This window comes from Hymenobacter sp. M1-2 (genome assembly GCF_057808495.1).
Genome location: NZ_JBTYZO010000009.1, coordinates 111,847 through 169,517, shown reverse-complemented (window position 1 = coordinate 169,517; position 57,671 = coordinate 111,847). Strand labels below are relative to the sequence as shown.

Genomic DNA, 57,671 nt, shown 5'->3' with positions numbered 1-57,671 from the left:
GAGCAGCTCGGCCGCGCCGCCTTTGCCCCGAATGCGCCCGCCGGTGAAGCGCAGCACGGCCAGAATATTGTCGCGCTCGGCATCTTGCCAGCTTTTGAACTCGGGCTCCGTGTTGCGTTGCGTGGCGTTGCGGGTGCGCACCAGCGGCTTGGCCAGCTCCAGGCTGCTGGTTTCGCTCAGGATGATGCTCTGCTCGATGAGGTGTTCCAGTTCGCGCACGTTGCCGGGCCAGTCGTAGGCTTGCATTTCCTTTAAGGCCGCCGCCGAGATGCTGCGCACCTGCTTGCCGAAGCGCTTGCCGAATTTGTGCAGGAAGTGCTGGGCCAGGAGCGGGATGTCCTCGATCCGCTCGCGCAGGCTCGGCAGACGGATGGGGAACACGTTGAGGCGGAAGTACAAGTCGGCGCGGAAACGACCCTCGCGTACTTCCTGCTCCAAGTCGCGGTTGGTGGCCGCGATGATGCGCACATCGCACTTGATGGTCTGCCGCCCACCCAGCCGTTCAATTTCCTTTTCCTGCAAGGCTCGCAACAACTTGGGTTGCAGTTCCAGCGGCAGCTCCCCAATTTCATCCAGGAACAAAGTGCCGCCGTCGGCCAACTCAAACTTGCCGATGCGCCGTTCCAAGGCGCCCGTAAACGCTCCTTTTTCGTGCCCGAATAGCTCACTCTCAATCAGTTGTGCCGGTAGCGCCGCGCAATTAATCTTCACCAGCACCTTACTGCGCCTAGGCGAGGCGTTGTGGATGGCGCGGGCAAAGAGCTCCTTGCCCGTGCCCGTTTCGCCTTCCAGCAGCACCGTGGCATCGGTGGGCGCTACCAGGCCCACCCGCTTGAAGGCCTGTTGCAGCTCGGGCCCGGTCCCGATGATTTCCTCGAAGTTGTGGGTGACTTTGATTTCTTGTTCCAAATATTCCTTTTCCACTTCCAGGCGCTCTTTCAGGGCCCGCACTTCCTCGTAGGCTAAGAGCTTCTCTAGCGTATTGGCAAAGGGCGGCACCATGCGCGTGAGCAGTTGCAGGTGCGCCTCGGTGAAGCCCAGCGGCTGCTTGCTGAACAAGCACACCACGAAGCGCCCACCCTGAGCCAGTGGAATGGGCACCAACACCGACGAAGCCAGCTTAAACGTGCTGGCCAGCGCGGCCTTGAGCCCGTCGCGGCGGCAGCGCTGCTCGAAGGCTTTGCCCGTGAGTAGCAGTGGCGCCTCGTCCACGGGTGCGGCGGTGCGCAAGGCCATAAGTTTCTTGGCGTCCAGACGGCTGATGCGCATCAACGCTTCGGCGTCGATTGTCTGGTACTCATCGAAACCGATGCGTAAGAAACCGTAGGCTTTCCCCGCATTCTGTAGTCCTTCGAGGCCGATGATGGCGTAGTCGAAGGGCACGTGCGTTTGCAGCACCCGAGCCACGCTGTGCAGGCGGGCCTCCCACGTTTCTTCGCGGTTGAGCGCGTCAGACACCGCCACCTGCAGCGACTTTTCCCGCTCACGCTCCACTAGGTCCTCGTTGGCCAGAATATTAGCCACCGCCACGGCCACTTGGTTGGCAATATTCTTCAGCAGTGGCAGCTGCGCCGGGCCTACTGCTCGCTCTTGGGTGTGGTGAAGAATGAAGAGCCCAATAACGCGGCCCGCGTTTTTGAGGGCGAAGGCCAAGGAATAGCTGATACCCATGCCGTGCTGCAAGCGCAGACCCGGTCCGTCCGGGAATTGCTTTAGCAGTTCCGCCGGGCAGTAAGGAAGCGGCTCGTCGGCGGTTATTACCTGCTGGATAAAGCCGTTGATGGGGCGGAAGCGCAGGCACTCCTGGTAGTCGGGCTGGGCCTCGATGGGCTCATCGGCGATGACGAGATAGTGGCGGTATTGCTCCTGGGCTGCGTCCAGCACCAGCACCGAAGCGCAATCGTAACCCAGTAGGGGCCGCAGCTGCTGGTTCAGAATGCCAAATAGCTCGTCCCGCTCACGCACGGTAGCCACAGCTTCGCTCACAGCCAGCAGGGTCGCTTTTTCCTGTTCCCGTTGCAAGATTTCTTCGTGGGCGAGAATGTTGGCTACGGCCACCGCTATTTGATCGGCGATATGCTGAAACAGCGGCCACTGCTGCGGCTGCAACAGCCCTTTGCGGCAGTTGTGGAATTCGAGGGTTCCCAAGACTTTTCCCCCGGAAAGCAGTGGCACGTACAAGCTCTCTAGGTACCCGAATTCGGCAACCAGTTGGGCGCCTAAATAATTTGGGTAATGCTCGGCTAAGAACTCCTGAATGGGGTACAGCCGGGGTTGGGAGAGCCGTAAGTGGCGCTCGTAGGGAGTACCCTGGACGGCCAGTTTTTCGCCCATCAGTTGCCGATAGGCGGCGCTGCTTTGCTTGAGGGTATCCCGGTTGTTCAGGGATTGAAGGTGCTCGACGTACTCGTACTCGGCATCCGCCAGCACGATGACGGCGTCGTCGAAGTCGAAGAGGGATTTGAGGGTCGAGAAGATGACGGCGAACAGATCGTGCTTGTCGCGGATCGTAACCAGTTGTTCACTAATGGAGAGCAGCGTAGCCTTCTCCCGTTCGCGTTCCAGAATTTCCTCGTTGGCGAGGATGTTGGCTACCGCCACCGCCACCTGCTGAGTGAAGTTTTCGAACAGCCTGCGGTAGCGTTCGTCGAAGACAACGGACTCTCGGTGAACCAGCTCTAGCACGCCGAGCAACTTGCCACCGCTGAAAAGCTTGCTCAGGAAAATGTCCCGGAACCCCGCGCGGTGGGCCAGCTGGAGGCCTTCGTAATCGGGGTACGCGGCGTACCATTCGGCCACGTTGCACACGCGCATGATCGGCACCTCGGCAAATATCTGTTCGAAGGGGGAGCCTCGCAGCGGGATAGGCCGAGAGAAAAAGGATTCGAATTCCTTTTGGTCGTCCTCGTAGTAGAGCACGCGGTACCGCTCCCGGTCCGCTTCCAGCAGCACCACAGACGCGAAATTGAAGCCAAAAATGGGCTTGACCTTTTCGTAAATGGTGTGCAGCAGCGTCTGGCTATCCTGAATCTGGGCCACGGCCCGCGTCAGTTCCAGCAGCTGCGTCTTCTCCCGCTCCCGTTCGATAATTTCCTCGTTGGCCAGGATGTTGGCCACGGCCACGGCCACTTGGTCGGCCACGGCCTTGTAAAGATTGAACTTGGCCTCCTGGATCTGCTCGCGGTGCCCGAAGTGGAACAGCACTAACCCGATATCGGCTCCGCCGTGGCGCAACAGGACCTGGTAGGTATGCAGCAGATTTTCGCGCTCCATAAACACCAGGCCCTCGAAGTCCGGCCAGTCGGCCAGCAATTCCTCCGTCGACCAATACCCCGTTCCGCGGTCGTAGATGGCGGCCAAGGGCGCCGTGACGGGAATCCAGCTGTTGTCGATGTACTGAAACCACGGCTGTTGCTGCCGCTGCTCATCGGCCATGGTCAGCATAGTTTTGCTGGTTTGCCGGTCGGGCGAATAGCAGATCACCACTGCATCATCAAAGCCCAGGAGCGGGCGCAATTTGTCCATCATCACGCGCCACAAGTCCTGTCGGTCGCGGATGGTAGCCATATCCTCGCTCAGGCTCAGTAGCAAGGCTTTTTCCTGCTCCCGTTCGATGATTTCTTCGTTGGCCAAGATGTTGGCCACCACCACGGCTAGCTGCTCGGCAATGGCCTGGAACAGCGGCACGTCTTTTTCGGTGTAGCGCCCGGCGGCTTTGGCATTGAAGCACATCATGCCAAACGCCTGGCCGCCCTTCACTAGTGGCCCGGCAATGAGCTGGCGGTAGCCCGTTTTGAGCATTAGCGGAATCTGCGGGTGGGGGTGCGTCTCGGCCAGTTCGACCAGATCGTATAGGCCCGGTCCGGCTTGCTGCATGATGTATTCTACCACCGAACCGGAGTGGGGAAACGGCCCGCGCCCCACTTCGGCTTCCAGCTGGCGCTCATCTTCGGAGTTGAGTATGTACTCGTCGGTAAGCTCATAGTGGACTTGGCCTTGCTGGTCGACCACGAAGAGCCCGGCGCTTTCGTAGGGGAAAATCGGCCGGATGTCTTCGTAGATGACGCGGAACAACTGCCGCCGGTCCTGAATAGTGACCAGCGCGCTGCTGATGCCTAACAGCAGGGTTTTTTCCCGCTCCCGTTCAGCAATTTCCTCGTTGGCCAAGATGTTGGCCACGGCCACCGAGAGCTGTTCCACTACGTTTTGAAACAGGGGGAATTGCGCGGAATGGAAGAAGTCGCTTTGCAAAGCGTTGATCATGAAACAGCCGAATGCCTCGCCACCCGTGCGCAGCAGCCCCGCCATACCTTGTTGGTAGCCGCCCGCCACCAGCTGCGCTAGCAGCTCGCCGTCGGAAAACGTTCGCGCCAGGGATGGGTAATCGAAGATCAGCGGGCCGCCGGTGGCTTCCAGTTGTATTACAAAGTGTTCCAACGCCGAGTCGGGGTAGGATATGCCATTCGTTCGGTAAAACCCATCCCGGTGCAACTGGTGGTTCACCGCCGAATCGTCGATCTGCGGATGCAACACCGCCAAATCATAGAAGTATTGGCGGTCTTTGTCGAGAATCAGAACGCCGCAATCGTAAAAGCCGAACAACGGCTTGATTTTCTGCACCACCACGCGCAGTAGGTCTTCCTTGCCGCGCACGGAGGCAATGTCTTCGCTGATGCTCAGCAACAAGGTCTTCTCCCGCTCGCGCGCCAGGATTTCTTCGTTGGCGAGGATGTTGGCCACGGCCACGGCCAGCTGGTCGGCCACGGACTGGAACAGGCGGTGCTGGGCCGGCAGGAAATGGTCGGCTTCCAGGCTGTTGAAGAACAAGATGCCGAGTAGCCGCTCGCCGCTGCGCAACAAGGTGGACAGGCTCTCCTGGTAGCCCACGGCCTGGATGATGGGGAACTGCGAGTAGTCCGGGAAACGCGCAAACAGCTCCTCATTGTAGTGAAACACCAGGGGCGCCCCGGTCCGTTGGAGTTCCGCCACAACCCATTCCATAGCCGAGCCGGGGTAGCGGAGCTGCCCGGCGCCGGCCTGTTGCAGCAGCTCGTTGACTTCGGAGGGGCTGATGCCAGCCTCGCCCACTGTGAGGTCGTGGATATACTCGTGGGCGTCATCTAGCACGAAGAAGCCCGTGTCGAAGAAGCCAAATAGCGGCTTCAGCTTCTCGAACACCACCCGCAGCAGCGCGTTGCGGTCGGTGATGGTGGCCACGGCTTCGCTGACGTCCAGCAGGATGGTCTTTTCCTGTTCGCGGGCCAGAATCTCCTCGTTAGCCAGGATGTTGGCCACCGCCACGGCGACTTGGTCGGCAATGGCTTTGTAGAGGTTGAACTTGGCTTCTTCTATCTGCTCGCGGCGGGTGTAGTGAAAGGCAAGCAACCCCACCAGCTGCCCCGACCAACGCAGCCGGTGCACCACGCTGCACCACAGGCCGGTGTCCTTCATCATCCGTACGGCCGGGTCGTCGTTGGGGAAAGTGGGGTCGGCTTCCAGCAGCTCCAGGTCCTGCACAAACAGGTCGGTGGGCTGGGCCAGGTACCACGGCACGGGGCTGTCGGCCACGCGGTTGTGACCGACCACACGCGAGTACAGCTCGTGTGCTTGGCGCTCGGCCGGCGACATGGTCAGCACGAAGCTGTACTCGGTCAGGTCCTCGTTAAGGATGAGCAGCACCGCGTCGTCGAAGCTTACCAGCGGCTTGATCTTGTTCATCATCACGCGCCAGAGGTCCTGCCGGTCGCGGATAGTGGCCATGTCCTCGCTCAAACTCAGCAACAAGGATTTCTCCTGCTCCCGGGCCCGGATGTCTTCGTTGGCCAGGATATTGGCCACGGCCACCGCTACCTGATCGGCAATGGCTTGGAACAGGTGCAAATCGGTGGTGGCGAAGTAACCCTCACGCTTGCTGTTGAGGTTGAAAAAGCCCAGCAGCTGACCACCTGCTTTCAGGGTCGTAATCAGGGCCTCATGCTGACCATGCTCGATTTCGACGGGCAAGTACACGGCGTCGGGCCAAGCGTCGGCCAGCTCCTGCGTGAGGGGAACGATCAGCGGCTGGCCGGCCGCTTCCACCTGCCGGCACGTGTGCTCCAGCAGCGTGCCGGGGTAGGGTATCCGCGCCTGATCTTGCTCGTACAGCTGGGCGTTGACCCGTGAATCCGACAGGCGCGGCATCTCCACCACCCAGTCCACGACGTGCTGGTGGTCGGAATCCAAAACGGCCATACCCAGGTCGTCGAACCGAAACACCGGCCGCACCAACTCGAAAACGGTGCGCAGCAGATCCTCCTTGTTGTAGACAGTGGCAATGGCCTGGGCCACGCGCAGCAGCAGCTCCTTTTCTTGCTCGCGCTTGAGCACGTCTTCCATCGCCAGGATGTTGGCCACAGCCACGGCCACCTGCTCGCACACAGATTGGAATAGGCCCAGCTGCGTCGGCTGAAAGCTGTGTGCTCTTTCAGAATGCAGATGCAACGAGCCGAGCACTTTGCCCCCGTGCCTGAGCACGCCTAGCAGGCAGTCCTGAATGCCAACTTCTTGCATCAGCTTCACGCCTGGCGCCTCGGGAAACAACTCAGCCACCTCCTCGGTGCTGGCGATGAAGGGCTTCTCGTGATTGATGATCCAGGCTTCTATCGAACCGCGCAGGGCCAGTTCCCGGGTGGTTAGCGGCGGGTAGTCGGTCGCTTCTAGGCGGTTGGCCGGGGTATTGGCAAAGAGCAAGTAGTATCGGTCGCGCACCACGTCGCTAATGAATACCACGGCATCATCGGCCCCGAACAGCGGCTTGAGCTTGTCCGTGACGATGCGCAGCAGATCGTCGCGCCCGCGGATGCTGGCCATGTCTTCGCTCAGGCTCAGCAGCAAGGTTTTTTCCTGTTCGCGGGCCAGAATTTCCTCGCTGGCCCGGATGTTGGCCACGGCCACCGCCACCTGCTCACACACATTCTGGTAGAGCGGCAGCAGGCGGGCGGTGAAGGTGCCCGCCTTGGTGGAGTGGGAGTTGAAGCAGCCGATGACGCGCCCACCCACTTTCAGGGGCCCAACCAAACATTCCTGCGTGCCCGAGGCCATGATCCACTCCGTCAAGGACGGATTGTCGGCGCTATAGGCCAGCATTTCTTCCCGAGTGCGCAGGTGCGGTGGCAAATCCCGAAACACGTCGGCTGCCACCGGGTTGCCGGCTACGGGGATGCCGGGCCCGTCTTGGCTGCGGCGGCCCTGCTCGTAGAGTTGCGCCAGGTTATCGTACCAGAGCCGGTAGTGCTGCCCGTCGGGGTCGAGCACAAACAGGGCGTTTTCGTTGAAGCCAAATATGGGCCGGATTTGCCTGGCAATGACATCCAGCAGCTCCTGGCGGTTGTTGATCTGCGAAATGGCCTTGCTGACGTCCAGGAGTTGGCTCTTTTCCCGTTCGCGGGCTACAATCTCCTCGGTTGCCAGCACGTTGGCCACGGCTACGGCAAGCTGGTTGGCCAAGGCGCGTAGTAGGCGCCAATCCACGTACTGAAAACTATCGGGTTGGCGGCTTAGTAGAGCCAGCGTGCCGATTGTGAGGCCACCATAATGCAGTGGCACGAATAAGCCTTCTTGAATACCAGCTTGCACCCAAATACGGGTGCCCCAATAGTCCGGGTAGTGTTCTACGAAATACGCCTGATTGATCACGGCGGGCGTATCCAGCTTCAACGCGACTTCAAAAGGGGTACCTGGAAAAGGGATGTAATCGAAATCCTGGGCCTGAAATTCGGGGGTGTTGGCAGCGGCCGGGGTGGGTTCCTGATAGAGCTGGCGAACCGAAACGCCATCGGGATTGACAACAATTATCTGAGGAGTTTCGTCAAACGGCACTAACGGGCGCAGGCGTTCAAGCAATAAGCGAAACAGCGCATCACGCTCGCGCACAGTGGCAATGGCCTCGCTGAAGCTCAACAGCGTGGCATGTTGCCGATGCTGCTGCACCAGGACGCTAAAAACCTGTTGCTGAACCTGGCGCAGAGCATGTTCTAATTCTTCAGCCGCTGCGATAGTAACCAACGAGGCCGGTAACTCGGCGCTCGGTTGCCCACCAATCCAGACCGTTGGGATGGCGTGCTCCTGCCAGGCCACGGTGGCTAGCCGCACCACGTGCTTTCGCCCGGAGCTATTAATCACCAACACCTCACAGGAATGCCGTAGAAGCCAGGTCTGCGCCTGTTTGGTTGTGCTGGCCTCGCCTACTATCGCATAACCAAGGTCTTGCAAACAAGTGCGTAGGGCACTGGCGCTGGTTGGAGTCGTGACCAATAAGATTCGCCCGGCGTACGGCACAGCTAGCTCGAAGGAAGGATGCTCGACTATAGGTTCCATGTAGGTGCGGCAGTAGGTGGATCAGTGAGCAGGAGCAAGAAGAGTTTCACCTGATTGAAGGCTCAATAGCTGGTGGTAAGCCTAATCAACAGCGTTTGCAAGTCAGCAGCACATAGGAACTATTGCACGAAATATGGGATAACTAGAAGCTGGCTCTGAAATATCGTATAATTTTAAAGATAGCTGAGCTTAGGCAAGGCGGCGGAATGCGTTGTGGAGCCATCGAGAAGCAGCATTTTGAAAGAGGATTCGACGTTTGCTGGCAGCAGCGCCATATTCTGGCTTCGTAATCAGTAGCTATTAGCAGGCCAAAAGGAATATGTGTTACAGCCAGCATTAAGGATATTCGGTTCGTTGCCAGCAGAGTAATGCAGGGTAATTACTCAGCCTGCTATATGTTCCAGTTCTCACACTCGCCTTCAACCATTGCTCGAAATGTTTCTTCATTGCCTGATTTTCACTCACCACTGTAGCCTTTCGTGTATCATGCCTTACAGACCATGTGCTGTTGTGCGCGGATGTCAGTGGTGCATGCCGGATGACTGCCAAATAAATTTTCCTCCGAAATGCCAGACCCTTGGCGTCCTAAATCCGATTCATTCAGCAACTGCTACCTACCAACACACAGCACAAACATCAACAACTAGCAGGATAAAGATCGAGTATTATCTTATTTCCCAATTAGGTATCACATCGTAGAACAAACAACTGAGGTCTAACAGGGCAGCGTATTAGTGGTCGTTGAGCTTGTGTACCGTTCTACATCATTATTAAGGTGACACACATATTGCTAGGTGTCGCCCCAATGAGGATCTAAAACAGGATCAAGGCAACAGAACATTTTTTTAAATTACTCAAAAGCCTCCGCACATTTCCATTCAACCGTTTAGGTATAGTCGAAAGCGGAGGCGTAGAGTGGCCGCGCTGGGGAGCCAAGCACCTGAGTTTCGGTGAAGCCGTAGAGCTTGACCATGACCTGCGTGTACACGGGCTTTTTCAGGGCTTGCAGCAGGCCCAATTTGCCGCAAGTATGCAGCCAACGGCCCAGTGGGTCGCTTACGTCGAGCATGAGCAAGGCCGAGGTAAAGCCGAAATGAGCCAGTACGCTTTCCAGTAGCGCCAGCAAATGCTGCTCGTGCCCCGGCACGACGTACACGGCCTCCAGCGCCGCGAACTGGTATTGCTTCGGGTTGATGAGGCGGCGTAGCACCGGCACGTAGGGCAGCGCGTGCAGGAGCAGCCAGCCACTCAGGCCCGGCATATGCTCGATGCGCCACCGCGTAGGGTAGGCCTGCACGCCAGCCACAATAGTGCCTTGCTCCCGTAGCACGAAATAGTACGGCGTCTCGGCCAGGTGCTGGAACTGCACCAGCGAATGGCCCTGATAGGCCTGCTTCAGATCGGCGAGCAGCGCGGGCAACTCCTCCGGCGGTAGCCGGCTCACCCGCGAATCGGGGCGCGGGTATAGGCGGCCGAAGGCAAACGCTTCGAGCCGGGCCAACGGCTGAAAGCCCTCGGCCCGGGAAATCTGCAAGGAACGCGCGTTGCCCGCTTCCACGTAGGAGTAGAACACCAGCGGGCGGGGGAGGATGCACTCCAGGTAGTAGACGGCCTGCTGCTTGAGCAGCCGCCCGTACCCCCGGCCGCGCTGCTCGGGCGCCACGGCCAGATAGCGGCCGTATACCCCGGTGGCGTGGCCAGCCGCTGTGGTTACAGGCCGCTCGGAGAGGCAATACGTCCCGACCAACTGCTCGCCCTGCCACAGCTCGAAGAAGTACGCTCCGGCGATGCGCTGCACTTTCTCGCGCTGGCCGGTGTGGCTGTACTGCGGACCGTGCGTGCCGTAAATGGTGTGTTCCAGCAAGGCTACCGTGGCCGGGCTAGCGTGGCGACTGACAGTGAGGTGCAGCGGCGGGGCGGTATAAAGAATCAACGACTCCATGAGCAAGCAGATAGACTAGGTGTATAGTCCCGGCGTGAGGTGGGTCGGGTCACGGGTAAAGATAGTGGGGTTCTTTTGCCACTTGGCTGGCGGAAGTCGATGGCGACAAAGAGGTACTGGCGCCCTTCCTCGGTCTGCACCTCGGCAAAATCGACGTGCAGGTAGCCAATCGGATAGTCCTTGAGCTTCTGTCCGTCTTCGTTTAGGGGTAAACGGCTGATGCCGTGGCGTTGGAAACAGCGGTGCAGGGCCGAGCGGGACAAGTGCGGAATCGTAGCTTGCAGCGCGTAGAGGCAATCATCGAGCGCCAGGAGCGTGTGCCGACGAAAGGCCACGGCGATGGCCTGCTGCTCGGCCGTGAGTACCGTTGAGGCGGGTTCCGGGCCCATCCGGGCGTCCTGGACGCCGGGGCGCTTGCGCCACTTGGCCACCGTTTTCGGGTTGATGCCCTGGCGTGTAGCTACGCTTTGTAGGCTTTCCTGGCTGTGTTGGATAGCGCGCCGTACTGCCGCCGCTCAAGCGGGCGCTGCCATGAAGTACTTGTCCCATAGGGTTATGCGAAATTCCTGCCCGGGAAATACACCATCTCTCTCTGGGACTATATACGTAGTGCTGCACAAAAGCCCGCAACGGCAACGCGGGCAACTGAAAGCGAATTACCATGCAATAAAGGCGAAGAATCGAAAGATAGCCCTTCGGTTGCAACGGCCTCGCCGAGAGTATATGAATAGCTTGTAGCAAAGGCATTTTCAACTATCTGACAAGCAAGCTGCTTTCTTCACACTCACTTAACTACGGCCATGAGTACCAACAACTGGCCTATTCGATAACCGAGCCCGTCAAAACTCGAATCACAGCAAGATGTCGTCCACGGGTTGCAGGCGGGGCGGCAGCTCGGTCTCACCAGCATTTCGCGCAGGTCAATTTCCAGACTGCGGCAGAGCGCCGTCATGGGCACATCGTTGATGTAGTTTTCAAACGGGTCCTCGCTGTTGTCGCCCACGGCTTCAACGGTGGTGAAAATCCAGGAAATCAGCACCGAGAACGGAACAGTGAGCCACACAGCGGCGCCGGGGCCGAGCTTGCTGAATTCGCCCACCAATCCGAACGGCAGCAAGCCCACGAAAATCCAGGTGAATAGGGTGCTGAAGTGCGCGTACTGCCGCGGAAACGGCGTGTTTTTAATTCGCTCACAGGCCCCTTGGAGGATGTAGCATTCCTTCACGGTATGCAGTAAATCCAGACTGCGAAAATCATCGAGCTGCCCGGCTGCCACCAATTCGTTTAGCGCCAACGCCTGGCGGTGCAGCAACTGGGCCGCGGGGTTGGCAGTTGCTTGAATTATCTGCCACTCGTCAGGAGCCAGGAATTGCGTCACCTGCGGCTCAGCGGCTGTTGCGCTTCCTGGCATCTGGTTGGCGCCCGGCCGAAAACCAGCTTGGTTGCGGCCGTAGATACTAGTTCGGCGCAACTGCTCCCGCAGGGCATTGGCCCAGGCTAGTTGCCGGTAAATCAATTCCTGCTGGTGAATACGCAACTCCGAAGTGGCCAGCGGGGCGGGAGCGTGGCGGTTGGGTAGAAAGGTTTGTACTTGGCTGGTCCATATTCGACTTTGGTTCACGATGCCGCCCCAGGTTTTGCGAGCCTCCCAAAACCGGTCGTAGGACTGGCTGTTCTTGAATCCCACATAGAAAGCCACCGCAATGCCAATAGTACTCAGCGGTAGAAACGGCAACCGGATATCAACGCCGGCGGATGACAAAGCCAGGTAGCAACCCACAATCAAGCTGGCCCAGGCCGTGAAGCCCAGCAGATTCTTCCAGGCAAAGCGCAGCATCAACGCCGGCCGAATGGCACGTCTGACGTACATAAGGATAAGTCAAAAAAGAGGTAGAAAAACGAAAACAAAAGGACTTAGCAGCCCGCTGCAACAACGAGGCGCGCCGCCCTTGTCCGTCGCAGTTCGTTTGTCTGGATTGTGGCAAAACCGCGCGTGGGCACGAAGAGGCTACGGACGCCTTGGAGTTCGGCAAGGGCCTGCTACTGGTTTTTCACGCGCGTAACGGAAGTCGGGCGATAATGCCGCATTTCCTGGATGTTGCTGTAAAAGCCTTTGATGTGCGCGAAGAAAGCCGCGAATTGTGGGCCCTTCCGAAAGCCTTGCAAGTGCGCTTCCGTCGATTCCCACTCGATGCGCAAGACGAACTGCCCGGCTCCTTCTTCGCATTCGCTCAGCTCGTAGCTCAGGCATTCGGGGGAGGCTTCTAGTTGGGCGGCGGCTTGGCGGTAAGCTTCTACCAGTGCCTCGCGCTGGTCGGCCGTAACGTGGTAGCGAATGTATTCTACGACCATAGGAAGAAAAGATGAAGGGTGAAAATCAGGTTTTCGGTTGATAGGGGCCGCCGGGTACACCCCAATCCCAACGAGGCATAGGCTCTTCAGGGGCGGATTCGGTGGGGTGCGAATTAATGACTGCTAAGCGGCTGCCCCATTCCAGGTAGCCCACCAGAGCCGAGCGAAATTCCGGGTCGGTGGGCAAGCCGGCTTCGTCGGCGCTGTCGAGCAGCAGGTTGACCCACTGCCGTCGTTGCTTCTCGGTCAGGGCCTTGCCGATGTGGTGAGTAACCATGCCAGCGTGGCTGCCGCCGTGGCCAGCGGTGTAGAGGGCCGGGCCGCCGAGCACTTCGGCAAGGAAATGCGCCACATGAACGGCGTGCTCGTCGCCGGCGGCCCGGAATACCGGCGCGAGCAGCGGGTCCTGCGCTACGTTGGCGTAGAACACGGCGGTTAGTTTCTCCAACGCGGGTTGCCCGCCAGCCCAGGCGTAGAGGGTCGGAATGTTGGGCGCGTCTTCAACTGCTGAAGCCATACATCAAATGTATTATCTTGGGTTACACGACGGAAGTACTGACTATTTTGTCAGCAACCCGCTGCGAAGACGGTTTTGCTGCTAGTCAGCACCTTAATTTTAATGGAATGCTGAAAAATGGACAGAATATCCTGCTCGATGTGCAGGGCCGCCGCTATTATTGCCCAGTTGAGTTGGCGATGGACATCCTGGGCGGTAAGTGGAAAGGTGTAATTCTATGGTATCTGCAAGGCAACACGCTACGCTTCTCCGAACTCAAAAAACGTATTGTTACCATCTCCGAAAAGGTACTAATCCGGGAGTTGCGCGAGATGGAAGAGGCCGGGCTCGTGACCCGAAAGGTACATGCCGAAGTGCCACCCAAGGTGGAGTACTGCCTCTCCGAGTTTGGCGAGTCGGTGGCGCCGCTGCTGCACGCCGTCAGTGAGTTTGGCATGAGCTACGCCACGAAATTTGGGCACGTGGTGGAATAAGGCCAGTTGCTCGTCGCTGCCACCCGTTTTGCCGCCGCATGGCCAGAATAGAGCCCTTTAGCCATTACTCCAGCACGTGCACCTGGCCTTTATCGTACAGCTGAAACCAGTCGCGGCGCAGTATGGCGTAGAGCAGTTCGTCCTCAAACTCGCCCTGCTCGTTCACGCCCGACTCTCGCATGATGCCTTCGAACTGAAAGCCCGCCGTCTTTTCAATGGACCGTTTCGACGATACATTCGACACCCGGCAGCCCGTAGCCACGCGGTTGAGGCCCAGCAGTTCGAAGGCCAGGTAAAACAGGTGGGGCTTGCTGCGGGGCGTCACGCCCCGGCCGCGCATGTGCTGAAAAACGTCGGCCCCCGTAGAGCCACTGCGCTCCTCCCAACTGTCGATGGATAGCAGAGTCATGCCGGCCAGTTCGGTGCCTAGCAGCGAGTAGAAGCCAAAATTGACGCGTCGGCCCTGCTCGTAGCGTGGCAGGTAGTTGCGAAACAGCTCGTCCAGCATCTCCCGCGAATCGGGGTATCCTTGAAACAAGCTGACTACGTCGAGCAAGTTGTCTTTGCTGATGAGGTGCAGGGTGATAGAATCGGAGTACAGAGCTTGCAACATGGCTGAGAATCATCAACAGTAAGCACGAAAGGCTGCTTGGCCCCTAAGTAAGGGCCCGCTAAAGAAGCAGCGTGCAGCGGCTTGGGAAAGGAATAAATTATGCTCCCCGGCAGAAGTATTATGTAAGCTGCGTACTTCTTCGCCTGAACCGAGAAGAGGGTCTTGCTCAAGTGCGCGGAGTAATGCAATACTCTCGAATTCCGACCCTTCCAATAAAAGTAAGCCCGGTTCTCATAAAAAAACAGTTGGCGCCTAGCGTGCGGGCTGTTTTTGGTAGTTTGATTTTGTTAGTTCGTCTCGTGCTTTGGCCATTGCCTCGCCTTCGTCGTTATGCATTCTGTTCCCGCCACCGCTGCCTCTGCCCAGTCGCGTTCCTGGCGCCACGCCTGGTGGCGCGCGGGGGCTCTGGTCGGAACCCTGGATATTTGCTCGGCCTGCACGCATTACGCCTTAGCCACGGGGCAAAGTCCGCTGAATGTATTGCCCTTCGTGGCCAGCGGCGTGTTCGGGCCAGCCGCTTTTTCCGGTCATCCCCTCATGATGGTGCTCGGCCTGCTGTTTCATTTTCTGATTGCCTTCGCAGTGGTAGGCATTTTCTTCGGGTTGTATCCGCGCTTGGAACTGCTGCGGAAGAATGTAGTGGCGGTAGGTTGCGCGTACGGAGTGGCGGTTTGGCTGATGATGAGTCTGGTGATAGTGCCCTTATCCCGGGCGCCTCAGCAGCCCTTGCGGCTTAGCTCAGTTATAATTGGGCTGCTTATTCACGTAATGTGCATTGGTTTGCCCACTGCCTGGCTGTCTCGTCGTTACTATCGTCAGTTGGCTGCCGGGGGCTAGAGAAGCCGTAACCATCTCGCACTTTTTCTTTTCTCTAGCTATGACGTTTTTGCGGACCGCCCTGCACGCCTCCGGTATCAGCTTGCGAACCTGGCAGTTTTGGTTGGTGGCCGCCTTGTTTTGGGGGACTTTTTGGCTGCTAACCTACGTGCAGTCGCGCACGGTGTGGCTGGCTACGGGCTGGGGCTGGAGTACCACCGATGTGCTGGATTTAACCTTGCGCTGGGTGCTGTGGTGGGCCTGTACGCCGCTGATCCTGTACGCGGCCTACCGGGGCCCGTTTATTTCGGTGGGCGGCGCGCGAATCATGTTGCGCAACTTGGCTGGCCACTTGCTGCTCCAAACCGGGCTCACCTTTGCGCTAACCGCTGCGGGAAAATTCATCTTGTTTGATTTGCTGAAGCTCACTACCGGCCACAAGTGGGGACCCGACCCGCTGTGGTTCACGGTTTCGTCGCGGTTTAGTGTGTCGCTGGCCGTGTACATGCTGCTGGTGGTGAGTTACAACGTGTATGCTTACGCCCACCGCAACCAAACCCTACGCCACCAAAACATCAGCTACGAGCTGGCCAACGAGCAACTCAAGTCGCAGCTTTCCAATGCCCAGTTGCAGGCCCTGAAAATGCAGCTCAATCCGCATTTCCTCTTCAACACCCACCACGCCATTGTGGGCCTGATTTTGCAGCACCAAAACGAGCGGGCTATTGAGATGGTAACGGCGCTGAGCGACCTGCTGCGGTCCATTCTGGCGAACGGCGACGCCCAACTGATTCCGCTGCGCGAGGAGTTGCAGTTCATCGGTCAATACCTGCATATTCAGCATATCCGCTTTCAGGACCGGCTGCGCATCGAGCTGGATATTGCTCCGGAGGCAATGGAAGTTGAGTTTCCGCAGTTTCTGTTGCAGCCGCTGGTCGAAAACGCCATGATTCACGGCATCGAGCACCTGCCCGGCAACGCCGTTATCTGCCTCAGTGCCCGTCGCGAGGCCAACGAGCTGATAGTGACAGTACGCGACAACGGCCGCGGGGCGCAGCGCCCGCTGGGTTACGTTCGGCCAGCTTCGGCCAGCGGCGTAGGCTTGCGCAACACCCGCGTCCGGCTCGAAAAACTGTACCAGGAGCGCGCCCGCCTGGAATTTGAGCAGCCGGCTACCGGTGGCACTGAGGTGCGGGTGCGTTTGCCGTGGGTGCGAGCCAGCAAGGAACAATCTCAACCCGCAGTATTGACAATGGCATGAGCTACCGGGCGCTAATAGTGGATGATGAGCAGATTTCGCGGCAAGTTATTGCCACGTTCCTGCGGACTGATGGGGCCGTGGAAGCGGTAGGAGAGGCCGTAAACGGTACCGACGCCGTGTTGAAAACCCTGGAACTACGGCCCGATCTGGTGTTTCTGGACGTGCAGATGCCCGAGATGGACGGCTTCGAGGTGCTGCGCGAAATCTGGGCCCACCACCAACCCTTTGTGGTGTTCACCACCGCCTACGACACCTACGCCATCCGGGCCTTTGAGGTCAGCGCCGCCGACTACCTGCTCAAGCCCTTTAATGAGCTGCGGTTCCGGCAGGCCGTGGCGCGGGTGAAATTGCAACTAGAGCAACGCGCTGCCGCCCCGGCCGCGCACCCAGTGCTTGAGGCCGGCGCGGTTCAGCCCTGCCAGTACCGGCGCCGTATTCTGGTACGCGACCATCGCAAGATGTTCTTCGTGCCCACCGAGACCATCCACTATTTCGATTCTGACAACAATTACATCACCCTGCACACGCCCGGTGGCAAATACATCATCTATGACAGCCTGACGCAGTTGGAGCAGCAGCTCGACCCCGCTGAGTTCACACGCATCAACCGCTCCTGCCTCGTGAACCTGCACCATATTGCCTCGCTGGAAACGTATTTCAACGGGGAATACATCGTGAGCCTGCGCAACGGCGAGACGCTGAAATGGACGCGCACGTACCGCGACAATCTGAGTGCGTTTTACGGCCTGGAACGGTAGCAGCCTTACTCCGCCACGCTAGCTGGGCAGTTGGATTCTTCATGGAGTCCGCGCCGGCTTTTGGCTACTTTCCGTTGTATGCGGGGCGGCGGCTGAGTGGCGCGGGAAGCTGTTCTTCCGAAACTCGGAAGGACTAACGCCCTTGTGCTTTTTAAACAGCCGGTTTAGGTGGCTTCCGTCCGTGAATTGTAACTCGTGTACTATTAAGCTTACGACGATAGAAGCGCGCACCAGGCGCTTAAATGTTAGGTAGCAAGCTTACTCCTCGCGTGCGGCACGTGATGGCCGAGCGGTGGCAAAGCATCAGCGAGCAAGTCATCAACTCACCTGCTGCGAGGCTCGGATTACAGGCGCAAACTGCCTACTTACACAATAGCCGTAGGTTGCGCCCCGCCCCCGGGCTTCATTTGGAAAAAATGCTTGCCAGCGCTTTTCAACGTGTAGTAGCGGCCACTCCTTTCTCTGTTGCAAGCCGTAGCATCTGCGCAAACTGGTGGTGCCGGCAGCGGAAACCAACCGCCGCCTCGGATGAATATCTTAGTGCTTACTCTCCAGAAATGGGTGCTCCTGTTACTCCCGGCACTAGTGCTCCTGAGCCAAATGGTGCTAGGGGGCATTCCGGCCGCGGCTCAGCAAGCGGCTCCCTTTCGTTTGGTGCATTCCTGGCAGCGGTCTGTGCGGGTGCCCTACCAGGCCCAGCGTAACCTTATCATTGTAAGCGCCCGGCTCAACGAACAGGGACCTTACAACTTCGTACTCGACACCGGCGTGAACGTGTCGCTGCTACTCGATAGGAGCTTAGAAGAGACCTTGGGCCTTACTCGTGGGCAGGCCTACCGGTTGCTGGGCATGGGCAGCGATGCTCACGTGATGGCCTACCAGGTTGATCGGGTACGCGTGACGTTGCCTGGGGTGGAAGGGCCCGCCATATCGTTTTTGCTGCTGGATGCCAATAACCTGAATTTCTCGGGCTACGTGGGCATGCCCATCCACGGCATTCTGGGGGCCGACGTGTTCCGCAGCTTTGTAGTCCGCCTCGACCCGGCAGCCTCGCAGCTGCAACTGCACGATCCCGCCCGGTACAAGCCTCCCACGGGCCAGCGCTGGACCTCGCTACCGTTGGTGGTGCAAGCGGGCAAGCCTTACCTGACCACGCGCGTCACTACGCAAGATTCGACTACGGCCGCGCTGCGTCTGCTGCTTGACACTGGGGCCGGCCACTCGTTGTCCTTGGATGTGAACTCACACGCGGCCTTGCGTTACCCGGTGCCGGGAGTGCGTTCTCCCTTGGGTCGGGGACTGGGTGGCGTTATCACGGGCTATCTGGGCCGTACAGCGGAAGTCAAGCTGGGCAGCTACCGCCTCAATGCCCTCATTACATCCTTTCCCGACACGTCCCTCGCGGCTCATCAAACTTTCGATAGCTTTCGCAACGGCAGCCTCGGGTACGAGGCGCTGAATCGTTTCGTATCCGTTATCGACTATCCGCACAACCGGCTCTTGTTGCGTCCCGGCCCGCATTACCGTCGTCCCTTCGAGCAGGACCTTTCGGGTATGGAGCTGGCGGCCACGGGAGAAAACTACCGCCGCTACCAGATTACGCTGGTACAAGACCACTCACCCGCCGCCGAAGCTGGTCTGCGAGTAGACGACGAGTTGTTGTTCGTTAATCTCGTGCCAGTGGCTGACCTCTCGTTATCGCAGCTCAGTGAAATGTTACGAGAAGGAGTGGGGCGCCGTCTCATCCTGGTCGTGCGCCGAGCAGACGGTGAATTGAGCACGGCCGTGCTGGCCTTAAAACGTCAGTTGTAAAGTCTGCCACTTAAAGCTTGTGCTCTGCGCAAAAGCACAATTCTCTAAAGAAATAGGAGCGGGGCAGGTAGCACTACGGCGGCAAAACGCATGAAATCTCTCACCTAAGTAAACATTGCTATGCAGCACATACAGGAAAGAATGACCGGTGTAAGTTGTGTTTGTTATGGGGCGGCTCTGTTGGGTCTTGGCGTTCAGCAGTTCCTGACCGGCGCTTACCCCGAAGGCCTCATGCCCGTACCGGCTGGCCTCAACTGGACGGTTTATGGAGTAGGAGCCTTATTCACTACTATCGCGGCCTGCCTTCTGATAGGTAAAGGAGTGCGGGCAGCGGCTAGCGCGGCGGCCTTGGCGTTCGGAGTTGCTTTCGTGGTATTACACCTGCCCAGGCTAGGCTTTACGATAACCCAATCCGTAGCCTGGACCCCGGCCTTCGAGGTAGTGGCGTTAGGGGCAGGTGCTTTGATGCTGAGTCTGCGGCCAACTCGGGAGCCGCATTCCTTCCCGCAAATGCGGACTAACTACTGGGTCATCTTTAGAACCGGCCAAGTGCTGTTAGCAGTGGCGCTTCTCGTGTTTGGCACGCTGCATTTTCTCTTTGCGCAATTCGTTGCCACGCTTGTGCCTGCTTGGATTCCGGGGCCCTTGTTTTGGGCTTACTTCGTGGGACTTGCCTTTGTAACCGCTGGCCTGAGTCTGCTACTGAATCGTCAGGTGTGGCTATCTGCTCGTTTGCTGGCGCTCATGTTTGGCCTGTGGGTGTTGCTGGTGCACGCACCACGCGTAGCAACCAACCCCGGCACGCCAGCTGAATGGACCAGTCTGCTAGTGGCTCTGGCTATGTGCGGTACAGCAGCCGGAGTAGCCAGCTGGTCGCGGATTGTGCGCGCCGACATGAACCGGCCAGCCGAAGCAGGTACTTCGCTCGTCAGCGTGACCGAGTGAGCACCACTTTTCTTCTGCTAGCGCTATTAAGTCAAAAATTCCTTGCTAGATCGATGCTTACTCAGTCGTCACTAGAACCGTGCGTAGATGTGTTCAGAACCAGCATTTGCTCTGAAGCGCAAGCGACTGTGGTGCTAAATCGATTGCGTCAACACTTTCCTACTTATTATATCACCCTCGACTTGGATGATTGCGACCGTGTACTCCGGCTTGAGGCCCTTGTAGCTACTGAGGAGCCAGTGTGTACTGGTGTGATTCAACAGCTAGTTGAGGACCTTGATGTTGAGGTTGAAGCACTACCTGATTGATGTTTTACTACTGAGCTTGTTTCGGTTAAAAGGCGTGTTTTGACAAGACAAAGCAATAAGGTATAAGGGTAAGAAGGTATAAAAATATTGTTAGGAGGGAGGTAGCACAAAAAGCCAATCCGGGGTCGTCATCAGAGGTATAATTTGGTAAAAAATTTATTCATTTTTCTGCTTTTTTATACCATTTAAACTGCTGTACACTCTCCAGCACCAGCCAAACGGCTTACATCTACGTCAACAACTATACGGCACCGATGTAGAAGGCAGTTCACCGCGCTCGACTACGCGAAAGCCAGCGCCACCTTTACCACCGGCGGCGGCAACACCAGCGCCGAGATAGGGCTCTGGAAAACCACGGGTACCAGCGACGCCTGGGTGGATGCCTTTGTGGTAATGGAAGGCGCCAGCGCCGGCCGCTCGGCCTTAGCCACTCGCCAGTCTGCCGCCGCCGCGCGGATTAGTCTGTCTCCAAATCCTGCCCACGGCGCGGTCGGTATCCGCTCCGACGTGGCCTGGACCGAGTTGCGCATTACAGACCTCAACGGCCGCGAAATAGCACGTGACACAAGCCTGGCACCGTAAGTGCGCCTGCACCTGCCCAAGGTGCCAGCCGGCCTCTACCTCGTTCATCTGCAAACCAGCCAAGGCTCGCTCACCCAGAAGCTGGTTGTGGAGTAACCTGATTTGCTCGGTAGTACCAACGTGATTGATTTCTCCCTGGCTCCTAGTTGATGGGGCCAGGGAGTTTGCGCATCAACTCGAAACGCCAACTCAGCGCGGACTATATCTACCCAAAGATCTACTCACAACTCCTTCGCTATAATAATATTCCGCTACTCACTCCACCTGGTCTGGGGCCTGCTGCTTGTCCTGCTGACCTTATTTTCAAGCCCAAGCTCAGGAAGAATTTGTGGGGCCGTTTCCGTCGTGGAAAAACGCGAAAACTGACTTTGGCGCAGTAGGCGACGGGGTAACCGACGACACCAACGCCATCCAGGCGGCCCTGACAGCTCTGCGCGACGTGCAGAACAACACCTTGTCTTGGTTAAAAATTTGGTACAAAGGTTAATCGGGCCGGCCGATTGAGGCTCTCACGGGAAGGCAAAAGGGGCCTCGACATTGAAGCGGAGCGAGTCTTTCAGCGCTTCGTTGGAGAAGTCAAACTCGCCGTGCAGGGTGATGTGTTGTCAACTTCCGGGCTAGCTGGCGGCGATGGCGTGGGCCACGGCTTCCCCTGTGGCCGCCGATGGCTCTTTTAAGTAGTGGTTTTTTATATATTTATGCGCCGGCTCAGCAAAGCGGGCCGGCGCGTGGGCTCTTATCCTGGCACCTTCGCTCCCTACCCTTTGCCGCGGCACCAACCGATGCAAACCGTGCATACCAGGTCCGTATTGCCAAAACCCAACCCAGTTTCTGGTTGCGGCAAAGTAGGAATGTTGGGCGCCTTAACCACACCAAAAGGCATGAAATACACACGCTGGATACGTCTGGTTGCCCTTTCCCTCACGGCCTGCACCGGGCAAAGCGAAGAACAAAACGCGGCGGGCAATTCGCCGAACGCGAAATATGCTGCCACAATAAAGGCCCAGGCCAGGGCCATGACGGAAAGCTTGTACTTAAAACATGATTTTGACGGCTATGTCGGCTACACGAACCCTAAGATGATTGCGCTTTTGGGCGGAAAGCAACAGCTCATACAGGCTTTAAAAAAAGAAGCCGAGGGCCTTTCGACCGAAGACGCCGCGAAATATTTTACCTGGTCCTTCAGTGAGCCATCCAAAATTGTTCGCTTTCATGACGAGCTTCAATGCACCTTGCTTGACAGCGCGAAAGCCGCATTTGCAGATGGTAAGGGCGGTGTCCAGGTGTCCCTGCTCTTCGCGACTTCTACTGACAACGGCAAAAACTGGACGTTTATTCAACGGCCGGATACCAGCATCGCGGCCCTAAGAAGAGCAGTGCCTGGGGTGGTAAGCGATGAAGTAACGGGGCCCAGGGCGGCGAACTGAGCGGTACGGGAACAAGCGAGAAAGCGGTTGGCTCTGGGAGACACCTACTACAAGTAGATTATTCCAGAATAAAATTCTCGTCCCCATTGGGCTGGTCTTTGTGGTGGTTCAGGTACGCTTCCACTAGCTCGTCCGTGCTGTTACCCACGCTCCAGGCACCATCGCCAATGCCCCAAAAATGACCACCCCAGTACCGACGCTTCAACTCGGGGAACTCTTGTAGCAGCCACTTCGCACGGCGCCCTTTCTGCCGCCGCCGCAACGCGCTCAGCGCCAGCGAAGGCGGATACGAGACATGCAAAGGAAGATGGTCCTTGCTTACTACCCCTTGCACAAGGCGTACATCCACGGCATTACACGTGTGACGCAACAAGTCCCGGCAGCGCAGTTGTACATCGCCCGTCAGCACCTGATAGCCGTAGTTGGTGCTCCACACCAAGTGCACTTCTAGCTTGTGAACCGAATGGCTGCCTGTGCGCGGCTTCATCTTACAAAGCTACCGAGCGCCTAGAAATGAGTAGCACCTAAAGGCTTGCCCTAAAGGGCATAGCGTTAACTAGCGTGCTTGAAAAGTAAACGCAGCTCTCTAGAAGCGTTGCGTGACTTGACAGCCTGCATTCGCTTGAGTTAACTCACTACATAGCGTATGGGCACTATCAGCGAATAAGCTGCTTTTCTGATTGGTTATTCGAGCAGACGGCCCGAGCGCACACAGCGCGAGCCGTACGTTGGTGCGCTTACAAATGCTAGGGCTGGCCAGTGCAAGTCAGCAACTGCCACGGATATCAATTAAATTTCAACCACTATCCTAATTATAGTTTAATAAAAAGAGGACTAAGCTACTATAAAATATAATCTGATATTTCTTTCGTTTGCATCATGAGACTTACTTATCCCTGCGCAGGAACAACAGCCACGTGCGATTTTGGTATCGGTTCCAAATCCGCAGATATACCACTTCCAAGCAGTCAGCAAGTTTTCATCAACTCAGCTTTATCCAACCCGTCGTTGTCGCCCGCGGTGAGCAATACCGGCATAGACACCTTAGCAACATTAGAATCACCGCGGTCAAATGGCACGCCTGCGAAATCAATTATCTGTTTTGCAAACTTTCTCCCCCTGGTTTTGACTTATGTCACCTTCCGGTGGTCGTCCATGCGCACCGAAAGGCGGCAGCTGCCAAGGCTACCCGATTAACATTTAAACCAAACTTTTAACTAAGGCCCGTAGGGTCTGCATGCCCCTGCGGCTTCACTCGTAGTCTTTGTACCTGTTTCGGCGCTTACTTAAGGCCTCGACAAACACGTAACACACGAGCGCAATCAACCCGGACAGCACCGACCAAACCGTGTACGTGTGTTTTGGAGCGTCCTCCCCCTCTTCAGACGGAGTCGTGATAGCTATATAGAGCAGCGCAAAGACGGGTAACAGTATGATAAACAGGGCTAATAAAATTTTCATGCACCTAAAATACATAAAAATCCCGTTACCCCAATATTTATTAAGCCTCCCGCACCAAGAAGGGAAGGCCGTGGGGTAGGGGCTGATACTGTGAGGAGAAGTGGATGCCAGCATGATGTGGGGCATCTATAGAGCGTGGTTGATATCCGTGGCTCGCACGAAAACGTACCAGGGACTTACCAACTTCTTTGCGCTATGTCAAACATTCTGAATCGTCGCAACTACTTGATATGGGAGCACGTGGGCTTACTAAAGCTCAAAGACGCCTACGACCTTATCGACCCAGTGGCCAACCAGCACCTGGGCTACGTGGTAGAAACCACCTCAACCTGGATTCTGTGGCTGCGCCTGTTACTGGGTAAAGCCCGCACGCCCATCCGCATTGAGGTGCGCGACTTGATCGGCAACACGCCGCTGTTGCGCATCGAGCGGGGTTGGACGTTCTGGCGCTCCACCGTACGCATCTTTGATACCCAGGATCAGCTCCTAGGCACTTTGGAAAGCAAGCTATTCACCATTGGTGGAGGCTTCCACGTGTACAATGCCCACGGCGCCCGAGTGGCCGAAGTGCGCGGCAAATGGCACGGCTGGAACTTCAAGTTTTTGAGCGCCACAGGCCAGGAAATCGGGCGGGTTGGCAAGAAGTGGGCGGGGTTCGCCAAGGAGCTGTTTACCTCCGCCAATAACTACCTCATTACCATTCAGGACCTAGGTGCGGAGCAGCCGCTCTACGGCGCCTTGCTGCTGGCCGCCGGGCTGGCCATCGACTTCGTATACAACGAACCCCGTAGCCAAGCCACCGGCGCCACCGACTGGGACACCGGCGCGGCCGGTGCGGGAGCAGGCGTAGGAGTTGGTGTCGGGACTTATTGAGGCTCTCGTTGATGCTCTCGGCTTCGTGCGTGCACAAGGAAACCTCAGACTTTGAACAGGAGTCGCTCACTAAAAGCACTGCTTAGAAACACAGAAGCTCCAACCATTGGGTTGGAGCTTCTTTTTTGACCACACAAAACAGCCAAGATGTGGAACGAGTAGCACGGAAATCCGCTCCGCGCACCAGCCGTAGGCGAGTATCCGGTATCACGCCACTTGCCTCAACGCGTAGAAATTCGCTTCGCTCGTCGCGGAATTCATTCTCACATTTCAACGTCGCGGCGCTAGGTGGAATAGCTAAACCACGTGACGAGTAAGAACAATAAACTGAGCTGGCAGCTCTCGTGCGTACTTATGCTGTCGTGCCGTATTGGATGATGGGGGATGATCCACGGACACATTAGCCGCCATCGGCACTATTCTCCACTCACAAAATAGTGTCCTTGCTCTAAATCGGGAAGGAGAGCCGGCTGCGTAGGATGCCAGCCCAATTGTTGCTGCGTGAGCGTGCTGGAGGCTGGACTATCGAGGCTGAGGAAATAGGCGAGCCAGCCGAAATGGTTGGGAGCTTCTTCAGCAGATTTGGAAACCACTGGCAGGCTCAAATGACGGCCAATCACCTCGGCGATGTCGCGGACTGCCACGCCCTGCTCGGCAATACCGTGATAGCGAGTTCCCGCCGCGCCCTGCTCCAGCGCCAACCGGAAGAGCCGGGCCGCGTCGAGTCGGTGCACCGCCGGCCAACGGTTAAGTCCATCACCAATGTAGGCCGACACACCTTGTTGCCGGGCAATACCGATGAGGGCCGGCACGAAGCCGTGGTCGCCGGTACCGTGTACCGACGGTGGTAGGCGCAGCACCGACGAACGCACTCCCTGCGCCGCCAGTGCCAACACTGTCTCTTCCGATGGGACGCGGGGCGCTCCGGCAGAGGTAGGATCAGCCGCATCGGCTTCCGTGGCGAGGCGGCCCGGCGGGAGTAGCGCGGTTCCGGAGGTAATGACGAAAGGACGGTCCGAGCCGACGAGTGCCGCTCCAATGGCTTCCACTGCTCGCCGGTCCGTCTCGCCGGCACCGGCATAGTCGGAGAAGTCGTGCACGAAGGCCGTGTGAATGACGCCATCCGAAGCCGCCGCGCCGCGCTGTAAGCTCTCCAGGTCGTCGAGGGAGCCTCGGTGCACTTCGGCCCCTGCCGCCAGGAGCGCCTGGGCTGCCGCTTCGGAGCGGGCGAGGCCAAGCACTTGATGGCCGGCACCGAGTAATTCCTGTACAATGGCGGAGCCGATGAAGCCCGTTGCGCCGGTTAAGAAAACACGCATGTCTTGGTCCTTTATGGAGTGTTAGGTACGCCACAAAGGTGCTGCAAGTAAGGCGCGGCCGAGTTGCGCAGGTCAAACCATCTGCTGCATAATTCAAACAACGGCTCTAGACCCGAAAGGCGCCAGGGGATAGGCCCGTCTGGCGCTTGAAGAAATTACAGAAGTGAGCCACGTCGGTGAACCCTAGGCAATCGGTGATTTCGGAGATGTTCCAGTTGGTTTGCTTGAGCAATATCTTGGCTTCCTGCGCTACCCGGCTGCCAATCAGCGCGGTGGTTGTGTGGCCGGTGGTTTCCTTAAGGACCCGATTGAGGTGATTGACGTGCACGGCCAGCTGGTCGGCGTAGTCTTTGGCCGTACGCAGCCGTAACTGCTGCTTCGGAGTATCGAAGGGGAATTGCCGTTCCAGCAGTTCAACAAACAAGGCCGTTACTCTGGCCGAGGCATTGTGGGAAGGAGCCAATACTTGGGCCGGTTGGAGCTTCTGCCCAAAGTGAATCAACTCCATTAGGTAGGCGCGCAGCAGATCGTACTTGTATGTATAGCTCGATGTGATTTCCTGCGTCATCTTCTGAAAAATCGCCTCTATTATCCCGTATTCGGCGTCCGTTACTTCTAGTACTGGCGAGCCGGCCGGCTGAAAAACCGGCAGGTCTTCCAGCACTATTCCACTCTTAGCGGGCAGCAAAAATTCGTCGCTGAAAATGCAGAAGTAGCCTTGCTGGTTCAGATCGTGGGGCTGCCAGCGGTAAGGCACCCGCGGCGTGACAAACCACAAGGCGTTACGTTCAACATCCGTTGCTCGGTCAGCGTTCTCAACCCGACTGCGGCCACGAATCAAACTGATTTTATAGAAGGCCCGCCGGTCAAAAGCCATCGGTGGCCGGTCGCGGTAGCCCGCCATCAGGTCGGCCACATTGAAAACGTTGAAATGCCCGACTTCCCGCTGGACGTTCGATGGCCGTAGTATACCAGACCGGGCCTCAGCCGCGGGCGTGAATTTGGAATAAAACTCTTCGAGCGAGTTCGGCTTCATGATGGTGGGTTGTAAAAATCAAAGGTAACATATCTAGTATAGTCTGTTTGCTGACTCAGCCACATCGGCAACCGCACACGGGTTCGGGTTCTGCCAAAAACAGCAACGCCCGCCTGAAATACCGGACGAGCGTTGCCATCTGAGCGCCGCAGCTACTCGCACTCTAGTGCGTACTGCCTTTTGCTGACATCGAATTGGGCTTACACGCCTTCCACGGTCCGGAGCTCCACAATGTCGGTTTGCATGAAGGGGTGCAGAGGGAGCGAGTGCAGCAGCTCGTGGAGCTCGGTTTCGCTGGCCACATTGAACACCAGCCAGCCCCGCTGACGGTCGGCCGAGAGGAAGAGGCTCTCGATTACGCCCGCGCGCCGCAACTCGCCCACGCGGGCTTGTTCGGCGGGTACCAACTGACCAAGGGCGGCCCGGTCTACTTCGGGCGGATAATGAAAGCTGATCATGTACTGCATGTTCTTCAGAAAAGGTTAGGGTGTATGATTAAAAGGAAAAACGGTTTCAACTGTCCGGGTTGAGGCTATTTCAAAGCTTTTTTCAGATAAGCCGCCGTTTCGTCGATGGCTTGGCGGCCAGCGGCGAGGGCGCCGGCCATCTGGAAGAAGCCGTGAATCATGCCCGGGTAGCGAGTGTGCTGCACGGCTACGCCGGCAGTGCGCAGGCGCTGAGCGTAGGCTTCGCCTTCGTCGCGTTGCGGGTCGTACTCGCCAGTGAGTACCAGGGCCGGGGGCAGTTTGGCCAGGCTCTCGGCGTAGAAAGGTGAGGCGTAGGGTTGCTTCACGTCGGCGCCGTTGGGCAGGTACATGCCGATGGCGGCCAGCTTTCCTTCGCGGGTGATGATGGGACTATTGCTGGTGGCAAAAGCCTGCCAGGAAGGGGTGCTTTCCGTTAGATCGGTATCGGGGTAAATAAGCACTTGCGCCCGCAGCGATGGGCCGCTTTGGTCACGGGCTTTCAGGACTACCACGGCCGCCAGGTCGCCGCCGGCGCTGTCGCCGCCCACGGCTACGCGGCTGGCATCGGCTCCTATTTCGGCGGCGTGCTCGGCCACCCATTTTGTGGCGGCGTAGGCATCATCGGGCGCGGCCGGAAAGGGAGCTTCGGGAGCCAGCCGGTACGCCACCGACACCACCAAGCAGCCGGCGCGGTTGGCCACGGCCCGCAGTGGCGCGTCGTGGGTGTCGAGGTCGCCGGCAATGAAGCCGCCACCGTGGAAGTACACTAGCACGGGCAGTTTAGCAGTTTTGGCCGCGCCTGCGGGCGTGTAGATACGCACCGGGATGGGCCCGGACGGCCCGGGCACGGTGCGGTTTACCACCCGCTCCACTTTCTCGGGTGGGCCCGCCAGCGGAATTACGGCGCGGTAACCGGCCCGCCCGGCGGCCAGTTGCTCGGCGGGGCTGAGCGGCTTCGCCGGCTTGGGCGCGGCCGCTGCCTGCTTGTTAATTTGCTCCAGCAGCGCCCGGGCTTGTGGGTGCAAACCGGTTGTGGAAGTTGCGGCGGTTTGCGGCTGGACGGCTTGTGCCGGCGTTTGGGCCCAGCTTGGGGTGCCGGCGCCAGCTACTGTCACGGCACTAAGGCCGCAGCAAAGAAGGGTGAGACTACGCATGTATCAGCTTTTGCAGTGAGTTCAGGTTTGATTAAACAGCCGCGAATCATAAGTTACCGACTCACGAATGGCCGGGTCAGCATTTGTATCACGCCCCGCCTAGCTTTACCTCTCGGCTTCGCGCACCGCAGTGGCTTCCTCCCCGAAAAAGGCCAGTAGCTGCCGGACGACTTCGGCTGGCTGTTCTTCGGCTACAAAGTGCCCGCAATTCTTCAGCACACCACCGCGCACATCGGAGCCAGCGGCTTGGAAGGCTTGCAGTGTGGCGTCGCCGAAGCTGCCATCGCCGCCGAGGGCCAGCACGGGCATGGGCAGCTTGCGCTGCATCAGCTGCTGGTTGTCGGCCGCGTCGGTGGCAGTGGCGCGGTAGTACTCGAAGGCGGCGTGCATGCTGCCGGGCCGCGAGTACGTGCGCACGTACTCGTCCAGGTCGGCAGGAGTCAGGGCCTGCTTGTTGACCAGAAACGTGTCGAAGAGATAGGACAGGTACACCCGCTCCCGGCCGGCTACCAGTTCCTCGGGCAACTCAGGCACCTGGTGAAAGCCTTGGAACCAGGCACGGGCGCCAAACTGCCGCTCCACCAACTCCTTGACTACGGGCAACGGCAGCAAGCCGGCTGGCAAACACTCCATGGCCACCACCCGGCGCACGGCCTCGGGGTAGGTGGCCGCCAGAGCATACGCTACCGAGCCGCCAAAGTCATGACCGACGAGCAGGAACCGGTCGTGGCCTAGCTGGCGCACTAGGCCATACACGTCGGCAGCTAGGGTTTTCTTGTCGTAGCCGCTGGGCGTGACTTGCGAGTCGCCTAGGCCGCGCAGGTCGGGGGCCAGCACGGTGTAGTGTTCCGCCAGCGCCGGCAGCACGTGGCGCCACTCGTGCGAAGTCATCGGAAAGCCGTGCAGCAGTACCACCAAATCGCCTTTCCCATGTAGCAAATAGCTTAGCTGCACGTCCTCAACAGTAGCCGTCCGGCGCGTTATTTCCATTGTCTTCTTGCTAGTTGAAGTGATTTTGGAGCCGTTTCGTCTAGGACAAATGCCCACCGACAACGAAATCAAGAATAGTACGCTTCCGGCAAGCCTAAGGCACCATGCTCACGATATCATACACCGTAGGCCCGGCCTCCAGGATCAAGTGCCGGTACCGCGCGAGGTGAGCTAGAAACTCTGGGTTGGCGTGCAGGGCATCCAGGCCTTCAGTGCTTTCCCACTGCACGTAGTTCACCATGTGGTGCCGGTCGCGGCTCTGGTGCAGGGTGGCCGACACGAAGCCGGGCTGTTTGGGAACGACTTCCTGCAGCGAAATCGTCATCAGCCGCACCAACTCGTCCTGATTTTCGGGCGCTACTTTGATGTGGTTGATTTGGGTGACAAATGAAGCGTTGGCGTCAATCGTGGGCATGGTAAAGGAGGAAAGAAACGAGTGAACCAAGGAAGAGACTTAGGCTGAATGTTGCGCCCAAATGAGAACCGAGCAGCAGCCATATCGCCGAACCTGTTTTTACGGGCCTGCTACCACCGGCAGCTTATGCGTTTATACTAGCTTCCCACTCGCAACCAGCGCCTTTACTGCTTCAACAGTGTGTTCAACGGCAGCTTGAAGTTGGGGAATCCTCTGCTCGCCTAGTAGCCGTTCTTGATCAGAGTTTTCGGCCACCCCAACAAAACGCAAGGTGAAGCTGAACGTGAGCTTCAGGGTTGGACCTTCGCCTTCAATTACGTTATCGACCGCGCCGGAATCTTCGGCATCAATTTGTTGGAACGACACCAAAGTAGGCGGTTCGAATGTGACGTCTTCGCGGATCAGACGACCCTGAAACACAACATCTCGCAGTAGACGGTTTGGGCTTCTTTCCAAGATGGTGCTCGACTCCATACCGGCCACGAACGAGGTCGGATCTTCGGCTTTAAGCACCAAACCTTGCCACAGCTGTTGGCGAGTCAGCTGGGGTTGGCTTTGCGGCGGGTTGACGGCAACGGTATGCGAAAAGTGGTACATGGCAAAGCTGGTTGAGTGACAGAACCAAACAAAGCAACTGCTACAAAGGCTTTTTAAGTACAACCTCGGAATTAGCTATTCATTGAGGATCGACTTCCCTAAATCTGGCGGCTAATGGCACTATTTCGGTTCTAGCTTCGGCGCTAGGCTAGTGCCGCCGGCGCATCGGGCGTGTCGGAGGCTTGGTTTTGCTCTTGCAGCTTGGCCAAGCCTTTTTTGCCGTACGCCAGGCGCGTGATGGCGACGTAGAGCACCGGCACCGCAAAAATGGCCAGCGTGGTAGCGGCCAGCATGCCCGCCGCCACCGTCCAGCCGATGGTTTGGCGCGAAGCAGCGCCAGCGCCGGAGGCGAAGGCCAGCGGCAACACGCCCAAAATAAAGGCCAGCGAGGTCATGATGATGGGGCGCAGGCGCAGGCGCACGGCTTCCAGCGTCGCATCGAGCAGGGGCCGGCCCTTATCGACGCGCTCCTTGGCGTATTCCACGATGAGGATGGCGTTTTTGGCCGCTAAGCCGATGAGCGTAATCATGCCGATTTGAGCGTAGACGTTGTTGGTCAGCTCAGGCAGCAGCGTGAGGGCGCCGATGGCCCCGAAGATGCCCAGCGGCACCGACAGCAGAATAGCAAACGGCACCGACCAGCTTTCATACAAGGCGCCAAGCACCATGTACACCATCACCAGCGCCAGAGCAAAAATCACCAGCGTGCTGTTGCCGGCAGCCAGTTCCTCACGGCTCAGACCGGAGAAGTCGAAGCCGTACTCGGCGGGCAAAGTTTCCTCGGCCACTTCTTGCAAGGCCGCAATGGCCTGGCCAGAGCTGTAGCCGGGCTTGGCGTCGCCGTTGAATTCGGCCGATCGGAAAAGGTTGTAGTGCGTGATGAGCGGGGCATTTTCCACCACTTTCGAGCTAATGAGGGCGTTCAAGGGCACATTCTGGCCCTGCTGGTTACGCACGTAGTAATTGCCCACGTTGGCGATGTCGGCGCGGAAGGCAGTGTCGGCTTGGGCTACCACGCGGAAGTTGCGGCCGTACTTGGTGAAATCGTTGATGTAGGACGAGCCCAGCAGCGTGGATACCGTGCCGAATACGCCCGTGAGTGGCACGCCCAGGCGCTTGGCCTGCTCACGGTCGACGGTGACTTTGTAACCGGGCGTTTGGGCGGTGAAGAAGGTGTAGGCCGCGGCTATTTCGGGGCGCTGATTGGCGGCGGCGGCAAACTTCTGTACCACCGCCTCAAAGCCCTTGATGTCGCCGGAGCTTTGGCGCTGCTCCATCTGGAAATTGAAGCCGCCCGTGTTGCCCAGGCCCGGAATGGCTGGCGGCGCCACCACGATGACCCGCGCCTCGGGAATACTCGCAAAGGCCTGCTGCATGCTGCCGATGACGGCGTCGAGCTTCAGCGAATCGGCTTCGCGCTCTTCCCAGGGCTTGAGCTGCACGAAGAACGTACCGCTGCTGGAGTTGAAAGAGAAGTTGATGGCGTTCAGCCCCCCGATGGCCGTGTAGTTCTGAATAGCCGGAAAACCGTGGTTCATGATTTCGCCCATGCGCTTCATCACGGCGCGGGTTCGCACGCTCGACGAACCCGGTGGCAGCTCCACCGACACGAAGGCCAGGCCCTGGTCTTCGCCCGGAATAAAGCCCGTGGGTTTGCCACGGAACAGGAAAAACGTGGCCGCGTACACGCCCACCAGCACCAGCAGCACCACCGGCGTCACCCCGATTATGCGGCGCACCCCGTTGGTGTAAGCCCCGGCGGTGCGGTCAAACCAATTGTTGAAGGCCGCGAAGATCCGGCCGATTCCCTTGGGCGCCACGGCCTGACCATCCTCGCTTTTGGCCGTCGGCTTGAGCAGCAACGTGCACAAGGCCGGCGTGAGCGACAAAGCCACGAAGGCCGAAATCACCACCGAAATGGCGATGGTAATGGCAAATTGCTGGTAGAGCCGCCCGGTGATGCCGGGAATGAAACCCACCGGCACGAACACCGCCGCCAGCACTAGCGCCACGGCAATAACCGGGGCCGTGATTTCCTTCATGGCTTTTTGCGTGGCCTGGCGCACCGTCACGGTTTCGCCGGCGTCCAGGGCCTGCTGCACGGCTTCTACCACCACGATGGCGTCGTCGACCACAATTCCAATCGCCAGCACAAAGCCGAACAGCGTAAGCGTGTTGACGGTGAAGCCTAGGGGAATGAAGAAAATAAACGTGCCCACAATGGCCACCGGAATGGCCAGCACCGGAATGAGCGTGGCCCGCCAGCTTTGCAGAAACACGAACACCACCACCGTCACCAGCAGCAGGGCAATAACGAGCGTCTCGACCACCTCGGCAATGCTGACGCGCACCACCGTTACGGTTTCGTAGGGCACCACAAAGTCCACGTCGGGCGGGAAGCTTTTCTTCAACTCTTCCAGCGTTTTGGTCACGCCGTCAGCCGTGGAGAGGGCGTTGGAGCCCGGCGTTTGGTTGACGAGCAGCAGGGTAGCCGGCTGGCCGTTGATGGTGGAGGAACGGGCGTAGTCGAACTGGCCGAGCTCCAGGCGGGCCACATCTTTGAGGTGCACCAGCGAGCCGTCGGTGGGGTTGGTGCGCACCACGATGTCGCCGAACTCTTCGGTCTCGCTCAGCCGGCCATTAATCAGCACGCTGTACTCAAATGCCTGGGAACGGTATTGGGGCGTGCTGCCCACCGAGCCGGCCGCCACCTGCACGTTTTGCTCGCGCAGGGCGTCGGTTACGTCCTGGGCCGTGAGGCCGAGCTGGGCCAGGCGGTCGGGTTGCAGCCACACGCGCATGCTGAAATCCTGGCCGATGCTGGTTACGTCGCCCACGCCGGGCACGCGCAGCAGGGCGTCGCGCAGGTTGATATTGGCGTAGTTATCGAGGAAGCGCAGGTCGTGGGTTTTCTTCGGCGAGAAAATGCCGACTACCATTAGAATAGTGGGGTTGCGCTTCTTGACTGTCAGGCCCAGGCGCTGCACTTCCTGCGGCAACGAGGGCAGGGCCACGCTCACCCGGTTTTGCACATCCAGGGTGGCAATATTGAGGTCGGTGCCGACTTCGAAGGTGACGTTGGTGGTCAGGCGGCCGTCGTTGGTGGCGTTGGACTGCAAGTAGGCCATGCCCGGCGTGCCATTGATTTGGGTTTCGATGGGCGTCACCACCGTTTGCTCCACCGTCAGGGCATCGGCCCCAGTGAAGGAGCCCGACACCTGCACCACGGGCGGCGAGATGTCGGGGTATTGGCTAATGGGCAGGTTGAGCAAGGCCAGCGTACCAATCAGCACGAGGGCCAGCGACACCATGATGGCCGTGACTGGGCGCTTAATGAAAACGTCAGAAATCATAGCGGGCGGGGGCTGAGTAGTGAATGAGACCTTAGAAAGGAGATAGGAGAAGTGAGACTAGGTCTTGCTTCCACTAGCTTATCCATCCTTCCAAGTGCGATTATTATTGATCAGGCGCTTGAAACCTTGCGCCAGTGCCCTTTCGATGAGACAACACCTGAAGAACCAAGCCCTACAGCTTGGCGGCTGGAATTGGCGGTGCGGCTGAAGCGGCCGTAGCCACCGTGGGCCGCACCTGGGCGCCGTCGCGCAGGTTTTGGCTGCCCTCCAGCACAATGCTTTCGCCAACCTTCAGGCCGGTGCGCACCACTACCCGCTCCTGCACGCGCGAGCCCAGGCGCACGCCGCGGCGGGCCACCTTGTTGCTGTCGCCGACGACGAAGACATAGAATTCGCCCATCTGCTCGGTCACGGCCTTGTAGGGAATGGTGAGTTGGGGACCAGTATCAGCATTGCGCACGCGCAGCGTGCCAGTGAGACCGGGCCGTAGCGAACCATCGGGGTTGGGAAATTGGATGCGGGCCCGCACGGTGCCGGTTTGAGGGTCGGCGGCGCGGTCCAGGGCCACCAAGCGGCCTACCGCCGGGTACGGTTGTCCGCCCGGCAAACTCAGGGTGAAGACCGAATCGGCGGCTGGGGGCGGCTGGCGTTGTAGCTGCACGAGGCGCGGCAGCAGGGCGGCACGTACGGCCACGTCCACGGCCAACGGGCTGTCGGCGCTCAGCACGTTGAGCAGCGTGGTGCCCTGCGTTACCAACGAGCCCCGCTTCACTTGCGCAATGCCGATGGTGCCCGCAAACGGGGCCCGCACCACCGCGCGCCGCTCGTCGGTACGAGCCGTAGTCAGGGCCGATTGGGCCGCCGTGACTTGCGCCTTCGCAGTAGCTAAATCCGTGCGGGCGTAATCGACGCGCTGGCGGGCCACGGCGTTCCGGGCCACCAGGCGCTCGTAGCGTTCGGCGTCCTGAGCTGCCTTGTCGTAGGCCGCTTGGGCTATCAGCACTTGGGATTCGGCTTGCTGGCGGGCGGCTTTGTAGCGGGTGGGGTCGATGGCGTAGAGGGGCTGGCCCCGGCGCACGCGCTGGCCGTCGGCCACCAGAAACTCAGTGACATAGCCGCTCACCTCGGCGCGCAGCTCCACTTCTTGCAAGGCCACCACCGTACCTTCGTACAGGTCGTGGGCCACCACGGGCTGGGTTTCGGCCCGCGCTACAGTCACGGCCGGCGCTGGGGGCTGACCAGCGGCACCGGGAGCATCTTTCTTGGCCGCTGAACCGCCGCAGCTAGCCAAAGCTAACGGCAGCAACAGAGCCCACGGTGACCGAAATTCAAGGAAAGGAAAAGTCAGAAACACGGCAGCGGCGAATTAAAGAGTGGGGGAAATACTACCCAAGGCCCGTTGCACGTCGAGCTTGGCGGCTAGCACCGTGTAGAGGGCGTTGTAATAGTTGAGCTGGGCCTGGCGCAAGTCATTTTCGGCTACGATGACCTCCAGATAAGCCTTGATGCCCTCGTCGTACTGCAGCTTGGTGATGGCGTAGGTTTCGCGCGCATCTACCACGTTGGCCTGCTGCAAGGTCCAGTCGTTGAGCGCGGCCTGATAGGTGCCGATAGCCTGCTGATACTCGGTGCTGATCTGGCCCCGCAGGTTTTGCAAGTCCAGCGTGATGCGGTCCTGCGTCAGCTCCGCAATTTTGCGGTTTTGGAAGCGCCGCATGCCGGTAAAAATCGGCAAGGACAGGTCCAGGCCGAGCTGCGAAGTCGGAAACGATTGGCGGTATAAGTCGCGGAAGTTCTGATTCTGGTACACGCCCACGTAGTTGGCGAAGCCGGTGAGTGTGGGCAGAAAACCCATGCGGTAGTAGTTGATGCTTAGGCGCTGCAGTTGCTGGCTGGTGCGCAGCTGCTGCACCTCAATGCGCCGCTCGTAAGCTAGTTGCTCGGTGGTGTCGAGGCGGGTTTCATCAACCAATTGGAGGCTGTCTGACGTCAGCCTAAGAGGACTTTCCGGCGGCACGCCCATGAGTTGTTTCAGCGCCGCGTACTTGCCGCGTAAGGACTCCGTGGCCGTCCGGCGCGATGAGTAGGCATTGCGCACCGACACCGAAGCGCGCCGAAAATCGGTGGCATCTACCAAGCCTTCTTCGAACTGTGCTTTGCTATCAGCCAGCTGCTTCTCCTGCCGGCGAATAGCCTCGTCCAGCACCTCAATTTGTTCGCCCGTGAGTAGGATGTCGTAGAAGGCCTTGCTCACGTTCACCACCGCGTCGATGCGGTAGCCGGTCGTGTTTTGGGTGTTTTGAAGCTTGGTGAAGCGGGCCGCGCGGGAGGCCAGCAGCAGGTCGTTGCTGAACAGCGTTTGGTTGGCCTGCACGCCAAGATTGGAGGTATTTTTTAGCCCGATGCGAATAACCTGGGCTGGCTGACTGGGGTCGGTGAAGTTGGGCAGCACGGCCACCGGCAGCTTGAGGTTGCGGCGGTAATTGCCAGTGCCCTCCAGTTGGGGCAACCAGCCCGACAGTTCCGCCTGAATGGCGCGACGGCCGATTTCCTCATCGAGCAAGGCCTGGCGCACGGCTGGCTGCTGGCGCAGGGCGTAGTTCACGCACTGGCTCAGGGTGAGGGGCTCGGTAGGAGGCGGTGGCAGAGCCACTAGGGCCGACTGCGCCTGAGTTGTAGCGGCCGTGGCCACGCTCAGCCCAAGAACCAGTGCGGTCAGCCGCCCTACGGTAAACAGAGTACGAGGCAGCATTAGGAGCAGTGATAAGATAGTGGGGAATGAATTCACCAATGCAGCAGCTACTAGCAGAGACTGCGCGCCGGGCCGAATACCACGCAAAAGCCGCGGCCGCAAAAGCTATCTATCACCGCAAACTGCATTTCGGAATCAGTGAGTAGTCAGCCCAGGCAACCCGACGCCTTGGAGCACGCGGCTTCACTAGCCTGCCCAATTCTGCCAACCTCGTTCCAACTTATTCCGATGCCCTCTCCCCACCCTTGATTGGGGCTCCTTCACCCCGGAATAGCCCATTCTAGCCTACATAGCGAAACTACGTAGCCGATGACAACCCGCTCCGGCCTCTGATATACCGTAGCGCTTGGCCAACAAATCCGATTTCTTGGAGCCAATTGTGTACGCGTTGAGCTTCACGATTCCCAGCCGTAGTGCTCCACCGCAACGCTGTCTGGCACCTTCTGCTGCCAAAAGGTGCCAGACAGCGTCCCTAGCTTGATTCCACGCCACAACCCTGCTGATCATTCCCTTTGCATCCCAGCTAGCAACACAACAGTTCGGCCTGCGCAGCTACATAGCCAGGGTTAGCTATACCATATTCCGGATGCCGTCTGAAATGCCGGATAGTAATGTTAATTGGCTATGGCCAATGAATCTTTAGTTGCTATTTAAATTATTGGCTTTTTGCGCGTTACATGTTTTCCAATACATCCGCCAGTATGGTATAAACCTTGATGCTGTACGGCTAACCCGGCTCGCTGCATACTGGCGGCCGTGGTTTTTATCCACTTCAACTCGGGCAGTTATGATCAAAGATTTCTCGCACATCACGCTCAACTGCCGCGACTTGGTGCGGAGCGTGACCTTTTTCGAAACGCTCGGGCTCGAAGTCACTCGCAACGTCGGGGAGCTGAACAACGATGGCGTCGCCCGGGCATTCCAGCTGCCAGCCGGGCACCTGAAAGTGGTGCATTTGGCGCCGCCGGGCCGCACCGGCAACATGAAGATTGACCTTTGTGAGTGGCTGGAACCCCAACCAACGGGCACTCCCTATCCCACGCTTAACACGTTGGGCTGGGCCCGCCTCTGCCTCGTGGTAGATGATATCGACCAAACGGCGCAGACGCTGAAAGACAAAGGCCTGCTCTTCCTCAACGACATTCAGGCTTTTGGGCAGGGTGTGCGCTCGGTCTGCTTACACGACCCCGACGGGACCGTCGTCCAGCTTATTGAAGGTTTGTAACCCTTTTTCACTCTATTCCCTCTTTTCATGGAAAACGCTCTTTCCTCTGTCAGCGCTACTACCACGGTGCCTTATCCCGTCGCCTTCAACCATGTGGGCCTGAACGTGCCCGACCTAGATCAAGCCCTGGCGTGGTACCAGCGCATCTTTGGGTTTACGGTCTTGCTCGGCCCCTACGAAGTGGAAGGCAACGTGGGCTTACCGGGTCAGATTTACGTCGACATTGCCGGGCCTACCATGCGTCGCACGCGCGTGGCGCAGGTAGCTATGGGCAACGGTGTGGGGCTGGAGCTATTCCAGTTTCTAGACCCGGAAACCACGGCGCCCGCGCCTATTGCCGACATGTTTTACAAGCCCGGGCCGTGGCACCTGTCCTTCACCCACCCCGACGTGGAAGGCCTGCTGGCCGTGATTCTGGCCAACGGCGGCCGCCCCATCAGCCAGGTTTGGCGGCCCATCGAGGGCAAGGACGAATTCAAGCTCGTCTACTGCTACGACCCCTTCGGCAACGTGCTGGAGCTGTTTTCGCACAGCTACGAGCAGATGCTGGCCAACCGCGGCTAGGCTCCGCACCTCCTTTTTTTCGTCATCCACCCAAACGCTTCTCCGCTCATGGCTTCTCCGGATATCACTTAAGCGCGCAGCCGCCGCGTCACGCTGGCTGATTACCAGCACCGCTACCACCACGCCAACCTTACGCGCTCCGAGCCACTTCCGTCTCGTACGATTCGCCCGATTGGCAAATGAGAAGGGTATAGCCAGCTTCAGCGGCCACTTCCTACATACCCATAATGACCTTGGGAAAAAATGACGACATCATTTTCCGGGACCATTACGCCCAATGTGTTGGTCTCGCTTTTGAGCAGACTCACTGACAGCATGTTGCGCTGATAATCGAGGCGCTTGAGTAGTATAATAGAACGTCTGCAGTACTTATTACGCTTGGCCCCCTGGCTGGCCTAGATCGGTAACTGCTACACGGCTATCACCCAACTCCAGGCATAGCTCATCGATCAGGTGCCGCCGCAATATCTTGCTGTTTAAGCATCGTCTGCGCCCGGCTGCACGAAACGGGATAAGTTTGCCTCGGCTCAGCGATGGCTTGGTGGTAAAACGACCGAATCGTTGCTGTATCCCCGGCCAGCAGTGGCGTGTGGGCATATATTTCGGCCAGAAAATGCCGCGTCTTGGCATTCATAACAGCATCAGCCATCAAGTCCTTCAGCAGGGTACCAGCTTTGGTTAACCGTTTATCCTGCAACCGAGGCACTTGGAAGCCCGCCGGCAAACTAAACCAATAAGCCCACATCTGCCCCTGTTGGTGTTGATTCTAGGTGTTCTTCACCAGTTGCAGAGATACTTCAACCGCTGCCACGGCCAAGGCTGTGTCGCGCATCGTTACCCGATGACTTTCCAACAGATACGGCTGCATAGCCTGCTCAAACCCGACCTGGTCTATCCGGTCCATTAGCTGCTCCTGGCGCTGTAGCGAGTTGGCTTTCGCATAGGTTTCGTACGCAAAGGAGGGAGGGAACAGCTGCGCTATTTTTTGGAGACAGTAGCCTTTTAGTAACTCCTGCTTCAGGTTTATAGTGTACCTACGCCCAAAATCGTGAAAATTATAGACGTAAATGAGCCCTTGCTTTAAGTCGCTGATAATTGAGTACTGCGTGGAAAGGCTTCCCTCCTGATGAACCCGACTCAGGAGGTTCTCAAAGAAGGGCACCGATAAGGTGGAGGTGTTGGAGAGCAACTCGTCGCGGCAAAGACCTCGCCTTTCATGGCAGCGGAAACGACGGTGCAGGCTCGTAGTGAAGCGTTGGGGCCAAGCCAGCAGAGCATAAGGAAGGCGAGGAGCGTTTTCAAAAGGCAATCTGTCGCCTTGTCAGCCGCCACCACCTAGCCACCAAAATGCACCCGCAGCACGTGCCGCGTTACCGGGCCGGCCTCTACCGTGTAGTGCACCGCAAAGCCGTAGTAGCGGCAAATCTGCTCCACGATGGACAGTCCCAGGCCCGGCGAGTCAGACGCGGCGTGGCGCTTGCGGAAACGCTCGAAATATTGTGTTGGCCTGCCATCCAACACCGCCGGGCCGCTGTTGGCCACTTCCAGCTGCTGCGCATCTAGCAGCACCCGCAACTCCCCACCAGGCAGGTTATGCTTCACGGCGTTTTGCAGCAGGTTGCCCACCAGCGAGTCAGCCAAAGCGGCGTGCATGGCCAGCGTCGGAGCCTCGGCCAATACTACCTGCACGCGCAACTGCTTGGCTTCAATGAAGTCCTGAAGCTGGCTTATCTTTTCCTCCACCACAGCCGTCAGTGCCACCGGCTCCGTGACCACAAACTGGCGGTTCTCGATACGGCTCAGCAGCCCCAGCGCCTGGTGCAGGCGCGAGAGCCGTAGCGTGGCTCCGTACAGGTCCTGCACCAGCGGCGCGGTATCGGGGTCGGCGGCGGCGGGCAGCTGCATGAGCTGCTCCAAGCGGGCGCGCAAGATGGCCAGCGGGGTCTGGGTTTCGTGGGCCGCGTTTTCAGTGAACTCCTTAAGTGTCTGGTAGTCGGCCGCTACCCGCCGGGTGAGGTGGGTAAGCGCCTGGTTCAGTTCCGTGAACTCATCAATATGCGTAGTGGGGAGGGCCAAGGCCTGCGGCTGGTGCACCTGGTAGCCGCGCAACGCCGCTAGCGTGTGCTCAAACGGGGTCCAAATGCGGCGGGCCAGCCAGCGGTTCACCAGCACGCTGCCCGCCAGCAGTCCGCCCAGGCCCACCAGCAGCACTGTCAGCACCACCGTCAGCACATCCTCTGTTTCCACCAGCGACTTACGCAGCGTCACCCAGCGCGGCTGCCTGCCCACGGTTAGCTGGAACGTCAGTTCTCGATGGGGCACTAACTCCTGTTCTATGGGGTCGAGCAGCAGTGTGTCGCTCAACCCCAGCCGCCGGGGGCGGGTCAAGATAGTTAGCTGCTCATCGAAGGGCATAGTAGGTAAGCGCTGGGTGCGTTGCGCCCAGGTCGTCAGGGCGAGCCGGCGGTTGCTGAGCTGCTCGTCTACCTCGAGGCGCAGTTCCCTCCACAGACCCAAAAACAGCCCGCCGCTGGCCAGTAGAAATAATCCCAGCGTGAGGCCTACATACGTGCGGGTGGTATGGGTGAGCAGTTTCATGCGGCCAGCAGCTTGTAGCCTAGCCCATAGATGGTCTGGATGTAGTCGCCGGCACCGTGCTCGTGCAGCTTGCGGCGTAGGTTCTTCAAGTGGGTGTAGATAAAGTCCAGCGAATCGGCCGCGTCGGCGGCTTCCCCCCACAGGTGTTCGGCAATGGCCTCCTTGGTTAGCACCCGACCAGGGTTGGCCAGCAGATATAACAGCAGGTCGTATTCCTTGCGCGTGAGCGTGAGCAACTGCCCGTGCACCCACACCGCGGCCTCGTCGGGCCGTACTACCAGCTCCCGAAACACCAGCTGCGACTGCCCCTGAAAGTGGCGTCGCCGCAGTAGGGCCTTTACGCGGGCGTTCAGTTCGGAGAGGTGAAACGGCTTGGCTAGGTAGTCGTCGGCCCCCAGCTCCAGCCCGCGCACCTTGTCGTCTACGGCATCGCGGGCCGAAATAATCAGCACCCCAGCCGCCGAGGCGTCAGCCTTCAGGGTGCGCACCAATTCCAGGCCGTGGCCGTCGGGCAGTGTCAGGTCCACCAGCACGCAATCATACTCGTAAAGCTTGATTTTCTCGTACGCCTGGGCGTAGTCGGCCGCTATTTCGCATAGGTAGCCGTCCTGGCGCAGGTATTCGGCCAGGGCCTGGCGTAGCGGCGCTTCGTCTTCGACAATGAGGAGTTTCATGGGCTAGGCAAGTATACTGGTTTATGGGGCGGCGGTCGTAGAAGGAGTCGAAGTTATCGAGGCCCGCCACCAAATAGCCATTGGCCAGCCGCCACTCGCACAGGTGGGAGCCAATGAAGCCGGCGCAGCCGGTAGCAAGCACAGCCCGTGCGGCCGGAGCCAGCGCGCTGAGCAGGTCCGCCCCCGCTGTCTGGTGTCCGGCGCTGTTTACAGCTGCGGCCGCCACGTGACGCTCAGGCCGGCGGTGCCGCCGGGCCACACCACCGGTACGGCGTGCCAGCCCGTGAGGTGGGGCTGCCGGCCCCAGCGATTGCGGTGGGTGAGATAGCCTAGGTGGGCCGACAAAATGCCGAAGCCCGCGCCGGCCACTACGTCGCTCTGCCAGTGCTTGTTGTTGATCATGCGCAAGGCTGCCACGCTGGTGGCAATGGTGTAAGCCCCCACGCCGTACCATTGACTTTTGTCCCGAAATTCGGTGTGCACGATGCTGGCCGCCAGAAACGCTTGGGCCGTGTGCCCCGATGGAAACGAGAGGTTGTCGGAGCCGTCGGGCCGGGTCTCGCGCGTGAGCGTTTTCACAGCAAACACCGAGGATAGCATGATCAATTCGCTCTTGAGTACCACCAGGCCCACGTTCAGCCGGTCGTGCTTGCTTTCTACGCCCGACAACGCCACCAGCCCCAACTCGGCGTAGGGTGCGAAAATGAGCACGTTGTCGAGCGAGGTACGGTAGGTGGGAAACAGCCGGTGAATGTCGCGGTTGGCCTGCTGGTTGGTGTAGACGCCCCCGCCATTGAAGGTGTAGGCGCCGTAGCCGATGAGCACAGCTGGCACCGCTACTGCCTTCACCAGCTTGCTTTGGTACCATGGCTGCGTGGTGGGCGCCGGCACGCCCGCCGGATTTTCAAACTTGTGGGTAGTGTCCGCTGGCATCATTGGAGTGGGGCTGGTTTGGGCCTGCGCCGGCAACCAAGTGCAGCTCCACAAGGCCACCACTGACCCCAGGCGAAGGAGCAAAGCTCGGCTGTGCATGAAAGGTAGAAGTTGGGTTTTCGTAATCAAACCGTAACAATAGCCCCTGATTCTGAAGCAAATCTGATCAGGCGCGGCCATGATGCACGGTTAAGAATTTTCAGTTAACTGCCAAGCTCACTACGCACCCTTCCATCGACGCCCAAAGGGACTGATAGAAGCGGCATCTACCGCTTCCGCGAATTGGAGCAAGCCTTATCCTATTGACCGGGCGCTTGCCACCGCCAGTTCACCGATAGGTTCACTACGCGCCCTTCCACTGGTGCCCACAGGGGCCGGAATACAGGGTTGTCCAGCGGCGCCAGCACCACGGCTTCGCGGCGGGTCTGGCGGTAGTCGAGTACGTTTTCGGCGTTGAGCACTACCGCCCAAGGGCCGGTGCGGTAGCGCACCAGCGCCGCCACCAGCGGGTAGCCCGGCGTGGTTTCACCGTCGTCTAGGTACTGGCGGCCGGTGTACGAAGCTTCCACACCCGCGCCCCAGTGCTGGGAAAATTCCTGCACGAGCACGGCCGCCAGCTTGTGGCGGGCGGCCAGTGGTAGGCGCGGGTGCAGCGGGTCGTAGCGGCGGCGAGCGTCGGTAAGCACGTAGCCCACATACAGCTCGGTTTCGGCGGCTTCCAGGCGCACATACGTTTCCAACCCTTGGCTCACCACAGGCCGGGCCTGCGCCCGCCAGCTGAGCAGGCCGGTAGCCGCATCGGTTTCCAATACCGACGGCTGGTTGAGCCGGGTGTAAAAAAAGCCCTGGTTGAGCGTCAGATGCACAGCCGGCCCGAAGGCGTGGGTCCAGTTCACGTCCCCGTTCAGCCCCACCGACCGCTCGGCCGGCTGGCCGGCCACTGGCAGTACTTGCGGGTAGTCCCGCTCGTCCAACTCGTTGACGTAGGGCACGGGCGCGCGGTAGCCGGCGCCGCCGTTTAGGCGCACAGTCAGCGCCCGGGTGGCCTTGTACAGTATAGCCAGGCGTGGCAGCAGAAAATTGCCGTAGCGATTGTGGTGGTCGAGGCGCAGCCCAGCCTGCACGGTGAGCGGCGGCAGCAACTGCCAGTCGTCCTGGGCAAATGCCCCCACCGTGGCGTAGGTGTACGCGCTGCGCAGGGGCGTCTCGCTGCCGGTATCGGGCCGCAGCTGCTCGCCGGTCAGGTTCAGGCCGCCAACCAGCGTGTGGCGCCGGCCCAGCCGCCGCAGATAGCTGGCTTCGCTGAAGTAGGACAGCTGCCGGGCGTCAAACGTTACCGTGTTGGCGCGCACACGCCGGTTAAAGCTGCTGGCCGTGCCTTTCACCGTCAGGCTGCCCCCACGCAAACTGTCCTGGGTGTAGAGGGCGTCCAGGGTATGGCGTTGGAGCAGGTTGGTTACGAAGTACTCGTGGCCGGGGCCGGCGTCGGGGCCTTGGCGCAGGTGCAGCAGGTCGCCGCCGCGGCGGCTTTCGGCCGTGCCAGTGTAGCCCACGGCTAGCTGGCTGCGGCGGCTAGGGTACCAGAACAGGCGCGGGTGCACGGTTAGATTCAGCAGGCGCGGCACGTCCACGAACCCGTCGCCGTCCACGTCAACGGCCTGCTGGCGCGTGAAGCCGCCGTACAGCGTGTAGCCCAGACGCTGGCTGCGGGCCGCCGCAAAGCCGTTGACGTTGCTTTCGCGCAGAGTGCTCTGGTTCACCGTCAGGCTGTATTGCGGCGTGCCCAGCGTCGGCGTTTTACTCACCAGGTTCACTAGCCCCGCAATGGCGCCGCCACCATACAAAGTGCTCGATGAGCCTTTAATCAACTCAATCTGCCGCAAATCCAGGGGCGGAATCTGCAGAATGCCAAACCCGCCCGCCGCCCCGCCCAGCAGGGGTAGTCCGTCACGCAAAATCTGCGAATAGCGGCCTTGCAGACCCTGAATGCGCAGGTCGGCGTTGCCAGTAGTGGGCGAGGTGGGCTGAATTTGGGTGCCGGCAATGTCGCCGAGCAGCGAGGCGATGTTGCCGGGCTTGATGCCGTTCTCTTCCCGCATCTCCTCCTCACCCAACACTTCCACCCGCGTAGGCAAATCTTCTAGGCGCGAGTTAGTGCGCGTGGCCGTCACCAGCACTTCGGCTATCTGCTCGGCAGCTGGGGCCAGTTGCACGGCAAGCGGTACCCCCGCCGCTGGCAGCCGGACACGCTGCGGCCGGTAGCCTAGGGCCGTCACTGTCAGCACCGTGCCCACGGGCGGGGGCGGACTTAACACGGCCGCGCCAGTGACGTCGGTCTGAGCCCCGGTGCTGGTGCCAGGCACCCCCACGCTGGCGCCCACTAGCGGCTCCTGGGTAAGACTGTCGCGCACCACCACGCGCGTGGCGGGAGTCTGGGCCTGTCCTAACGTGCTCCCACTCCAAGCAACCAACAGAACCGTTAAACAGCAGCGCAAACGCGTAGTAAGAAAAAGCAGGGAGAAAGTGCGGTAGGGCATCAGTGAACGGATAGTTTCCGCAAGCTTACCGGTCAATTCTGAAGCAATTCAGGAGCTGGGCATAGGACTTCCCTGAAACGACAGGAGCAGAGGTGGAGCTGTCCTTGGGCAGGAGGTCATCTACCCCAACCGGACCAGCTCGCAGTCGAAAGCCAGCTTGTTCAGGCCGCCATCAGTGGTTTCGGACATGAAGCGCACGTGCGCTGAAGCAGGCCCGCGTGCTATAAGCTGAGGCGAAGCAGGCATGGAAGATGGCCTACTTATACCCGTTGCTTTTCATCCGCATTACTGCCCAGAATGCCTTACAGAATCATGAATGGGTGGCTCAGCGGTGGTCACTGAACGGTATTGTTTAGATCTTAAGTCGGCAAATGAAATATAGATAGTGGTATAAACTGTTGATTGATAATTTATCCTCTGGGCGGCGGTAAGAAAGGCTATATCCGTGCGGGTGCCCTTTCGAATTCGACCTCTTCAGCTTCCGCGTTGGATGCGTCGAGTAACACGTGGGTCCAGCCTTCGTGCTCGTCAAAATCGGGCGCTTGGCGACGACGGCGCATGGCTTCGAGCACCTTCTGGCTGAAGCTCCAGCAAGTGCCCTGGCGCAGGTCCAGCACCCGCGAGAGTTCCTGCGACGAGTAGTTGCCCTTGTGCGTGTAGATCAGGAATACCGCGTAAAAGGCCTTGATAATCGGAAACTTGCACTTCTGGAGCAGGGTGGAAGCCGTGGCCGATTCCACGTAGCGGCACTTCGTGCAGCGGCGCGAGTACGGCTCGCGTCCGTCGCAGCACTTCTCGTGGCCGCACTTGCGGCAGCGGTAGCCGTCGGCCCACTTCAGGTTGGCGAGGTATTGCAGGCAGGCGTCCTTGTCGGGATAGATCTGACTGAACTCGCCGAAGTCGACTTCTTTGGAAAGCACGCGGGCCGTTTTGACTTCCTGCAAGTCCCGCTGCAGCTCGGCGTTCAGCTTTTCGATGGCGGCGGATTGCAAGGCGAGCAAGCCGTTGGCTTGAAGCAGCTCCCGGTTTTGGGCCGCGATGGTGTCGCTCTGCTGACGCAGTTCCTCGGTGCGCTGGGCTACCAGTTCTTCCAGTTCGGAGTTGAGCTGATCCTTGAGTTCTTGGTTTTGGCGCAACTGCTCCACCAGCATGTCCTGGGCTTCATGTTTCTTGCGCAACTGCTTCACCAGCTTGGTTTGTGCTCGAAGGGTGGCGTCTTTGATGCCCTTGATCTTCTCGCCCAGGGCGTAGGAAAGCACCGCTACCTCAATCACAAACGCCACGTTCATGCTGTACACCGTGGCCGTATTGGTGAAGGTGTGAATGCCCAGCTTGCGCAGGATCAGGAAGCACACGCTCAACGCCACCAGCACGTGGGCCACCAGGAAGAAGCGCGCCGGTCGGAAGCCGCGCTGCCACACCCGCAGCGCAGCGTAGTAGATCATGCCATAAGGCAGCAGGTAAAACCAAAAGCCCCAGCCGGAATGCAGCCACAGCGTATCGAGCAGCAAAATGCCCACGCTGATCAGCACCACGCGCCGCACCCACTGGTCGTACTGTGGCAAGCGCTGCGGGGCATCCAGAAACTGGCGGGCGTAGTAGCTGAAGGTGAGCAGCAGCAGAATGGGCGAACCGGCAATGATGAGTTGGTTCAGGGCCGGAAAATCAGACCATATATATTGGAAGCCTAGGCCGTCTTCGGACAAGAACACTAGGCTGCAACTGAGTACGTAAAGCACATAGCGCAGGTAGGTTTGCTCGCCGATGAAGAGGTACAGGCACAGATTGTAGACCACCATGATCAGCAGCACACCGTAGAACGCACCCAGCAGGCCATATTCGGTCTGGAAATGCACGGCCAGCGGCTGCTCGGTGCGCAGGCGGCTCAGGAAGCTGGTTTTGGAATTGGAACTGAGCCGGAGGTAATAGATGTGCGCGCGGTCGGGCTCCAGGGGCAGCCGAAACAGAAAGTTCTTATAGGGAAACTTGCGCGAGGTCAGCCGCTGGTCGGCGCCGGTGTGAATGGCGCCGCGCTCGGAACTGGTGGCGGGGTAGAAAACGATGTCGTTGGTGTGCGAATCGAACAGCTCCAGGTACCAGTGCTGCGCCAAGGGGCCGCGCACCCGCACCACGAACCGTAGCCAGTAAGCGGCACCGGGCCGCTCCATGCTGCTGGGTCGTCGGTCGCCGCGCACGAAGCGGGCGGCGTGCTCGGGCTGCTGCACGTCGGCCAGGGTGAGCTGACCCGACGAGTCCTCCAGCACGCTGTATAGGTGCGGCTCGACAAACAGCTCCTCCAAGGCCGGGCTGACTTGCAGCGTATCGGTGGGGCGAGCGTAAGTTGGTGGGGTAGGTAGAAAAAGCAGCAACAGGCCGCAAAGCGTCAGGAAAGAACACCAAGCAGCCCGACGCGGTGGGTGGGGAGGGTTTACGAGCTTCATGGAGGCTTTAATGTACGAAAAGCGGCTTAACTAACCACCCGCGCCGCTGCTGGCCCCGGCCGGCACGAAGCGCAGCCAAGCCAGCTGGCTCACGGGGCTTTCCACGAACAGACGCAACGTATGCTGCCCAGCGGGCAGGGGAGGAGTGGTAAGCGAAACGGTAGTCCAGCCATTGCCGGGCGCTACGCTGACCGTGCCCAAATCCAACTGCCCCAGGCGCAGCGCCAAGCGGCCGGCAGCAGCGCTAGGCCGCAGGCGTAGCTCGGCCTTATAAGAACCAGCGGTGGTGACGTTCAGCGTATAAGTGAGCCACTCACCGACGGCCAATTCACTCACGGCAAACCTGGTGGTAGTTTCGGCGCTTGGGCTGATGTCCACGCCGTCGTTGCGGTAGGCACTGCCTTGGTTGGTCGGGGTCAGGTCGCGGTAATCGGTGCGGGTAGAGTAGCTATCGTGGTAGGCTACGCCGTCGCGGCCCAGGTCATAATCGGTGGCCATGATGGTACCCGGCACGGCCAGCGGCGCGAAAGGCGCGCGCATGTCAGCTGGGCGGGTGAGGGCGGTGAGTACGTCGCGGTTGACTTGGCAATTGGCGAACTGTACGTTGCGCAGCAGCGTCGCCCGACCTTCGGGGGTGAGAATGCTGCCGTAGGGCGCCACCCGCAGCAGGCCCGCGGCGGAGTCTACGCGCTTGATGTTCCAGTGGCACCAGCCGATGCCCAGGCCATTGAGGCCCTGCACGGCGGTGGCAAACCAGTCGTTGGAGTTTTCGCCCGTTTCGCCCACCCACACCGGCACCTGCCACCGCTCCCGGAAAGCCGCCAGGTTGCGCAATAGGTTAATCTGGTTGGGATTTGGATCGGCGGCTTCCGGCGTATTAGAGCACCAGTAGCGGTGAGCGTTGTAAACCAGGTTCGTTTTGTCGCGAACTGCTAGCTTATCCGGCGTGAGGTTGGTGTACTCGTTGCCGTAGCCATTGCCTTCCAGCATCAGCAAGTGCTTGTCGCCCTGGGCGCGCACGACGTCGATCAAGCGGCTGTACAGCACATTCAATTCTTGATTGTTAGCTGATAAACCATTGGCTGGATTGAGGTTATGTGGCTCATTGATGAAGTCGTACATAGCAATGGCCGGCTCGGTGCGGTAGCGAGCTGCCAGCCGTTCCCACAAGCGCACGGTGAGGTCTTGGTAGATCAGACGGCCCTTAGCGTCGCGGCGCTTCCATAAGTCCAGCGGGCGGAAGTTGTCGTTGATGTTGCGGTCGGTGCCCTGGCCGCCAGGGGCGGCGTGCAGATCCAGCACGACGTACATGTTGTTGGCCGCGCACCACTGCACCACTTGGTCGATGAAGCGGAAGCCGTCGAGCTTTTTGGGGTCGTTGAATAGCGTGTTCTGGTCGTACCAGGTGCTGAGCTGCTGCACGTAGGCGTCGAGCTGCTGCGGGTTGTTTGGCGCGCGGGTAACCGCCGTGCGGGCGCGGCGCTGCTCGGCGGTCAGAAACAAATCATAGTGGAATGGCAGGCGGACACAGTTGAAGCCTTGTCGGGCTAGAAAATCGATATCGGCCTTGGTAATGAACTGGCGGCGGTATTGGCGGTAAAATTCCTCCACCTCCGCCTCGGGCATGGTGCGCAGCAAGCCTTGCTGAATGCGCCACTGGCTGTTGAGCGTGTCGGTGCCAAGAATGTAGCTTTCCTGAAGCAGCCAGCCGCCCACGTTGTAGCCCCGCAGCACCACCTCGCGCCCAGCCGCGTCGCGGATGCGCGGGCCATCGGCTCGTAACATGCTCAGGCGCTGGGCTACTGCCAAGTGGGGCCACGCACCCGCAAAAGTCAGCAGCAGGCATAGGCTACTGAGGCAAACACGCAGCTGACAACGCCGTAAAATCGGCCGCTCTCGGTAATTCATAAAGCAAGGAAGTTGAAGGCCAGCCGAGCAGCTAGCAAAAAAACAGACCGAAAAACTGGTGGCCTTTACTTGCGTAGGAGTCGCAAAGGCTTGGATTACTGTTTGGTAAACGGCAGCATTACAGCTGCGTGCCCCGCTGCCTTGGATCAAGAGAAGTACATTCGGGCAAGCGCGGATAATTCAAATTCAGTACCCGACTTACTTGTGGCGCGACTACGGCGTGGAATTCGGTGATGAGGCGGGCGCTACGGCCACGGTTTTGGAATAGGTGGCTTTGGGGCAGTCGTTGACCTTCACCGTCACGGCTACGGGGCCGCTGGTGGCCGCGGCTCCCCAGTTCACCCGCACGGCATTGGTGCCCTGGCCGCTCACGATGGTAGCGCCCGTCGGCACTGACCACGAGTAGCGCGCCCCGCTGACGGCATCGAGCTGGTACGTCTGGTTTTGGTCGCCGCGGTGCACTTGGTCGGCGCCTAGCACGGCGTGGTTATAGGTGCCTTGGTACACCCGCACGTAATCGATTTGGGTAACTACGGGGTAGTCGGTAGCCGCGGGACTCTGGCCCAGGCCGGTAAAATCCGTTTTTGGCCCGCCTACCGCCGTGTTCAGAATCACGTAGAAGTTGCCGTTGTTGAACGGCCAGGCATTGCCCGTAGTCGTTTGGGGCGAAGCCGAGTGGAATAGGTTACCGTCGACAAACCACTGGATCTGATTCGGGCTCCATTCCACGGCGTACACGTGAAAATCCTGGGATAAGTCGACCGGCGCGGTGTAGTCTTTGCTGGTGTAGTGCCAGCCCTTGGCGTCGTAGTGAATGGTGCCGCCGACGGTTTTGGGGTTCTTGTGCTTGGCTTCCAGGATGTCGATTTCGCCGGTGCCGGGCCACTTATTGGGGTCAGGTAGCATCCAGAAGGCCGGCCACACGCCCTGCGCGGAGGGCAGCTTGATGCGCGCCTCCACGCGGCCGTACCGGAAGGTTTGTAAGCCCGCCGTGGCCGGGTTTTTCGACAGCAGCTTGGCTGACGTGTAGTTGTAGGTGCGCCCGTTTTGCGTTGAGTTTTCGGCGCGCGTGGTGATGGTCAGGTAGCCACTTGCTACGGCAGCGTTAGCGGTCCGGTATACTTGCTGTTCGTTGTTGCCGAAGTTGCAAAGGCCCGTTTCGCAGCCGTCGCCGTCGTACACTTGCCACTGGCTTAGGTTGCCGGGCGTGTCAAACTCATCGGACCAGACGAGTTTGTTGCACTGGGCCTGGGCGGTGACGGGCAGCAGCCAGCTTGCGCAAGCCATTGCCAGGATTCCGGCCCAGCTGGCAAGCCATCGGCCCAGGATTGTAGACGATGAATCCATGTGCGGTGAATTTGGGTGGGAAGGCGAAGCCAGTGGCCGCAGCGGGCTACGGCAGGAGCGGATGCGGTAAGCAAAGAGTGCTGGTCTCGGCACAGAGCCGTCACGGGTGCACATGGCGCCGCCCGGCGAAAAGTATTAGCCGGCGAAAACTCAGGCTCGACCAATACCAGCAGTAGCGGAGTCACCAAAGATATCGTTGTGTTTTATTGGAAACAAGTCAAAAAACCTCATTTGGTGCGCTATAAAGCCATTTTTGCGCTTAGCTACCGACTCATCCACACGCTTACAACACACGTTGATACTCCGTATTTTTCGCTGAAAAGCGCAATCAGCCGCTTGCTTTTCGGGAACCGCGACGGATAAAAAACAAGCTCGATAGGTAGGACAAATCGAAATATTCCGGCTTGGTTCCTGCTACCTTTCCGCCTTCTACCACCGCCTTTGCTCTACCTAATGCCCTCGTTCTGGTCTTGGTGTGCCGTGTTGCTGTTGTTAGGCTTAGGCATGGTGTACAGCGTGCGAAGCGGCAAACTCACGCTGCCAGCCGCGGGCACGGGCGGGCTGTTGGGGCTGCTGCTTTTTCTGGGCGCTGGCTGGGTTGGCGTGACGCTGTTGAGCCTGTTTTTCCTGCTGGGTTCGGCGGCTTCGGCGTGGCAGCGGGAAACGAAACAGCGCCTGGGCCTGGCCGAAGCCAACCAGGGTCGGCGCCAGGCTTCCCAAGTTTTGGCCAATGCCGGCGTAGCGGCCGCGGCGGGCCTGGGCAGTTGGACCGATCCGGCGCACGCAACTTTCTTTCACCTGCTGCTGGCCGGTAGTCTGGCAGCGGCCACGGCGGATACGCTCTCGTCGGAGTTGGGCAACATCTACGGCCGCCGGTATTATAACATCCTGACGCTGCGGCCCGACACGCGCGGGCGCGACGGCGTGGTAAGCGTGGAAGGCACGGCGCTGGGCTTCGCGGGCAGCGTCCTGGTTGCGGCTGTGTACAGCGTGGGCTTCGGTGAGTATCATGGCTTTTGGTGGGTGGCGCTGGCGGGTGCGGCCGGTAACCTGGCTGATTCCGTGCTGGGCGCCACGCTGGAACGCCGCGGCACCTTATCGAACGACGCGGTAAATACGCTGGGCACACTTACTGGCGCAGCCGCAGCGGCCTTGGGCTACGCTTGGGGCTGAGGGTATATAAGCTGCCAAAGGTCCTGGCGTGCTGCAAACCAAACTGTGGAAAGCAGCCGCAGCGGCTAAAGCTGGTCCCAGAAGATGATGCGGCCATCCTGCTGATGCACAAACTTGACGCCGCCGTCCTGCGACACAACTACGGCGAGGCTATCTGGGTCGGCGAGGCACTGCCGGTAGGCGGCCCGGTGGCGCGTGCCGCCGCTGTCGGCCGGTTCGGCCCGCACGGCGGTGGCCTCCAGGTCCAGCGCCCGGTACACGTGGTCGGTGGGAATGTGTGGCGCGTGAATCTCCACGCCGAAACCCACAATTTCCAGCCGTTTGGTAAGCACCAAAGCGCCGTCCACGGCCATAAGATCAGCCAGCAAATCAGCGAAGCGCTCAAGCTCGGTGGTCAGGGCCAGCACTTGCGCGTCGTGAGAGGCTTGAAACCGCGCCCAGTTGACTTCGCCCAGCCCGGCCAGCCGCCCGATGAGCGCAAAAAGCAGCGTTGCGAAGCGGCTTTGCGCACCCAACGGTTGCATGTGGTACTTCGGTCGCAGCACGCCAGCCGGTCCCACGCGCTCGGCCACGCCCTCGTCGGGAATGAAAACCAGTAGCCCGCCGTGCCCGGCGGCTCGCACCCGCGCAATGACACGGTGCTGCACGTGCTGGCCGATCTGCACAATCAAATCGTTCTGAACGGGCAAAGCCGCCAGCTTGGTGCGCATTTCTTCCTGGGCAAACTGCTCGGCCGCCGCAAACCGACCGCGGCTCCAGGCCGCCGGAAATTGCACGAACCCGTGACCATCCACACGGCCTTGTTGCAGCATCAGCACCAAGCTGGAGCCGCAAAAGAACGCCAGGCGGCCCGGCCCGAGCAAATGGACCAGCAGGGCCGGAGGCGCCCCATCGGGCGAGGGGTGCAGGCTAGGTTGCCGCGGGTCTTCCTGGTGGGTAGCGCAGAGCATGCCCCACATCTGCAGGCGACCGTCGGCAGCTTGCTCCACGGCCAGCGTGTTGTAAGCTCCCTGCACCGTAGGGCTGAGTCGGCGCAGTTCCTGCTCGGTGTAGGGGCGGGCCGTCGAGAAGGCCAGTAGGTGGCTGCTCAGACCCGTCAGGATGGGCTGCAGCGCGGCCGCCGATGCCAGCACCAGGCGCCCGGTGACCGGGCGCCCTTCTTCGCTGAGCAGACTGGCTTGGTAAGCAACAGAAATAAATTGCGTCAGCGCGGCTTGCGCGGGCAGGGCCGGGGCTGTGGCAGGCCACCGTTGGTGCAGCGCGACGGCCAGCTCGTTTGGATAATACGCGGTGGTCATAAGCACAAGGAGTCGTTCATGTTGCTGGCGAGAAGCTCGGGTACTGTCTAAGCTCAGCAGAGGGCGCCGAAGGTTACTGAACCTAATGCCCGGCGGCAAGATACCCACCAGGCGTTATTGAGCCATGCGTGGGGCCGCACCATGGGGGCTAGGCAGATAACGAAGTAGAACTGCCGTGCCGGGGTGTACGGGTGCTGTGGGTGGCGATGCAGCCGAGTAGCTGGGTTCGGTCGGGCGCGTGGCCGCCACCGCAGCAATGCCGCACATGTTCATGGATTTGCTCTGAAGCGAAGCTAAAAAGGGGGATGTATGACCATTTAGATAGAATCATTCATAAATTATATGATATTTTTTTGGTTGTTTTTTACGTGCTGCATCCTCACCTGTAAGAGAGCAAATGTGACCTTGTAACAAGCATAAAGGGTGGAGTTAGCGTGTGCAGTAAGCGTATAACGCACTTGTGCAGTAAAGTAAAAAACCTTCTTTACAGGTAGTAAAGAAGGTTTTTACTGTTGCTTTTCCGAAAAAAGCTAAGATATATTTGGGTAACAACCCGGCCTCAAATCCTGAGGTTCCGACGCTACTGCTTAATCAAGTAGCACCCTGGTGACAGTACAGCTCTCAATCAGTACTGTCCAAATACTTCTGCCCTACTCGCTACCCTTTCACCTCGGCTCGCGGCCGAGGCGGTGCTTGGGTTTCGTGCCTTCCACCTGTGGTCTACCCTCGTTAGCCGTACGGCGCGAGGCAGCCGCTGGCTCTTTTCCCCTAATTCCCACACATTACATGCATCCAAACATCTACACTCGGACATTGGGCCGAACACTTTGGGTTGCGGTTTGCGGCGTGCCGGTGATTCCGGCTCTTGCTGCGGTGCCACTAGCCACTGCAGTGCCCACCGAACGCCTAACCTTGGCCGATGTGCCAGTTTCCGGGCGAGTTACCCAGAGTAACGGCGAGCCGCTACCGGGAGTAACCGTAATAGTAAAAGGCTCCACTCTAGGCACCAGCTCCAACACGGACGGGGCTTTTGCGCTGAGCGTGCCCGAGGGCAGTACGTTGGTGTTCAGCAGCGTGGGCTTCTTGAGCAAAGAAGTAGCGGTAAGCGGGGCTAACCCCAACCTGAACGTAACGCTGCAAACCGACGCCAAAGCACTGGGCGAAGTGGTAGTAGTGGGCTACGGTACCCAGGAGCGCGGCAGCGTGACGGGCGCCGTGTCGTCGGTTTCGGGGCGGGACATTACCACGCAGCCGGTGGCCGATGCTACGCAGGCTTTGCAGGGCCGGGCGGCGGGCGTGACGGTAACGTCGAACGGCGGGGCACCGGGCGGCGCGGCGGGTACTTCTATTCGGGTGCGCGGTATCACTTCGGCCGGCAACAACAACCCGCTGTACGTGATAGACGGCTTTCCGCTGCCCGAAGGCGGCGAAAACCAGTTGAACGCCATCAGCCCGAACGACATCGAAACCATTGACATTCTAAAGGACGCTTCGGCCACGGCCATTTACGGCGTGCGGGCGGCCAACGGCGTCGTAATCATCACGACGAAGCGCGGCAAAGCGGGCATCACTTCCATCAACCTCGATGCCTACCGGGGCGTGCAGCAGGTGTGGCGGAAGCTCAATTTGCTCAACGCCGAGGAATACGCCGTCATCAACAACGAGAACCGTCTGGCAGCCGGGCAGGCCATCGTGGTGGACCGCCTGCGCGACCCAGGCGCCCTGGGCGAAGGCACCGATTGGCAGGACGAAGTGTTCCGCCGGGCCGCTATCCAGAACTACTCACTCTCGGCGACGGGCGGCAGCGACAAAGCGCGCTACGCCGTGTCGGGCACGTACTTCCAGCAGGACGGCACCGTTATCGGTTCGCAGTTCGAGCGGTTCACGCTGCGCGCCAACGGCGACTTGCAGCTGAACAAGGTGCTGAAAGTGGGCAACAGCATTTCGCTCACGCACCTCAACGACCGCCAAATCAACTCCGGCGGCGGCACCGAGGGCGACCGGAACAACGAGTACGGCGCCATCCAGCAGGCGCTGCGCATTCCGGCCATCATTCCCGTGTACCGCCCCGACGGCTACTACTACGAGCCGCGCGGGCAGCAAGACAATTTCGTGGAGGAGAACCCGCTGGCAGCAGCCACGCTCAACAACCAGAAGTTTGTTCGTAACCGGGCGCTGACCACCTTCTTTGCCGAAATAGAACCTCTGCAAGGGTTGCGCTTCCGCACCAACGTCGGCGCTGATCTGATCTTCGACAACTTCAACTCCTTCCGGCCCTTTGTGCCCGAGTTGAAGGTTGGCAACGAGACTTTTACCACCCGCTACAGCCTAGCCGGGGCCTCAGCCACCTCGAATTACAACACGAGCTACCTGATCGAAAATACGGTCACCTACGAGCACCTGTTTGCCGAGAAGCACCAGCTGACGGTGCTGCTCGGGCAGTCGGGGCAGCGCATTAACAAGCAAAACGTGGAAGCCTACCGCACGGGCTACTTGCGCAACGACTTGCAGGTAATCAACTCCGGCCCGATCAACACGCAGCTGTCCAACGCCGGCACCATCGAGGCCAAGCAGGGCCTGGCCAGCTACTTCGGCCGGATCAACTACGAGTTTGCGGGCAAATACTTGTTCCAGGCCATTGCCCGCTACGACGGGGTAAGCGCCTTTCCGCCCGGCGAGAAGTTTGGTTTCTTCCCCGGCGTGTCGGCCGGCTGGCGCGTCTCGGAAGAGGACTTCCTGGCCAATAACCCCGTCATCAGCAACCTGAAGCTGCGGGTTGGTTACGGCAAAGTGGGCAACCCCAACAACGCCGGGCGTTTCGCTTACCTCTTCGCCATCAACTCGAGCATCCAGTACCCATTTGGCCCAACTGGTACCATCCAGACCGGCGCGGCTCCCACGCGCCTGGCCAACCCGGATCTGCGCTGGGAAACCAACAACCAAACGAACATCGGCATCGACCTGGGCTTCCTCGACAACCGCTTCGAGGCCACCATCGACTTGTACCAGCGCAAGTCGCCGAACCTGATTGCGCCGGTGCCGGTGTCGTTGGTATCGGGCACGTACGAAAGCGTAAATCGCAACGCGGCTTCGGCCTACAACCGCGGTGTGGACATCTCCCTCACCTCGCGTAACGTGCGGGGCGGCGGCCAGGACCTGAATTGGACTACCACGCTGAACGTGTCGGCATTCAAGACCGAGTTGGAGTCGCTGGGCGTGGGGCGGCCGTACAACGGCCTGAGCACCCTGAACGGCGTCATCGTCCGCTACGACAAAGGCGAGCCCTTCGGTGCGTTTTATGGGTTTGTGGCCGATGGTCTGTTCCAGACGCCGGAAGACGTGAGCAGCCACGCCACCCAGAGCGGCGCCGCCCCCGGCGACATTCGCTTCCGCGACATCAGCGGCCCAGAAGGCGTGCCCGACGGCGTTATCAACGCCGACGACCGCACCTACATCGGCAACCCCAACCCTGACTTCACTTACGGGCTGAACAACACCGTGACGTGGAAGGGCTTCGATCTGAACGTGTTTGTGCAGGGCTCCCAGGGCAACGACATCTTCAATCAGAACCGCTACATTCTGGAAAGCCCGCTCTACGGCAACAGCAGTGGCAGCACCCGCGTGCTGGACCGCTGGACCGGCCCCGGCACCAGCACCGACGTGCCGCGCGCCATTGCCGGCGACCCCAACCAGAACCTGCGCGTGTCGAGCTACTTCGTAGAGGACGGCTCTTACCTGCGCATCAAGACGCTGACGCTGGGTTACTCCCTGCCCCAGCAGCTCAGCAGCCGCATTGCTGCCAAGCAGCTGCGCGTGTACGTGAGTGCCCAGAACCTGCTGACGCTGACTGATTACAGTGGCTACGACCCCGAAGTGGGCAGCCGCGGCGTCGATCTGGGTGTGTACCCGCAGCCGCGCACGTTCCTGGCCGGCCTCAATGTTGGGTTTTAGTTGAGAGTTATTCGTTGTCAGTCGCCGGTATTCAGGCCTTGAACAGGCGCATCACTAACAACTGACAACCAACAACCCGATGACTACCCAACAACTATCAACCAACAACTGACAACCCCCCATGTCGACTTTGACTAAGTACACATACCGAGCTTGGCTGCTGACCTTGGGTCTGCTGGCCGGCTGCGGCGAGAAGTTCCTGGAAGAAACGCCCACCGACCAGGTAACCGACGCGAACTTCTACAAAACCACCACCGACGCCATTCAGGCCACCAACGCCGTTTACAGCGAACTGGGCAAGGGCGGCCAGTACAACTACGCCCTCTGGGGGATCGGCGACATCGGCTCCGACCTCTCGACCACCGGCGGTGGGGGCGGCGGCGACGGTATCGAACAGCAGCAGCTCGACAACTTCAACATCCCGGCCACCAACCCGCTGACCAC

Annotated in this window: 44 protein-coding genes and 1 pseudogene (2 of these 45 only partly in view); 16 read left to right on the top strand and 29 right to left on the bottom strand. The window is 59.4% G+C overall.

Annotated elements, in window-relative coordinates; genetic code table 11:
* From ACYSMN_RS10955 to ACYSMN_RS10930, 6 genes and pseudogenes are all read right to left on the bottom strand, one after another.
* Window positions 1-8,355 carry the 5' portion of a GAF domain-containing protein gene (locus ACYSMN_RS10955; RefSeq protein WP_488923918.1) on the bottom strand. It extends 81 nt beyond the left edge of the window, so 8,355 of the gene's 8,436 nt are visible here — the first part of the coding sequence; the start codon lies at window positions 8,353-8,355; the stop codon falls past the left edge of the window.
* An 886-nt stretch (window positions 8,356-9,241) separates the two neighbouring features.
* The gene (locus ACYSMN_RS10950; RefSeq protein ID WP_488923917.1) at window positions 9,242-10,297 is read right to left on the bottom strand and encodes a GNAT family N-acetyltransferase; all 1,056 of its coding nucleotides are present in this window, start codon (window positions 10,295-10,297) and stop codon (window positions 9,242-9,244) included.
* Window positions 10,298-10,392: 95 nt separating this feature from the next.
* Window positions 10,393-10,846, bottom strand: a pseudogene (locus ACYSMN_RS10945) (transposase family protein); the annotation flags it as partial.
* A gap of 235 nt (window positions 10,847-11,081) precedes the next feature.
* On the bottom strand, window positions 11,082-12,167 hold the full coding sequence (locus ACYSMN_RS10940; protein WP_488923916.1) for a bestrophin family protein: 1,086 nt from the start codon (window positions 12,165-12,167) through the stop codon (window positions 11,082-11,084).
* Window positions 12,168-12,337: 170 nt separating this feature from the next.
* Complete coding sequence (locus ACYSMN_RS10935; protein WP_488923915.1) at window positions 12,338-12,649, bottom strand: putative quinol monooxygenase; 312 nt, start codon at window positions 12,647-12,649, stop codon at window positions 12,338-12,340.
* A 25-nt stretch (window positions 12,650-12,674) separates the two neighbouring features.
* Window positions 12,675-13,166 carry a group II truncated hemoglobin gene (locus ACYSMN_RS10930; RefSeq protein ID WP_488923914.1) on the bottom strand — a complete coding sequence of 164 codons (492 nt, stop codon included), beginning with the start codon at window positions 13,164-13,166 and terminating at the stop codon, window positions 12,675-12,677.
* Window positions 13,167-13,273: 107 nt separating this feature from the next.
* On the opposite strand from ACYSMN_RS10930, the gene ACYSMN_RS10925 reads away from it, so the two are divergent.
* A complete protein-coding gene (locus tag ACYSMN_RS10925) occupies window positions 13,274-13,639 on the top strand; it encodes a winged helix-turn-helix transcriptional regulator (protein ID WP_488923913.1) in 366 nt (121 codons plus the stop codon).
* A 64-nt stretch (window positions 13,640-13,703) separates the two neighbouring features.
* Here ACYSMN_RS10925 and ACYSMN_RS10920 read toward each other — a convergent pair whose 3' ends face one another.
* On the bottom strand, window positions 13,704-14,252 hold the full coding sequence (locus ACYSMN_RS10920) for a GNAT family N-acetyltransferase (RefSeq protein WP_488923912.1): 549 nt from the start codon (window positions 14,250-14,252) through the stop codon (window positions 13,704-13,706).
* A gap of 330 nt (window positions 14,253-14,582) precedes the next feature.
* Between ACYSMN_RS10920 and ACYSMN_RS10915 the strand changes: the two genes are divergently transcribed.
* Genes ACYSMN_RS10915 through ACYSMN_RS10905 form a run of 3 tightly spaced genes read left to right on the top strand, consistent with a single transcriptional unit; the run spans window position 14,583 to window position 17,087 of the window.
* Complete coding sequence (locus ACYSMN_RS10915; RefSeq protein WP_488923911.1) at window positions 14,583-15,089, top strand: hypothetical protein; 507 nt, start codon at window positions 14,583-14,585, stop codon at window positions 15,087-15,089.
* 40 nt (window positions 15,090-15,129) lie between these two features.
* On the top strand, window positions 15,130-16,329 hold the full coding sequence (locus ACYSMN_RS10910) for a sensor histidine kinase (protein ID WP_488923910.1): 1,200 nt from the start codon (window positions 15,130-15,132) through the stop codon (window positions 16,327-16,329).
* Window positions 16,326-17,087, top strand: a complete 762-nt coding sequence (locus ACYSMN_RS10905) for a LytR/AlgR family response regulator transcription factor (protein WP_488923909.1) — start codon at window positions 16,326-16,328, stop codon at window positions 17,085-17,087. Before ACYSMN_RS10910 ends, ACYSMN_RS10905 begins: the two co-directional genes overlap by 4 nt.
* A 39-nt stretch (window positions 17,088-17,126) precedes the next feature.
* Here ACYSMN_RS10905 and ACYSMN_RS10900 read toward each other — a convergent pair whose 3' ends face one another.
* Entirely contained in the window at window positions 17,127-17,318 is a 192-nt protein-coding gene (locus ACYSMN_RS10900) for an AraC family transcriptional regulator (RefSeq protein WP_488923908.1), read from the bottom strand.
* Window positions 17,319-17,615: 297 nt separating this feature from the next.
* On the opposite strand from ACYSMN_RS10900, the gene ACYSMN_RS10895 reads away from it, so the two are divergent.
* The 6 genes from ACYSMN_RS10895 to ACYSMN_RS10870 all read left to right on the top strand — a co-directional run bounded on the left by ACYSMN_RS10895 (window position 17,616) and on the right by ACYSMN_RS10870 (window position 22,161).
* On the top strand, window positions 17,616-18,899 hold the full coding sequence (locus tag ACYSMN_RS10895) for an aspartyl protease family protein (RefSeq protein ID WP_488923907.1): 1,284 nt from the start codon (window positions 17,616-17,618) through the stop codon (window positions 18,897-18,899).
* A gap of 231 nt (window positions 18,900-19,130) precedes the next feature.
* Window positions 19,131-19,844, top strand: a complete 714-nt coding sequence (locus tag ACYSMN_RS10890) for a DoxX family protein (RefSeq protein WP_488923906.1) — start codon at window positions 19,131-19,133, stop codon at window positions 19,842-19,844.
* Window positions 19,845-20,545: 701 nt separating this feature from the next.
* Window positions 20,546-20,734 (top strand): hypothetical protein, encoded by a 189-nt coding sequence (locus ACYSMN_RS10885; protein ID WP_488923905.1) that lies wholly within the window; start codon window positions 20,546-20,548, stop codon window positions 20,732-20,734.
* Window positions 20,735-20,830 carry a T9SS type A sorting domain-containing protein gene (locus tag ACYSMN_RS10880; RefSeq protein WP_488923904.1) on the top strand — a complete coding sequence of 32 codons (96 nt, stop codon included), beginning with the start codon at window positions 20,735-20,737 and terminating at the stop codon, window positions 20,828-20,830.
* Window positions 20,831-21,062: 232 nt separating this feature from the next.
* Window positions 21,063-21,221: a glycosyl hydrolase family 28-related protein gene (locus tag ACYSMN_RS10875; RefSeq protein WP_488923903.1), complete on the top strand. Its 159-nt coding sequence runs from the start codon at window positions 21,063-21,065 to the stop codon at window positions 21,219-21,221.
* Window positions 21,222-21,615: 394 nt separating this feature from the next.
* Window positions 21,616-22,161 (top strand): hypothetical protein, encoded by a 546-nt coding sequence (locus tag ACYSMN_RS10870; protein ID WP_488923902.1) that lies wholly within the window; start codon window positions 21,616-21,618, stop codon window positions 22,159-22,161.
* Between the two features lie 58 nt (window positions 22,162-22,219).
* Here the strand turns inward: ACYSMN_RS10870 and tnpA are convergent, their stop codons facing one another.
* Window positions 22,220-22,648 carry an IS200/IS605 family transposase gene (tnpA, locus tag ACYSMN_RS10865; RefSeq protein WP_488923901.1) on the bottom strand — a complete coding sequence of 143 codons (429 nt, stop codon included), beginning with the start codon at window positions 22,646-22,648 and terminating at the stop codon, window positions 22,220-22,222.
* A gap of 1,109 nt (window positions 22,649-23,757) precedes the next feature.
* Here tnpA and ACYSMN_RS10860 point away from each other — a divergent pair.
* The gene (locus ACYSMN_RS10860; RefSeq protein WP_488923900.1) at window positions 23,758-24,495 is read left to right on the top strand and encodes an LURP-one-related family protein; all 738 of its coding nucleotides are present in this window, start codon (window positions 23,758-23,760) and stop codon (window positions 24,493-24,495) included.
* Window positions 24,496-24,911: 416 nt separating this feature from the next.
* Here ACYSMN_RS10860 and ACYSMN_RS10855 read toward each other — a convergent pair whose 3' ends face one another.
* From ACYSMN_RS10855 to ACYSMN_RS10810, 10 genes are all read right to left on the bottom strand, one after another.
* A complete protein-coding gene (locus ACYSMN_RS10855; RefSeq protein ID WP_488923899.1) occupies window positions 24,912-25,814 on the bottom strand; it encodes an SDR family oxidoreductase in 903 nt (300 codons plus the stop codon).
* 106 nt (window positions 25,815-25,920) lie between these two features.
* The gene (locus tag ACYSMN_RS10850) at window positions 25,921-26,850 is read right to left on the bottom strand and encodes a helix-turn-helix domain-containing protein (protein ID WP_488923898.1); all 930 of its coding nucleotides are present in this window, start codon (window positions 26,848-26,850) and stop codon (window positions 25,921-25,923) included.
* 200 nt (window positions 26,851-27,050) lie between these two features.
* Window positions 27,051-27,317: a muconolactone Delta-isomerase family protein gene (locus ACYSMN_RS10845; RefSeq protein ID WP_488923897.1), complete on the bottom strand. Its 267-nt coding sequence runs from the start codon at window positions 27,315-27,317 to the stop codon at window positions 27,051-27,053.
* Window positions 27,318-27,382: 65 nt separating this feature from the next.
* Window positions 27,383-28,471: an alpha/beta hydrolase gene (locus tag ACYSMN_RS10840; protein ID WP_488923896.1), complete on the bottom strand. Its 1,089-nt coding sequence runs from the start codon at window positions 28,469-28,471 to the stop codon at window positions 27,383-27,385.
* A 105-nt stretch (window positions 28,472-28,576) separates the two neighbouring features.
* Window positions 28,577-29,461 (bottom strand): alpha/beta fold hydrolase, encoded by an 885-nt coding sequence (locus ACYSMN_RS10835; RefSeq protein ID WP_488923895.1) that lies wholly within the window; start codon window positions 29,459-29,461, stop codon window positions 28,577-28,579.
* 94 nt (window positions 29,462-29,555) lie between these two features.
* Window positions 29,556-29,876 (bottom strand): antibiotic biosynthesis monooxygenase family protein, encoded by a 321-nt coding sequence (locus ACYSMN_RS10830; RefSeq protein ID WP_488923894.1) that lies wholly within the window; start codon window positions 29,874-29,876, stop codon window positions 29,556-29,558.
* 132 nt (window positions 29,877-30,008) lie between these two features.
* On the bottom strand, window positions 30,009-30,473 hold the full coding sequence (locus ACYSMN_RS10825; RefSeq protein WP_488923893.1) for an SRPBCC family protein: 465 nt from the start codon (window positions 30,471-30,473) through the stop codon (window positions 30,009-30,011).
* Between the two features lie 143 nt (window positions 30,474-30,616).
* Window positions 30,617-33,826, bottom strand: coding sequence for an efflux RND transporter permease subunit (locus tag ACYSMN_RS10820; RefSeq protein WP_488923892.1), 3,210 nt, complete (start codon window positions 33,824-33,826; stop codon window positions 30,617-30,619).
* A 172-nt stretch (window positions 33,827-33,998) separates the two neighbouring features.
* Complete coding sequence (locus ACYSMN_RS10815) at window positions 33,999-35,117, bottom strand: efflux RND transporter periplasmic adaptor subunit (protein ID WP_488923891.1); 1,119 nt, start codon at window positions 35,115-35,117, stop codon at window positions 33,999-34,001.
* A gap of 75 nt (window positions 35,118-35,192) precedes the next feature.
* Window positions 35,193-36,578: a TolC family protein gene (locus ACYSMN_RS10810; RefSeq protein WP_488923890.1), complete on the bottom strand. Its 1,386-nt coding sequence runs from the start codon at window positions 36,576-36,578 to the stop codon at window positions 35,193-35,195.
* A gap of 787 nt (window positions 36,579-37,365) precedes the next feature.
* Between ACYSMN_RS10810 and ACYSMN_RS10805 the strand changes: the two genes are divergently transcribed.
* Window positions 37,366-37,803: a VOC family protein gene (locus tag ACYSMN_RS10805; protein ID WP_488923889.1), complete on the top strand. Its 438-nt coding sequence runs from the start codon at window positions 37,366-37,368 to the stop codon at window positions 37,801-37,803.
* Between the two features lie 27 nt (window positions 37,804-37,830).
* Window positions 37,831-38,367 carry a VOC family protein gene (locus ACYSMN_RS10800; RefSeq protein WP_488923888.1) on the top strand — a complete coding sequence of 179 codons (537 nt, stop codon included), beginning with the start codon at window positions 37,831-37,833 and terminating at the stop codon, window positions 38,365-38,367.
* Window positions 38,368-39,133: 766 nt separating this feature from the next.
* Here the strand turns inward: ACYSMN_RS10800 and ACYSMN_RS10795 are convergent.
* The 9 genes from ACYSMN_RS10795 to ACYSMN_RS10755 form a co-directional block, all read right to left on the bottom strand.
* Complete coding sequence (locus ACYSMN_RS10795; RefSeq protein WP_488923887.1) at window positions 39,134-39,676, bottom strand: hypothetical protein; 543 nt, start codon at window positions 39,674-39,676, stop codon at window positions 39,134-39,136.
* 26 nt (window positions 39,677-39,702) lie between these two features.
* Window positions 39,703-40,965, bottom strand: a complete 1,263-nt coding sequence (locus ACYSMN_RS10790; protein WP_488923886.1) for a sensor histidine kinase — start codon at window positions 40,963-40,965, stop codon at window positions 39,703-39,705.
* The gene (locus tag ACYSMN_RS10785) at window positions 40,962-41,639 is read right to left on the bottom strand and encodes a response regulator transcription factor (RefSeq protein WP_488923885.1); all 678 of its coding nucleotides are present in this window, start codon (window positions 41,637-41,639) and stop codon (window positions 40,962-40,964) included. Before ACYSMN_RS10785 ends, ACYSMN_RS10790 begins: the two co-directional genes overlap by 4 nt.
* 207 nt (window positions 41,640-41,846) lie before the next feature.
* Entirely contained in the window at window positions 41,847-42,671 is an 825-nt protein-coding gene (locus tag ACYSMN_RS10780; RefSeq protein WP_488923884.1) for a phosphatase PAP2 family protein, read from the bottom strand.
* 200 nt (window positions 42,672-42,871) lie between these two features.
* Entirely contained in the window at window positions 42,872-45,109 is a 2,238-nt protein-coding gene (locus ACYSMN_RS10775) for a TonB-dependent receptor (RefSeq protein ID WP_488923883.1), read from the bottom strand.
* Window positions 45,110-45,229: 120 nt separating this feature from the next.
* The gene (locus tag ACYSMN_RS10770) at window positions 45,230-45,355 is read right to left on the bottom strand and encodes a hypothetical protein (RefSeq protein WP_488923882.1); all 126 of its coding nucleotides are present in this window, start codon (window positions 45,353-45,355) and stop codon (window positions 45,230-45,232) included.
* Window positions 45,356-45,546: 191 nt separating this feature from the next.
* Window positions 45,547-47,550, bottom strand: coding sequence for a 7TM diverse intracellular signaling domain-containing protein (locus ACYSMN_RS10765; RefSeq protein ID WP_488923881.1), 2,004 nt, complete (start codon window positions 47,548-47,550; stop codon window positions 45,547-45,549).
* 30 nt (window positions 47,551-47,580) lie between these two features.
* Entirely contained in the window at window positions 47,581-49,335 is a 1,755-nt protein-coding gene (locus ACYSMN_RS10760; RefSeq protein ID WP_488923880.1) for a cellulase family glycosylhydrolase, read from the bottom strand.
* A 336-nt stretch (window positions 49,336-49,671) separates the two neighbouring features.
* On the bottom strand, window positions 49,672-50,805 hold the full coding sequence (locus ACYSMN_RS10755) for a family 16 glycosylhydrolase (RefSeq protein ID WP_488923879.1): 1,134 nt from the start codon (window positions 50,803-50,805) through the stop codon (window positions 49,672-49,674).
* A 453-nt stretch (window positions 50,806-51,258) separates the two neighbouring features.
* Here ACYSMN_RS10755 and ACYSMN_RS10750 point away from each other — a divergent pair, with 453 nt between their 5' ends.
* The gene (locus tag ACYSMN_RS10750) at window positions 51,259-51,978 is read left to right on the top strand and encodes a DUF92 domain-containing protein (RefSeq protein WP_488923878.1); all 720 of its coding nucleotides are present in this window, start codon (window positions 51,259-51,261) and stop codon (window positions 51,976-51,978) included.
* 65 nt (window positions 51,979-52,043) lie between these two features.
* On the opposite strand, the gene ACYSMN_RS10745 is transcribed toward ACYSMN_RS10750, so the two are convergent.
* On the bottom strand, window positions 52,044-53,276 hold the full coding sequence (locus ACYSMN_RS10745; RefSeq protein WP_488923877.1) for a putative sensor domain DACNV-containing protein: 1,233 nt from the start codon (window positions 53,274-53,276) through the stop codon (window positions 52,044-52,046).
* An 891-nt stretch (window positions 53,277-54,167) separates the two neighbouring features.
* On the opposite strand from ACYSMN_RS10745, the gene ACYSMN_RS10740 reads away from it, so the two are divergent.
* Window positions 54,168-57,227 carry a SusC/RagA family TonB-linked outer membrane protein gene (locus ACYSMN_RS10740; RefSeq protein WP_488923876.1) on the top strand — a complete coding sequence of 1,020 codons (3,060 nt, stop codon included), beginning with the start codon at window positions 54,168-54,170 and terminating at the stop codon, window positions 57,225-57,227.
* Window positions 57,228-57,348: 121 nt separating this feature from the next.
* On the top strand, window positions 57,349-57,671 hold the 5' end (the start) of the coding sequence (locus ACYSMN_RS10735; RefSeq protein WP_488923875.1) for a RagB/SusD family nutrient uptake outer membrane protein. Its footprint extends 1,168 nt past the window's final position; only the first 323 of its 1,491 coding nucleotides appear in the window; its start codon is at window positions 57,349-57,351; its stop codon lies off the right edge, out of view.

Excerpts from the sequence above, each read along its gene's own strand:
- ACYSMN_RS10950 (WP_488923917.1), bottom strand. The coding sequence starts at position 10,297 with ATGGAGTCGTTGATTCTTTATACCGCCCCGCCGCTGCACCTCACTGTC.
- ACYSMN_RS10940 (WP_488923916.1), bottom strand. The coding sequence starts at position 12,167 with ATGTACGTCAGACGTGCCATTCGGCCGGCGTTGATGCTGCGCTTTGCC.
- ACYSMN_RS10935 (WP_488923915.1), bottom strand. The coding sequence starts at position 12,649 with ATGGTCGTAGAATACATTCGCTACCACGTTACGGCCGACCAGCGCGAG.
- ACYSMN_RS10930 (WP_488923914.1), bottom strand. The coding sequence starts at position 13,166 with ATGGCTTCAGCAGTTGAAGACGCGCCCAACATTCCGACCCTCTACGCC.
- ACYSMN_RS10925 (WP_488923913.1), top strand. The coding sequence starts at position 13,274 with ATGCTGAAAAATGGACAGAATATCCTGCTCGATGTGCAGGGCCGCCGC.
- ACYSMN_RS10920 (WP_488923912.1), bottom strand. The coding sequence starts at position 14,252 with ATGTTGCAAGCTCTGTACTCCGATTCTATCACCCTGCACCTCATCAGC.
- ACYSMN_RS10915 (WP_488923911.1), top strand. The coding sequence starts at position 14,583 with ATGCATTCTGTTCCCGCCACCGCTGCCTCTGCCCAGTCGCGTTCCTGG.
- ACYSMN_RS10910 (WP_488923910.1), top strand. The coding sequence starts at position 15,130 with ATGACGTTTTTGCGGACCGCCCTGCACGCCTCCGGTATCAGCTTGCGA.
- ACYSMN_RS10905 (WP_488923909.1), top strand. The coding sequence starts at position 16,326 with ATGAGCTACCGGGCGCTAATAGTGGATGATGAGCAGATTTCGCGGCAA.
- ACYSMN_RS10895 (WP_488923907.1), top strand. The coding sequence starts at position 17,616 with ATGAATATCTTAGTGCTTACTCTCCAGAAATGGGTGCTCCTGTTACTC.
- ACYSMN_RS10890 (WP_488923906.1), top strand. The coding sequence starts at position 19,131 with ATGCCCGTACCGGCTGGCCTCAACTGGACGGTTTATGGAGTAGGAGCC.
- ACYSMN_RS10885 (WP_488923905.1), top strand. The coding sequence starts at position 20,546 with ATGGAAGGCGCCAGCGCCGGCCGCTCGGCCTTAGCCACTCGCCAGTCT.
- ACYSMN_RS10870 (WP_488923902.1), top strand. The coding sequence starts at position 21,616 with ATGAAATACACACGCTGGATACGTCTGGTTGCCCTTTCCCTCACGGCC.
- tnpA (WP_488923901.1), bottom strand. The coding sequence starts at position 22,648 with ATGAAGCCGCGCACAGGCAGCCATTCGGTTCACAAGCTAGAAGTGCAC.
- ACYSMN_RS10855 (WP_488923899.1), bottom strand. The coding sequence starts at position 25,814 with ATGCGTGTTTTCTTAACCGGCGCAACGGGCTTCATCGGCTCCGCCATT.
- ACYSMN_RS10850 (WP_488923898.1), bottom strand. The coding sequence starts at position 26,850 with ATGAAGCCGAACTCGCTCGAAGAGTTTTATTCCAAATTCACGCCCGCG.
- ACYSMN_RS10845 (WP_488923897.1), bottom strand. The coding sequence starts at position 27,317 with ATGCAGTACATGATCAGCTTTCATTATCCGCCCGAAGTAGACCGGGCC.
- ACYSMN_RS10840 (WP_488923896.1), bottom strand. The coding sequence starts at position 28,471 with ATGCGTAGTCTCACCCTTCTTTGCTGCGGCCTTAGTGCCGTGACAGTA.
- ACYSMN_RS10835 (WP_488923895.1), bottom strand. The coding sequence starts at position 29,461 with ATGGAAATAACGCGCCGGACGGCTACTGTTGAGGACGTGCAGCTAAGC.
- ACYSMN_RS10830 (WP_488923894.1), bottom strand. The coding sequence starts at position 29,876 with ATGCCCACGATTGACGCCAACGCTTCATTTGTCACCCAAATCAACCAC.
- ACYSMN_RS10825 (WP_488923893.1), bottom strand. The coding sequence starts at position 30,473 with ATGTACCACTTTTCGCATACCGTTGCCGTCAACCCGCCGCAAAGCCAA.
- ACYSMN_RS10820 (WP_488923892.1), bottom strand. The coding sequence starts at position 33,826 with ATGATTTCTGACGTTTTCATTAAGCGCCCAGTCACGGCCATCATGGTG.
- ACYSMN_RS10810 (WP_488923890.1), bottom strand. The coding sequence starts at position 36,578 with ATGCTGCCTCGTACTCTGTTTACCGTAGGGCGGCTGACCGCACTGGTT.
- ACYSMN_RS10805 (WP_488923889.1), top strand. The coding sequence starts at position 37,366 with ATGATCAAAGATTTCTCGCACATCACGCTCAACTGCCGCGACTTGGTG.
- ACYSMN_RS10800 (WP_488923888.1), top strand. The coding sequence starts at position 37,831 with ATGGAAAACGCTCTTTCCTCTGTCAGCGCTACTACCACGGTGCCTTAT.
- ACYSMN_RS10790 (WP_488923886.1), bottom strand. The coding sequence starts at position 40,965 with ATGAAACTGCTCACCCATACCACCCGCACGTATGTAGGCCTCACGCTG.
- ACYSMN_RS10785 (WP_488923885.1), bottom strand. The coding sequence starts at position 41,639 with ATGAAACTCCTCATTGTCGAAGACGAAGCGCCGCTACGCCAGGCCCTG.
- ACYSMN_RS10780 (WP_488923884.1), bottom strand. The coding sequence starts at position 42,671 with ATGCACAGCCGAGCTTTGCTCCTTCGCCTGGGGTCAGTGGTGGCCTTG.
- ACYSMN_RS10775 (WP_488923883.1), bottom strand. The coding sequence starts at position 45,109 with ATGCCCTACCGCACTTTCTCCCTGCTTTTTCTTACTACGCGTTTGCGC.
- ACYSMN_RS10770 (WP_488923882.1), bottom strand. The coding sequence starts at position 45,355 with ATGCCTGCTTCGCCTCAGCTTATAGCACGCGGGCCTGCTTCAGCGCAC.
- ACYSMN_RS10765 (WP_488923881.1), bottom strand. The coding sequence starts at position 47,550 with ATGAAGCTCGTAAACCCTCCCCACCCACCGCGTCGGGCTGCTTGGTGT.
- ACYSMN_RS10760 (WP_488923880.1), bottom strand. The coding sequence starts at position 49,335 with ATGTTACGAGCCGATGGCCCGCGCATCCGCGACGCGGCTGGGCGCGAG.
- ACYSMN_RS10755 (WP_488923879.1), bottom strand. The coding sequence starts at position 50,805 with ATGGATTCATCGTCTACAATCCTGGGCCGATGGCTTGCCAGCTGGGCC.
- ACYSMN_RS10750 (WP_488923878.1), top strand. The coding sequence starts at position 51,259 with ATGCCCTCGTTCTGGTCTTGGTGTGCCGTGTTGCTGTTGTTAGGCTTA.
- ACYSMN_RS10745 (WP_488923877.1), bottom strand. The coding sequence starts at position 53,276 with ATGACCACCGCGTATTATCCAAACGAGCTGGCCGTCGCGCTGCACCAA.